This is a genomic window from Pantoea sp. Mb-10 (genome assembly GCF_021272205.1).
Taxonomy (GTDB): Bacteria; Pseudomonadota; Gammaproteobacteria; order Enterobacterales; family Enterobacteriaceae; genus Pantoea.
Genome location: NZ_JAJSDX010000005.1, coordinates 343350 through 387454, shown reverse-complemented (window position 1 = coordinate 387454; position 44105 = coordinate 343350). Strand labels below are relative to the sequence as shown.

54 protein-coding genes and 2 pseudogenes are annotated in these 44105 nt (G+C 51.7%); 14 read left to right on the top strand and 42 right to left on the bottom strand.

All coding sequences use genetic code 11. The features are described from left to right. The 26 genes and pseudogenes from LU196_RS13245 to LU196_RS13120 form a co-directional block, all read right to left on the bottom strand. Window positions 1-121 (bottom strand): annotated as a pseudogene (locus LU196_RS13245) (DNA polymerase V); the annotation flags it as partial. A gap of 213 nt (window positions 122-334) precedes the next feature. Further along, complete coding sequence (locus LU196_RS13240) at window positions 335-1621, bottom strand: tail fiber domain-containing protein (RefSeq protein WP_232757380.1); 1287 nt, start codon at window positions 1619-1621, stop codon at window positions 335-337. 168 nt (window positions 1622-1789) lie between these two features. Beyond that, a complete protein-coding gene (locus LU196_RS13235) occupies window positions 1790-2074 on the bottom strand; it encodes a TonB family protein (protein WP_232757381.1) in 285 nt (94 codons plus the stop codon). Between the two features lie 81 nt (window positions 2075-2155). After that, entirely contained in the window at window positions 2156-2773 is a 618-nt protein-coding gene (locus LU196_RS13230; RefSeq protein ID WP_232757382.1) for a hypothetical protein, read from the bottom strand. 357 nt (window positions 2774-3130) lie between these two features. Next, on the bottom strand, window positions 3131-6376 hold the full coding sequence (locus LU196_RS13225; protein WP_232757383.1) for a host specificity protein J: 3246 nt from the start codon (window positions 6374-6376) through the stop codon (window positions 3131-3133). Window positions 6377-6427: 51 nt separating this feature from the next. Further along, window positions 6428-7033, bottom strand: a complete 606-nt coding sequence (locus LU196_RS13220; protein ID WP_232757384.1) for a tail assembly protein — start codon at window positions 7031-7033, stop codon at window positions 6428-6430. Then, window positions 7026-7745 (bottom strand): C40 family peptidase, encoded by a 720-nt coding sequence (locus LU196_RS13215; RefSeq protein WP_232757385.1) that lies wholly within the window; start codon window positions 7743-7745, stop codon window positions 7026-7028. Before LU196_RS13215 ends, LU196_RS13220 begins: the two co-directional genes overlap by 8 nt. A 2-nt stretch (window positions 7746-7747) precedes the next feature. Further along, window positions 7748-8485: a phage minor tail protein L gene (locus tag LU196_RS13210; RefSeq protein WP_232757386.1), complete on the bottom strand. Its 738-nt coding sequence runs from the start codon at window positions 8483-8485 to the stop codon at window positions 7748-7750. A gap of 85 nt (window positions 8486-8570) precedes the next feature. Next, the gene (locus tag LU196_RS13205) at window positions 8571-8906 is read right to left on the bottom strand and encodes a hypothetical protein (protein ID WP_232757387.1); all 336 of its coding nucleotides are present in this window, start codon (window positions 8904-8906) and stop codon (window positions 8571-8573) included. Between the two features lie 95 nt (window positions 8907-9001). Continuing rightward, window positions 9002-9343 carry a phage tail protein gene (locus tag LU196_RS13200; protein ID WP_232757388.1) on the bottom strand — a complete coding sequence of 114 codons (342 nt, stop codon included), beginning with the start codon at window positions 9341-9343 and terminating at the stop codon, window positions 9002-9004. Between the two features lie 25 nt (window positions 9344-9368). Further along, window positions 9369-12725, bottom strand: a complete 3357-nt coding sequence (locus LU196_RS13195) for a phage tail tape measure protein (RefSeq protein WP_232757389.1) — start codon at window positions 12723-12725, stop codon at window positions 9369-9371. 250 nt (window positions 12726-12975) lie between these two features. Beyond that, a complete protein-coding gene (locus LU196_RS13190) occupies window positions 12976-13341 on the bottom strand; it encodes a phage tail protein (protein WP_232757390.1) in 366 nt (121 codons plus the stop codon). A 56-nt stretch (window positions 13342-13397) separates the two neighbouring features. After that, window positions 13398-13850, bottom strand: coding sequence for a phage tail protein (locus tag LU196_RS13185; protein WP_210517294.1), 453 nt, complete (start codon window positions 13848-13850; stop codon window positions 13398-13400). 32 nt (window positions 13851-13882) lie between these two features. Continuing rightward, window positions 13883-14275: an HK97-gp10 family putative phage morphogenesis protein gene (locus LU196_RS13180; RefSeq protein ID WP_255697709.1), complete on the bottom strand. Its 393-nt coding sequence runs from the start codon at window positions 14273-14275 to the stop codon at window positions 13883-13885. 11 nt (window positions 14276-14286) lie between these two features. Further along, window positions 14287-14670 carry a hypothetical protein gene (locus LU196_RS13175; protein ID WP_232757392.1) on the bottom strand — a complete coding sequence of 128 codons (384 nt, stop codon included), beginning with the start codon at window positions 14668-14670 and terminating at the stop codon, window positions 14287-14289. After that, the gene (locus LU196_RS13170) at window positions 14663-14998 is read right to left on the bottom strand and encodes a phage head closure protein (protein WP_232757393.1); all 336 of its coding nucleotides are present in this window, start codon (window positions 14996-14998) and stop codon (window positions 14663-14665) included. The genes LU196_RS13175 and LU196_RS13170 overlap by 8 nt, the downstream gene beginning before the upstream one ends. After that, window positions 14995-15321 carry a head-tail connector protein gene (locus LU196_RS13165; RefSeq protein ID WP_232757394.1) on the bottom strand — a complete coding sequence of 109 codons (327 nt, stop codon included), beginning with the start codon at window positions 15319-15321 and terminating at the stop codon, window positions 14995-14997. Before LU196_RS13165 ends, LU196_RS13170 begins: the two co-directional genes overlap by 4 nt. A gap of 44 nt (window positions 15322-15365) precedes the next feature. Then, the gene (locus LU196_RS13160; RefSeq protein WP_232757395.1) at window positions 15366-16580 is read right to left on the bottom strand and encodes a phage major capsid protein; all 1215 of its coding nucleotides are present in this window, start codon (window positions 16578-16580) and stop codon (window positions 15366-15368) included. Between the two features lie 12 nt (window positions 16581-16592). After that, window positions 16593-17438 (bottom strand): head maturation protease, ClpP-related, encoded by an 846-nt coding sequence (locus tag LU196_RS13155; protein ID WP_232757396.1) that lies wholly within the window; start codon window positions 17436-17438, stop codon window positions 16593-16595. Window positions 17439-17449: 11 nt separating this feature from the next. After that, window positions 17450-18754: a phage portal protein gene (locus tag LU196_RS13150; protein ID WP_232757397.1), complete on the bottom strand. Its 1305-nt coding sequence runs from the start codon at window positions 18752-18754 to the stop codon at window positions 17450-17452. Further along, window positions 18754-20484, bottom strand: coding sequence for a terminase large subunit (locus LU196_RS13145; RefSeq protein WP_232757398.1), 1731 nt, complete (start codon window positions 20482-20484; stop codon window positions 18754-18756). Before LU196_RS13145 ends, LU196_RS13150 begins: the two co-directional genes overlap by 1 nt. A gap of 3 nt (window positions 20485-20487) precedes the next feature. Then, entirely contained in the window at window positions 20488-20961 is a 474-nt protein-coding gene (locus LU196_RS13140; RefSeq protein WP_232757399.1) for a phage terminase small subunit P27 family, read from the bottom strand. Between the two features lie 200 nt (window positions 20962-21161). Continuing rightward, a complete protein-coding gene (locus tag LU196_RS13135; protein ID WP_232757400.1) occupies window positions 21162-21512 on the bottom strand; it encodes an HNH endonuclease in 351 nt (116 codons plus the stop codon). Continuing rightward, complete coding sequence (locus tag LU196_RS13130; RefSeq protein WP_232757401.1) at window positions 21454-22092, bottom strand: hypothetical protein; 639 nt, start codon at window positions 22090-22092, stop codon at window positions 21454-21456. The genes LU196_RS13135 and LU196_RS13130 overlap by 59 nt, the downstream gene beginning before the upstream one ends. Before the next feature lie 63 nt (window positions 22093-22155). After that, a complete protein-coding gene (locus LU196_RS13125) occupies window positions 22156-22359 on the bottom strand; it encodes a hypothetical protein (RefSeq protein ID WP_232757402.1) in 204 nt (67 codons plus the stop codon). A 7-nt stretch (window positions 22360-22366) separates the two neighbouring features. Continuing rightward, complete coding sequence (locus tag LU196_RS13120) at window positions 22367-23824, bottom strand: glycosyltransferase family 2 protein (protein ID WP_232757403.1); 1458 nt, start codon at window positions 23822-23824, stop codon at window positions 22367-22369. Between the two features lie 96 nt (window positions 23825-23920). Here LU196_RS13120 and LU196_RS13115 point away from each other — a divergent pair, with 96 nt between their 5' ends. Both LU196_RS13115 and LU196_RS13110 read left to right on the top strand, forming a co-directional pair. Then, a complete protein-coding gene (locus LU196_RS13115) occupies window positions 23921-24481 on the top strand; it encodes a YfbU family protein (RefSeq protein WP_232757404.1) in 561 nt (186 codons plus the stop codon). Further along, window positions 24481-24636 carry a hypothetical protein gene (locus LU196_RS13110; protein WP_232757405.1) on the top strand — a complete coding sequence of 52 codons (156 nt, stop codon included), beginning with the start codon at window positions 24481-24483 and terminating at the stop codon, window positions 24634-24636. The genes LU196_RS13115 and LU196_RS13110 overlap by 1 nt, the downstream gene beginning before the upstream one ends. A gap of 43 nt (window positions 24637-24679) precedes the next feature. On the opposite strand, the gene LU196_RS13105 is transcribed toward LU196_RS13110, so the two are convergent. Genes LU196_RS13105 through LU196_RS13095 form a run of 3 tightly spaced genes read right to left on the bottom strand, consistent with a single transcriptional unit; the run spans window position 24680 to window position 25885 of the window. Then, on the bottom strand, window positions 24680-25138 hold the full coding sequence (locus tag LU196_RS13105; RefSeq protein WP_232757406.1) for a lysis protein: 459 nt from the start codon (window positions 25136-25138) through the stop codon (window positions 24680-24682). Beyond that, the gene (locus LU196_RS13100) at window positions 25128-25631 is read right to left on the bottom strand and encodes a lysozyme (RefSeq protein ID WP_304622737.1); all 504 of its coding nucleotides are present in this window, start codon (window positions 25629-25631) and stop codon (window positions 25128-25130) included. Before LU196_RS13100 ends, LU196_RS13105 begins: the two co-directional genes overlap by 11 nt. Window positions 25632-25633: 2 nt before the next feature. Continuing rightward, window positions 25634-25885, bottom strand: a complete 252-nt coding sequence (locus tag LU196_RS13095; protein WP_232757407.1) for a phage holin — start codon at window positions 25883-25885, stop codon at window positions 25634-25636. A 234-nt stretch (window positions 25886-26119) separates the two neighbouring features. Between LU196_RS13095 and LU196_RS13090 the strand changes: the two genes are divergently transcribed. Further along, window positions 26120-26386, top strand: a complete 267-nt coding sequence (locus tag LU196_RS13090; RefSeq protein WP_232757408.1) for a hypothetical protein — start codon at window positions 26120-26122, stop codon at window positions 26384-26386. Window positions 26387-26567: 181 nt separating this feature from the next. Next, entirely contained in the window at window positions 26568-27443 is an 876-nt protein-coding gene (locus tag LU196_RS13085) for a hypothetical protein (RefSeq protein WP_232757409.1), read from the top strand. Window positions 27444-27488: 45 nt separating this feature from the next. Here LU196_RS13085 and LU196_RS13080 read toward each other — a convergent pair whose 3' ends face one another. From LU196_RS13080 to LU196_RS13040, 9 genes are all read right to left on the bottom strand, one after another. Next, on the bottom strand, window positions 27489-27851 hold the full coding sequence (locus LU196_RS13080) for an antiterminator Q family protein (protein WP_232757410.1): 363 nt from the start codon (window positions 27849-27851) through the stop codon (window positions 27489-27491). 23 nt (window positions 27852-27874) lie between these two features. Beyond that, window positions 27875-28879, bottom strand: a complete 1005-nt coding sequence (locus LU196_RS13075) for a DUF968 domain-containing protein (protein WP_232757411.1) — start codon at window positions 28877-28879, stop codon at window positions 27875-27877. Further along, complete coding sequence (locus tag LU196_RS13070; protein WP_232757412.1) at window positions 28876-29241, bottom strand: RusA family crossover junction endodeoxyribonuclease; 366 nt, start codon at window positions 29239-29241, stop codon at window positions 28876-28878. The genes LU196_RS13075 and LU196_RS13070 overlap by 4 nt, the downstream gene beginning before the upstream one ends. Continuing rightward, entirely contained in the window at window positions 29238-30542 is a 1305-nt protein-coding gene (locus LU196_RS13065; protein ID WP_232757413.1) for a chromosome partitioning protein ParB, read from the bottom strand. The genes LU196_RS13070 and LU196_RS13065 overlap by 4 nt, the downstream gene beginning before the upstream one ends. A gap of 115 nt (window positions 30543-30657) precedes the next feature. Further along, window positions 30658-31068 (bottom strand): MarR family transcriptional regulator, encoded by a 411-nt coding sequence (locus LU196_RS13060; protein ID WP_232757414.1) that lies wholly within the window; start codon window positions 31066-31068, stop codon window positions 30658-30660. Window positions 31069-31070: 2 nt separating this feature from the next. Beyond that, on the bottom strand, window positions 31071-31952 hold the full coding sequence (locus tag LU196_RS13055) for a conserved phage C-terminal domain-containing protein (protein WP_232757415.1): 882 nt from the start codon (window positions 31950-31952) through the stop codon (window positions 31071-31073). Further along, a complete protein-coding gene (locus tag LU196_RS13050; protein ID WP_232757416.1) occupies window positions 31942-32124 on the bottom strand; it encodes a DUF4222 domain-containing protein in 183 nt (60 codons plus the stop codon). The genes LU196_RS13055 and LU196_RS13050 overlap by 11 nt, the downstream gene beginning before the upstream one ends. A gap of 258 nt (window positions 32125-32382) precedes the next feature. Then, window positions 32383-32925 carry a YmfL family putative regulatory protein gene (locus tag LU196_RS13045; RefSeq protein ID WP_232757417.1) on the bottom strand — a complete coding sequence of 181 codons (543 nt, stop codon included), beginning with the start codon at window positions 32923-32925 and terminating at the stop codon, window positions 32383-32385. 41 nt (window positions 32926-32966) lie between these two features. Next, on the bottom strand, window positions 32967-33215 hold the full coding sequence (locus tag LU196_RS13040; RefSeq protein WP_232757418.1) for a YdaS family helix-turn-helix protein: 249 nt from the start codon (window positions 33213-33215) through the stop codon (window positions 32967-32969). Window positions 33216-33287: 72 nt separating this feature from the next. Between LU196_RS13040 and LU196_RS13035 the strand changes: the two genes are divergently transcribed. Beyond that, window positions 33288-34004, top strand: a complete 717-nt coding sequence (locus tag LU196_RS13035; protein WP_232757419.1) for a helix-turn-helix transcriptional regulator — start codon at window positions 33288-33290, stop codon at window positions 34002-34004. 387 nt (window positions 34005-34391) lie between these two features. Here the strand turns inward: LU196_RS13035 and LU196_RS13030 are convergent, their stop codons facing one another. Then, the gene (locus LU196_RS13030) at window positions 34392-34676 is read right to left on the bottom strand and encodes a hypothetical protein (RefSeq protein WP_232757420.1); all 285 of its coding nucleotides are present in this window, start codon (window positions 34674-34676) and stop codon (window positions 34392-34394) included. 461 nt (window positions 34677-35137) lie between these two features. Here LU196_RS13030 and LU196_RS13025 point away from each other — a divergent pair, with 461 nt between their 5' ends. From LU196_RS13025 to LU196_RS12995, 7 genes are all read left to right on the top strand, one after another. Continuing rightward, window positions 35138-35299, top strand: a complete 162-nt coding sequence (locus tag LU196_RS13025; protein WP_232757421.1) for a DUF1317 family protein — start codon at window positions 35138-35140, stop codon at window positions 35297-35299. Window positions 35300-35310: 11 nt separating this feature from the next. Next, window positions 35311-35967, top strand: a complete 657-nt coding sequence (locus tag LU196_RS13020; protein ID WP_232757422.1) for a hypothetical protein — start codon at window positions 35311-35313, stop codon at window positions 35965-35967. Continuing rightward, the gene (locus LU196_RS13015; protein WP_232757423.1) at window positions 35960-36136 is read left to right on the top strand and encodes a hypothetical protein; all 177 of its coding nucleotides are present in this window, start codon (window positions 35960-35962) and stop codon (window positions 36134-36136) included. The genes LU196_RS13020 and LU196_RS13015 overlap by 8 nt, the downstream gene beginning before the upstream one ends. Then, the gene (locus LU196_RS13010) at window positions 36133-36822 is read left to right on the top strand and encodes a hypothetical protein (RefSeq protein WP_232757424.1); all 690 of its coding nucleotides are present in this window, start codon (window positions 36133-36135) and stop codon (window positions 36820-36822) included. Before LU196_RS13015 ends, LU196_RS13010 begins: the two co-directional genes overlap by 4 nt. Continuing rightward, complete coding sequence (locus LU196_RS13005; protein WP_232757425.1) at window positions 36822-37580, top strand: hypothetical protein; 759 nt, start codon at window positions 36822-36824, stop codon at window positions 37578-37580. The genes LU196_RS13010 and LU196_RS13005 overlap by 1 nt, the downstream gene beginning before the upstream one ends. After that, the gene (locus LU196_RS13000) at window positions 37581-37940 is read left to right on the top strand and encodes a hypothetical protein (protein WP_232757426.1); all 360 of its coding nucleotides are present in this window, start codon (window positions 37581-37583) and stop codon (window positions 37938-37940) included. It begins immediately after the preceding gene. Window positions 37941-38092: 152 nt separating this feature from the next. Next, window positions 38093-38278, top strand: a complete 186-nt coding sequence (locus LU196_RS12995; protein WP_232757427.1) for an AlpA family transcriptional regulator — start codon at window positions 38093-38095, stop codon at window positions 38276-38278. Here the strand turns inward: LU196_RS12995 and LU196_RS12990 are convergent. Beyond that, a complete protein-coding gene (locus LU196_RS12990) occupies window positions 38265-39443 on the bottom strand; it encodes a site-specific integrase (RefSeq protein WP_232758218.1) in 1179 nt (392 codons plus the stop codon). The genes LU196_RS12995 and LU196_RS12990 overlap by 14 nt on opposite strands. Before the next feature lie 188 nt (window positions 39444-39631). Here LU196_RS12990 and LU196_RS12985 point away from each other — a divergent pair. Then, window positions 39632-41497 (top strand): annotated as a pseudogene (locus LU196_RS12985) (TonB-dependent receptor domain-containing protein); the annotation flags it as partial. Window positions 41498-41545: 48 nt separating this feature from the next. Here LU196_RS12985 and LU196_RS12980 read toward each other — a convergent pair. Together LU196_RS12980 and LU196_RS12975 are read right to left on the bottom strand one after the other, a co-directional pair. Continuing rightward, complete coding sequence (locus LU196_RS12980; RefSeq protein ID WP_232757428.1) at window positions 41546-42106, bottom strand: isochorismatase family protein; 561 nt, start codon at window positions 42104-42106, stop codon at window positions 41546-41548. A 100-nt stretch (window positions 42107-42206) separates the two neighbouring features. After that, window positions 42207-42752, bottom strand: a complete 546-nt coding sequence (locus LU196_RS12975; protein WP_232757429.1) for a helix-turn-helix domain-containing protein — start codon at window positions 42750-42752, stop codon at window positions 42207-42209. Window positions 42753-42848: 96 nt separating this feature from the next. On the opposite strand from LU196_RS12975, the gene LU196_RS12970 reads away from it, so the two are divergent. After that, on the top strand, window positions 42849-44027 hold the full coding sequence (locus tag LU196_RS12970) for a benzoate/H(+) symporter BenE family transporter (RefSeq protein ID WP_304622736.1): 1179 nt from the start codon (window positions 42849-42851) through the stop codon (window positions 44025-44027). The last annotated feature ends 78 nt before the right edge of the window (window positions 44028-44105 follow it).

Genomic DNA, 44105 nt, shown 5'->3' with positions numbered 1-44105 from the left:
TCAGGTCAATACGCTGTTCAACGTAGTCCTGTGCAGGTGAAGGAAAGCCGCACGGCACGCGGCTTACGTAGAGTGGCAATTCCAGAATGGCGCGGATATCCGCAGGTCGTAAAAGCTCCATTTTCATGATCTCAATGAGTTACTGTATATAAATACAGTAATATCAATCAGTGAAAATGATCAAGCCGTCTCGCTCGGGGGATTTGTAAAGTACTTGGTGGGAAAGGAGATTTATTTGATGGGTCGGGTTATTGCTGACTACGCTTTAATCACTCCCCCCGTAGCTCGCTTACAGATGAGCGCGGTATACCTCTGCCCCGTCGCCGGGGCTTTTTTACGCATCCAGTCCATCCAGTGCTTTTAAACGCTTCTGCAGTTCTTCTATCGCAGAGTCACGTGCCATCAACTGTTTCTGCTGGGCCTGTATGGCATGAGTCAGCTTGGCGACCATCGCTACAACGTTTAGCGAGTACGCATCTGGGTTATTGGGATCGGCCACAATATCGTAATCATCGGGCAGGCCTTTTCCGTTAACGCACTCTGGTGACGCAATCACCAGATCGTTTGCGATAAAACCCAGTGTGTCGTCACTTTCAGGAACTATACCCCTTTCTTTCATTTTGAAAGTAGCCGGGCGCCATTGAAGTACTTCGGCTAGATCACCTGCTGTGTCGCTTCTGTATTCGATATCTTTTTTAAGTTGCCTGTCTGAGGTAGCGTTACCTACCAAAGAACCTATTTGCGTAACCCCTACCCAGGCCTCAAGGTTGCTACCGTTCCAGTACCAATTATAAGGCTGTCCGAAGGCTGCACCGTTTTGCCCCTGCAGACCATGAATACCCCGGTGCCCCGTCAATACTGACAGACCAAAATGCACGTTACCGCCTGCGGCGGCACCCCTTGCAAAATTAAAGTTGCCGTCACCGCAACTTAACCCCCACAGCGCGCCCTCGTTACCGTTACCTCTGAAGATATTAATACCGCCGCCTATGTTTGGGTTACCTACCCGCATACCTCCATTTACACGGAAAGATATAGCACCCGAACCTGCGTTAATCTCCAGCGCATTTTTTTCTGTATGGATTATCCTTGCTGTGTAGTCATCAGGTGAACTTTGAAAGTGAAAATCAATAAACGGAGTTGGCGATGTTATTTCCAGCGCAGGCAAGAACAGGGACCCCGTCATAGCACCGCCTTCCTTATCCAGCTTATTCGCGTACTGGCTAGCCACGTAACCCCAGCTCGGCCCCGTAAAAGTGGTTCTGTCGGGTCGTGTAACAGTGACTGACGCTTCGCTGCTGTAAATCTTCTGCCAGTTCTGAAAGTCGAGGATGCGGCCCCGCGCCACGGATGCAAAGTCATTGAGGATTTTTTGAGTGATCGCGACCTGCAAAGAGGCTGGTACAGCGTTCCACGCCAGACCGGTTGAGCTGGGTCCGTCAAAAGCCACTGCAAGACTAAGCTGCGAATTGGATGATACGCTTGAAGCCACAAGCGTATAGGGCGCACCTCCGACCGTGACGTAAATAAAATCACCGGGTTTTAGTTCTGTTGCAAAGCTTGTCCCGGTTCCGTTTACAGTGGTTGAGCCGTTCGTTAAGGATATTGTTCCTGCTGCCATACATTTTCTCCGGGCAATAAAAAACCCGGCTCAATGGCCGGGGTTTGTTGAAACATAAAAAATAAGCATGTGATAGGCTTAACCTCAACGGAGGATTTAAACTCCTGAAAAGGTAATAACCTGCTCTTAGCAGCCTATCAAAATCAAGATAGTAACGATTTCTAAAAGCTAATTTGCATTGAAGATAACATTAAGAGATACATCTTCTCTTTTGTTGCCTGTCTTAAACTTCCATTGCGATACTTGTTTAATCACACTTCTGTCGAAAATATATTTCGGCTCGGCACTTAACACTCTGATATTTGAAACCGTTCCGTCATACTCAATATCATAAATCAGGTTTACTGCTCCATCTATCCTTAGTTTTTCTGCACGCTCTGGATAGCGAATTAAATTCTGTGCCGTGGAAAAAGTTGAATACAACGCTAACAGTAAAGCCGCACATTTAATCATGACCACCTCCGTAGGTCACTATCAAACATCAATTAAATAAAAACATCAAGTTGTAATGCTTATTGATGGGATCAAGTTAAATCATGAAATATTTGGGAGTATGGCATAGGGTATTCTTACCCCATATGGTCCAAGCGATGAGGCCCATGTGTTTTGAAGCTTGCTAACCCATTGGCACTGTAAAACGCCACCTGAAAAACGGAAGTACATTCCTGAGTATCCGGTACTACTCCCACCATCATCATTAATATTACCGTATGACAGTGCGCTAACCAGAATAAAAGTATTTGCACCTATGTTTTGAGAGTATACCGTGCTATCTAACGGATAGTTGGCGGGGATATCAAAAAAACCCACTATTCGGGGAATTTTCGCCGCCATTACAGCCGACCAGACCAACTGGCCCGCTGCGTTGAACACATCTCTGTAGCCACTTTCGACTACAATGTCGCTCCTTGTTCTGGCAACAACCCCGGCATTTTGAGTGCCCCAGTCACTATCTCCATTGAAAAATATTCTTGACCCTTCGTTTGGTTTAAACCATTTAAGCGATCCATCAATTGGCGGAGCAGCAGCGACATACCCCATATCAACTGAATTTCCAAGCTGACATTTGATATCGTAATATCCGACATCTGTAATGTCTGCATAGTTGATTACATCTCGAAAATATGTTCCTTTAGATTCTGAATCTACCATTACAGCACCAAAGGAATTGAATATTTGATATCCACTCATATAAATGCGTAAACATCCACAGTTAAAGTTACATTTTTTGCTCCGCCAACACGAATAATCTGTATACCTCCGTTAATGGCTCGCGCTGAAAACTCATACGGAAAAGCAGCATAGCCTTGAGAGTTGGATTTGGTGGATACAATAACACCGAAACAGCCACTGAGTGTGGCCGCCGAGTATGGAATGAATAATTGGGGGGCAGTTGCGTCTATTGTGCCTGACACACTGCCAACGTATCGAGTATTGTAATCTCTAAGATCAACTATTAAACGCCCTCTTTCATCCCAACACTGTAACCCTGCTGGCATCAGCACCTCCTCACCATAAGCCATCACGAATTCGCAAAGTACCATTTGCGTCATAAACAAGCCTAAGTACACCTGTATCGACTACCCTTCCAGATCCATTTGCAGCATTCCTTTCGAAGGTTCCAGATTTATCCAGTCTCCAGCCAGTCGAACCAGCAACATAGTTAGTAGATTGTATGAATCCACCAATCATGGCATTGGTTATCCATCCCTCGCCGATGAACGCCTGATTAATCAGCACCTGACCATCTTTGATGATGAATGGTGAAAAGATGTTATTACCGCTGCCACTTGCCACTACAAACTGATTGGCATTCACGGCAAAACGCGTCACCACCTGAGAGCCGTTAATGGTCACCGCCACCGACATGCCCGCATCGTAGTTGGTGCCGCCATATTTCACGCCAGCTTTGAGCGTGTAAATGGCCGATCCTCCAGACGCGTCTGCATAAGCGGTCATTTTTTCCTGTATGGCCGCCTGATTTGCACTTATTGCCTGTCCCTGAGAATCAATTTTTTGGTTCGTTGCTGAGAAGCTCGCGACCACATTGGTTTCAAGTTGAGCAACAGAACTTTGCGCATCAGCAGCGACTTTCCGGGCCTCAATAATTCCGGCGCGGTTTTCGCCAAAGTTGGCCCATTGCTGAGCAACATCGTCATAATTAGACAGGATGCTTTCGGCAAGCGCGGCAGGATCGGTTATCAGGGGCGTCAGTAATGCCTTACCATCGTCGGACTCAAGATACTCCTCGAACACACTACCAATCAGGTCGTTTGCATTGACGTTAGACATGCCGGGCATGAAACCAGTCCAGTCGCCGGTATTACCGATCTTGTCCACCAGCCTTGCGCGGTACCAGCGGCGCACACCTGCGGGCATCGGACCATGTTGATAGCTGACACCCGGATAAGGGACATAGGCGAGAAACTGCGGATTCTGCCCGTCCGCAGTCGTGGCCACCTGAACTTCGGTATAGGCAGTATCGCCAGCGCCGTCAGGAAATGCCCAGGTCATATCAATCGCCCATACGACGTTATCGGACGCATGAAGGCTTACTGGCGTGCCGGGCTTACCCACTTTGCCCGTAAGCGTTGTGGATTCTGAGTAACCCCACGGAGAGGACACCTCCGCCGCGTTAACGCCGCGCACGCGGACATCGTACACGCCCGTGTAAATGCCGCTGATACTGAAACCCTGAGCGCTGGTCTGGCTGACATTGATCCAGTCGCCTTTATCCTTACGCCACTGCGCCACGTAGCTGATCGCCCCTTCAACGCGATCCCATGTTGCCTGCATGCTGGCTACAGACAGCCCCTGCTCGACAAAGCTCACCTCAGAGAGCTGAATGTTAGCTGGCGGTTTAAGTACACTGATGGGCGTGACGGTGATCGGCGCAGGTTCAATGCGCACACCATCGTCAATGTAACGGTATTTATTCGGGTCATGCTGTACGCCGGAAACCGTAAACGTGCCGTCGCCATTTGCTGAGATGGACGTAACCCGGAAGTACTGGATAGCCAGGCTGTCGCTGTCAATTGCCCACACCGCGCCCGCGTCAGGCGTCGTGCGGAAGTTTGTTGATACGGTCACGGTCTGTTTATCGCTGCTGACTGAGGCAATCGTTCGGGTCTGCGCCGTGCCGTCAGGCAGATTGACTAACAGCCTGTCACCCGCCGCGTAATCGACGGGGCGATCAAGCGTTACGCTTCGCCCGCTCACCGCACGGATGCGGCCACCGTTCTGTTTGCCGCTGCGGAACGGATCGGCCACGCCGATGATTTGCGCTGGCACCGGGATATAACCATCCAGCCCCACGCCAAAAGAAATGGTGCCGTCTTTGGCGTTAGAAAGCAGCGCCCACCGCCCCCGGCGATGAGCCTCACTCTGCGATGTGCAGCCGATTGCCGTCAGCGACATTTCGCGCACGTCATAGCGCGCCACTAGCTCAGAGTCGTATACGCCTTCTACGGTGTCAGAGTAGTGGTTTGCCGGGTCGGAATAACTGACGTTGCAGGATGAATATCGGTTTTTATAACTGCCACCGGCGTAGGTAAAAAGGCCGTCTACCACGTTAGCAACGTGATACGTGTAATCCACGTCCACGTTTCCGTTTGCGTCCACCTGCGGCACGTCAGCGTTAACGAAAATCTGGCTGTTGCCCCAGAACGTAATGCCCCGGAAAATAGCCGCGATATCCTTCAGCACCGTGTAAGCGTCCTGCTGGTCCTGAATGAACACGTTACAGGTAAATCGGGGCTCAGTGCCGCCCGCGCCGTCCGGCACGCTTTGATCGCAGTACTGCGCGATTGCGTACAGCTCCCACTTGTCGATCATGGACGCATCCACGCGCGTGCCCATGCCGTGAATTTTATCCAGCACCAGGTCGTAAAAAATCCACGCCGGGTTATTGGTGTAGGCGTATTTGAAATCACCCTGCCATGAGCCGCTGTAGCTGCGGCTGACCGGATCATAAGTCACCGGAACGCGCACCAGCTTGCCTTTTGGCTTGCAGGTAATTTTCGGCGCCTGTCCGTTAAACTGAGAAGCATCAACTTCAATGTAGAGCAGCGCTGTATTCGGATAGCGCAGCTTGCTGTCGATAATCTCTGCGAACGAAAAGACCTTAAACGCATTAATGAGCTTTGACGAAGTGGAGTCCGGGGTGATGCGGCGCACGCGCAGCGCCCATCCGGTCGTTGCTTTCGGCAGGTCGATCCGGTGGTCGCGCTGATATTCCGAGGTTGTTTTACCGTTGAAACGTCCGTCAACGACCTGCACCCAGGTGCCGCCATCGGTGGACAGGTCAATGGCATACTGCGTCACGGTGCCCACCATGTCGCCGTTGTCTTTGTACTGATACTGCACCGGGAGGCTGAGCTTAACGCGCACCGCATCGAGTGACAGATTGGTATACTGGCGCGTCCACGGCACTGACTGCGTGACGGTAACGCCCACCGACAGCTCATTATCGACCTCGGGCATTCCCTGAATATAGGGCTGGTCCTGTGTCCCTTTACGCCAGTCCCACACCACGCCAGCAAAATTATACGTGCCGTCATCGTTCGCCAGCTGCGTGTCGTTCAGGTAAATCTGCTGGGCGGTCAGGTCGCCCTGAATTTCGCCTTCCGATATCGCCAGAAGCATCTTGAGCTTCGCGACCGAAATCAGGTCATCGCGCTGCTCGACCGGAGTACGTGCGCTTCCGCCGCCGCCTTTATCACCCTGAACAATCGTTTCGCCGTCGAGAAGTCGCATATTTCACCCATAAAAAAAGCCACCCGGAGGTGGCTTGCTGCTGTCAGCGTTTTACTGTTGATCGCTGGTATAAATACCCGCACTGATGATGGCCCCGCCTATCTCCCGACTGCCGTAAAGCACCGGCACGGGATAGCCCATCGCCACGGTATTAACAGGCGAACCGAAGGCATAGTTGGGCTTGTTGTCGGTGCTGGAAGACGCCCCGACGTTGTATTTAGGCTGCGGAGTCAGCATCTGAACGACGCCGCCGAGGGCCATGCTGATGCCCAGCCCGGTCAGCGCGGTTGTTACCCCCGATGCCGTAACCCCCAGCACGGCGAAAGATGCCCCGGCAGTGAAATAAGCCGCCACCAGCGCCACCGCCCCGATAACAACCTGCAGCACGCCGCTTTTCTTTGAGCCCTCAAGAACCGGCTCCATCTCAAACTCTGTGGCAGCGGAGGACATGTCAAACTCCTGCAGCCCTATGTTGTCTTTGCCGCTGAAAAAGGCGAAACGCACGCCCTGCAGATGCGCATTAGACACATACTTCCTGAAGCCGGGTAACTGAGAACACATGGCGCGAATAAGCTCGCGCAGATCTGCGACGTGATACTGATGCATTTCACCAAACTTTCTCGCCATCGGGCCTTTCAGGCGCATCGTTTTAAGCATCCATTAACTCCTTTTTGCGTACCACGCGCACGGTGCGATTGCGCCAGTAATCGCCATAGGGCACGCGCGTTGAGAGATTGCCCGCGTTGTGATGCAGCATGATGTTGTCGCCAAGATAAATGGCGGCGTGGTTTGTTACCGGCGACTGAATGCGCATCATTATGATGTCCCCCTTGCGCATCTCAGCGGGGTCAACCTGCACGAAGCCCTCGGACTCCCACTTGTCGTCGTAACGGTTTTCCCCGCCGTCCTGCCACCACTCATAATCCACCGACCAGTTGTTAAGCGTGATGCCGTGCTCCTGCCGGTAGTAATCCATGATGAGCGTCCAGCAGTCGGCAAACCCTAACACCCACTGCCGCCCGATAAGTTCACGCTCACCGCGCGGGCTGATGGTGCAGAAATCCCCGTCAGGCCAGGACATAATGCCCCACTCAACGCCGCTGTAATCGCACTGCACACGGTCCATTTCGGACGGGATAAGCTGCGGCACGTCCGGGTGAGAGTGGATGACCATGAGGATGGTGCCGAGCTTTTCTGCAGCACGCTTTTCTTCTGGCTGGATTGAAAAATGTTCTGTGGGATTATCCGACGCGTTCGTGCAGGGTACGTATTCCTGTGCGCGGCCAATCTGCACAACCAGTCCGCACGCCTCTTTCGGGTATTCGGCAGCGACGTGCGCTGTGATGGCATCCATGATTTTTTTTCGCATCGTTATTTCCCCTGCAGATTGGCCGCCGGAAATCCGCCAAAAGGCAGCGGCTGATCCGCGCCGAAACGCGCTTTACAGTCCGCAAGACGCCCACCGCACACGTCTTTTGAAGGGTCTGACGTTGGCGTACCGTCCTTCGCAAAATAACGGGTGCCTGTGTAATCGCAGCCGGTTCCGGTCCGGTACAAGCCGCGCATACACCAGCTACAGACTGGCGTGATCTGACGCGACGGCAGCTGTAGGCTCTGAATGTCGAAAGGCGAGCACAGCTCAAACTCAACCACGCTGCGCGTTTCCGCTGTTTTCGCATTCACGTAAAACAGTTGCACGCGCTCCTCCTGCGGGTTCGCACCGGGATTGCCCTGAATCCAGTTCGCCGCGTCCAGATACTTCACCATCGTGGTGTGAATCTTTACCCTGGCTTTCACCAGGTCATCAAACTGCAGGCACAGCGCCGTCACAAAGTTACCCACGTTGCTCACGGAGAGCTTGGGCGTGGGCTGCGCTCCGGTACTGCTCATTTCCACCCCTGAAAGCTCATAGGGGTGCGGGTCATACTCATTGCCCTGCCAGATGATTGAAGGAAGGTTTTCGCCAGCGAAAGATTTCCAGCCCTCCGGCGACAGGTTGTACGCATGGAAACGCAGAACCGTATCCATGCCAAAAGCTGTCCCGTCAACTTCAATCAGCTGCACCAGACTACCCGGCTCCAGCTGCTGAATATCCTGGTTAAAACTCATGTTTACTCCGGGCAATAAAAAACCCGGAGCTTCGTCCGGGTTCATTGATTTAATTTTTATGCGCAGCCTTATTCCCTGATATCCATCACTTATAAGATGACTGTGTTATTACCTTTTTCCCATCTGGCTTAGAGCAAGAAACCATGATTGCGCCATCATTCGTCCAAATTTTAACTACGTAAAGAACATCCGAATCAACCACCTCCTTGGCTGGATAATTGCCTAATACTTGGTTGTAAATGCTACCTGTATCATTTTTGCATTTATTAAAACCCACACTTTCAATACCTTTAGTAACCGGTGATTCTTGCTCCGGATACTGGCCCGACTGATCCATATCATTTAGCTGTTCTTTAGTATATGTGGTAGACGCACTAGTCCCAAATGCCAAGAAAACCACCAATAAAATTAACTTCTTCATATCCCTATCCCGAAAGTAAAAGGTAGGATAAATCCTAGTCGTGATGCGTCACAAAGGGAAGAAAGAAACCCAACTGACTAGGCTGAACCAGATATCTATGGTTCGAAAGCCTGCTCGAAGGTGAAGGCAATTTCCACAAAGTTACCGTTAATAAATTTTGGCCGGATTGAGTCAGGCTTTACGCGGTAAAGTTTTCGCTCGCCCCATGGATTAACCCACCAGCACGAAGCGGTGACGTGTGCTTTTAGAAATGCCCTGACAGCCGCCATTTCCGTTTTATTTCCGCTGCAGGTTAACGGCCACGATTCAGACGCACTGTTAATACCAGTACCGGCAACCTGTTTGTAGCCATCGCCAAACTGCGCCTGTAACGTTGAAACCGTCACCTCTTCTGTTGCGCCAGTTCTCACGCCCCAGCCAAACTCGTCAATTGCCATACATCACCTGATATTCAAGCCCTGATTAACCAGAGCGGTACAATAAGCCGCCCGGCATCAACTGGCTTTTTGCCCACTGATTGATGGTTTTATTGATCATGCCTTCTAGCTGCTTGGCAGCCGCTGCCGTGTTCGACGTGCTGGTTTCCCCTGCGCCATTGCCCTGAATAGTGACAGGCGCATTAACCTGAATGACGGTGTTGCCACCGGGTGAGTAACCCGGCGAAGAAGCTGACGAAGGCATTTCGGTCGGTGCAGCTACCAGCCCACCGCTTGCATATCCGCGCATCATTTCATAAAGATTAGCTACGCCAATCCGGCTCGTTGCCTCTTTGGTAAAGACAAACTCGCCTTTGTGCACCACGCCCGCAGGATCAAATTTACCTCCATCGCCCGTGTATCCACCGCCGTCAAAGCCGGAAGCATAAGACTGATACCCCGTGGGCATGCCCATCCCGCCGACACTGCCCGCCGAAGCCGCTACACCTGAACCGACTGCACCTAAAGCGGAACCGCCAAAGCTCATAAAGGATGACAGCACTGTTTTGGTGAGCAGTGCCTGTGCGGCCATTTCAACAAGGCTTTTTATGACGCTCTGCGCCAGCGAGGCAAACAGGTTTGAAATGTTCTCCTTAAAAGACTGCGTGCCGGTAAGTAACCCTGTAAGGGAGTTAGTTACTCTTTCCGACGCTGCTTCCGCCAGGCTCACAATCCCTTTATTCAGCGTGCTCTGCCCGGCATACAGATTAAGAGCAGCCTGATACTGTGCATCCGCAGAATCACGCGTGGACTTCTGCATCAGCGCTTCATATTGCTCCTTGTTGAGCCTGCCATTTTCATAGTAGGCATCATAAAGGCTCTGCTGCTGCACAAGCTGATTCTGAAGCTGAGCGACCGGATCAACCTCACCTGCCAGATTAAGTTTTGGCGCGGCGGCGCGGTTGGCCTGTGCCTGAAGCAGCTTTTGCGCTGAATCGTTTGCAAGCGTGATGCGCGCCGACTGATATTCCTGCTCGGTCATCAGGCGGGCCGCATAAAGCTGCTTGAGGTCCCGACTGGCCTCAGACTCCTGACGCATGACCGCTTTAGCAGGGGAATACTGCTCAGCCAGTTCCTGACGCTGGCGCTGATAGTTAGCGGTATTGAGGGTCAGAACGCTTTGGATTTCAGCCTCACTGACGCCAGCAGTCTTGGCATCTGTCAGGATTTTTTGCTGAGAAACTTTTTCCTGAAGGTTAATTTTTTCGAGGCTGGACGCGTTGGCCTGCTCAATTTCATTGCGAAGTGACTGAAATCGCTTTAAAGCCTGTTCAGCTTTTTTATCTGCTTTAGCAGGGTCTTCTCCACCCCAGGGTGATTCAACTTTACCCGCATCAGCCGCCGCCGCCGCTGCTGCCTGAATATCGCCTTTCAGGTTTTTCGCAGAATCGGCTATGCCTGTTTTGACCAGAAATCGCGCTTTATCGACATTCTCCATGTTGCCTTTCAGCGCCTTAAGGCCACTGTTAACCGATTCAAGATCGGCTTCAGCGCGGGTCTTTCCTTTCTCTACTCCGGCAAGCTGGCCGAAGGGGTCAAACCCCTTCAGGCTATCCAGCCGGCTGTCGGCGTCCTGAATCTCTTTTATGAGGGCATTTCGCTGCGTGACCTGATTTTCATACTGGTCCTGAAGATCAAGCTGCTTCACGGAAAGTTGCTTATCCGACATTTGCAACAGAGCTGCCGTCGTCTCGATGACCGCGCTCTTGAGGTCAATAGCAGACTGACGCGCCTGCTTTGCCTGATTATGGAAGTAAAGCAGCGCGGAACCAGCAAGCATTGCCGCTCCTACAGGACCGCCGATAAGCGAAAAAGCCCCCCGCGCCAGACCCGAAGCGACTGAAGCCGCCCGAGCGCTGATAGAAAGTTGTGAGTTTGCCGCAACAAGCCGCTCAGTAGCCGCCGTTTCAGCAATTCTCGACTCCCTGATCGTGCGGCTAAGCGCAACCTGTTCTTTCTGATAACTGACATTGATGCCCGCCACTGCGTTTGCCGCTGAGCGGGTGCCAAGGTAACGGGCTTCTTCCTGAGCCTGTAGCCGTGTGGCCTGTGCCGCTGCAATAGTCTGCTTGGCTGTTTCGGCCTGCTGTAAGGCGTTTCTCCTGACAGCCATTTCGTTAGCAGCCCAGGACGACACGTTTTCCCTGAGCCCAGCTGTCAGTTTGGTCGAAAGAACCGGAATCAGCGTGTATAGCGCGACTGAGGCTACCGCATTGAAGTTGTCAGCCAGGGCGTTAACAGATTCTGTGATGCTCTGAACGCCGGAACGCAGAGGACCATTACCCGACTGACCGACCTTGATGATTAAACCTTCAAAGGCACTCGTCAGCCCCATCAGATCGCCGTTCAGGTTATTCACCCTGACGGCGGCCTGTTCATGGGCTGTCTGTGTGCCGGTAAGCGATTTGGTCAGCTCATCAAGTTTGCCCCGGTTACTGGTAAGGATGGAGGCGGCGTTTATGTTCTCTACGCCAAACAGCTTAACCGCCTGCGCCGTAGAAAGGTTTTTCCCGGCCAGATTCTCCAGCGCCTTGCTCAGCCCGACTACAGAAGGCTTGAGCGTCTTATCCGTTCCTTTTTCAAGGTTCAGGATGATGTTACGCAGCGCAGTACCCGCTTCGCCACCTTTGATTTCACGCGATGCCAGCACCTGAATAGCGGCATTGAGCGTTTCAAATCCGATTCCGGCCTGGGCTGCGGCCACTCCACCATTCTTGATCGCAGCGGCGGTGTCATTGATTTCAGATGCGCCAAATTTGGCACCAGCCGCCAGCACGTTAATGTAGCGGTCGGCCTGCTCGGCACCCGCGCCAAACTGGTTAAGTGACAGAGCCAGCGTTCGCGTTGCATCCGGCAGCGTGCTGCCGCCAGCCTGAGCTAACAGAAGTGCGCTGTTGGTAGCTTTTTGCAATCCATCAGCCGTTTCGAGCAGTTCCGGCTTGGCGGAGGCCATCAGCTTCAGCGCTTCGACAGCCTGACTGGCACTGTATTCAGTTGTGCGCCCCATCTGCTGCGCCGCCTGATCGAGAGCGTGGAGCTTGTCACCTGTTGCGCCGGTAATGGATGACAGGTCAGACAGTGCCTGCGAATACTGCCGCGATGTCTGGATAATCGCACCCAGCGAAAAACCGACACCAGCAAGCCCAGCAATACGACCTGCCAGACTGCTGACACTGGAGGTTACGCGCTTGTAGGCCTCTTCAGTCTTTTTGGCATCATCCTGCGCCTGTCGGTTAAACTGGCGTGACTGTTTGTTGGCATCACCATACGCCCCGATAAGCTGCGTTTTGAAGTTAGCCGCATTGAGGTGAAGCCCTACGGCAAGGGAAGCGACATCAGCCATTACATTAACGCCCTCATGACAGCATCACACTGCTGACTGACGTCAGGCGCAGTAACGTTACCTGCCGGGTGATGCGGTGTTACGACAGAAGAAGTGATTTCAGGGCCAGGTTGTTTGAGAATTCCCTGTTGAAGGAAGTAAGCCCGCCAGTGGTTCAGCACGTCACAGGGCAACGCCGCTATGACGGAGGGGTCAGGTTCGCCCCACCTGTCAGCCAGCCAGAAAATAAGCTGAAGCCACGGCGAGCCCGTTAGTTTTTTTCCGCTTCTTCCAGCTTGCCGATAGCGTGCGTTTTAACGCGATCAATCGCTTCCATCAGGGCTGGATTGTCATGCGATTCAATCAGCTCAGCCGCCGTAGGCAGCATCTCAGCGGGGATAGGTGAACCGTCAGCATTAACCAGGCTGTCGATGATCAACTGAACGCTCATTTCTGAAATAGTACGGACGTTGCCGCTTTCCTGCGCCTTGTCAAGCGCCTCTTCATAATTGATAAGCTCACCCGCAGTACGGCGGCGGATATAGACAGGTGTACCAAACATTTCAGTTTTTACGGCAGTGTTCTTTGGCTGCAACAAAAGCGCCTTCAGCTTTGAAATATCGAAATTATCTGACATCAGATTCCTACCTGCTTAGTGGTTAAAGCCGCCATGACAGCGGCACTGTTTATAAATCAAGAGCCGGAAGCAACGCCCCACTGGATGTTGTTTTGCTTGCCCTGGACGGTGATCTGAATGACTTCGCTGGCAGGGGCGGTGATTTCGTTCATCTGCCAGCCAGAAAGCGCCAGCACCATGTTGGCGGTGCGTCCGTTCGGCAGTTCAATGTAGAACTGGACCGTCTGGCGGTTTTGCGCAGCGTTAAGGAAGGCCGCAAAATCGGTGTTAGATGGGTCGTCCACAAAGCCGAGTGACTTTTCAGGCCCTTCAGGGAGGTCAGAAATAAACTGTTTGCTCGTATCAATGAGCGTGGTGCAGTCAACGAATCCGCCCGTCTGGCCGGTGGCGCCGAGCGCTTTACAGTTAATCAGTGGTTTCATTGCGGAAACAGCCGCGCCAGCCGCGCCCCACATAACCACGGTGCCAGCAGGCAGCATCGCGTATTCTGGCGAAGTTTTATCAGCCATGATTTTTCTCTCTGTTGAAGTGGTAGCGGCTGCTACCCGTTGTTTTGAATGCGGTCCCGGATTTCAACCGCGAGGATTCTGAGGACGCGGGATTTGTTGTAATCCAGCGCCGGACGGATAAAGGGTGAAGGAATCTGTTTAACTGTGCCGAACTCCTGAGCCAGCGCCTTGATAAAGTGCTGCTTACTGGGTCCGACACGAAGCACGACGACCGCATTGCCTTTGGTGCGGGTTGTGGAACGAATTTTGATTGAGTCACGCATGTGCGGGCCTTTTGCAGACTCGTCGTAACCTGCGTGCTCTTTCATGTCCTGCTCAACGATTTCAAGTGCAGCGCGGCCAGCGTCACGCAAAACTTTTGTACCTGCTTTTTCACCCAGCGCGATAAGTTGACGCTCAAGCTCATCAAGCCCTGTAACCTGCATGCTCAGCACATTCACACCTCACTGAAATAGATGATGAAATCTCTGCTCAGACGGTACTGAACTGCATTATTGGGCAGGGTGAATTTATCCTGTCGCAGAGAGCCGCGCTCAACGTACTGAACCGGATAACCGCCAATATCACCGTGCCTTATGCCCTTCCATATCTGCCAGAGTTGATTGTCCAGCGCCAGAAGGCCCGTATAGTCAGAGACTTTGACAAAGGAAATCTGGAAGCGCCCCGCCACTAACGACGTCCTGACAAGACCGTTTTCAATCTCGGAATCAGAAATGCGCTGATAGGTAATACCCTCCTGCTCAGTATCAGGAATGAGTAAGGGATAAACCTGCAGTTCGGACAACGCCTGAAGGGCTTTATAAATACCGGACTCAATCATGGCGCACATCCCTTTCAGCAGTGATGACGGCACGATCTCGCCTGCTGCGATCAACGGACCTGATTGTATAAACCTCACTACCCCAGCTTATTTTCCAGTCCGTCTGAACATCCATACGCGGGCGGATAGTGAACTGCCATGTCTCAACAATTTGCTGCTGATCCAGACTGCGGATTTTGCGGTTTGAAATGTTTTCAGCTTTAGCCCAGATAAAGGGTGAACTGATAACAGATTGCCCCGGCAATTCCTCACCAAGCGGCCCGCGTTCTGATTCAGTGCGCTGTACCCTGATGCGTTTATCAAGCTCGCCAGCGACCAGACCTGTCATAGTCCGTAAATCCTGTAGGGCTGAAGAAGCGCATCCACTGCCAGAGGCATTTCACTGGTTTTGAGTTCACTGACCGCTTCACGGTTTGCATACCAGTGACCGACCAGAAGCAATATGACCAGACGGATGTCATCATCAAGCAGCAGACGATCCTCGTCAGTATCAAACCCCGCCTCAGCGTTGGTTTCATAGAGAGTTCGGCGCGTCCACTTTTCAATGTGCCGCTTTGCTGCGCCGATATAGATGGTTAACAGCAAATCTTCGCTGGTATCGTCAGCATCAACACGGCAATGCTCTCTCACCGTTTCAAGCGCAATAATCATGATGAGAATTCCGAAAGAAAAAGCGGCCAGAAGGCCGCTGATAGTTACGAACCGCTTTCGGCACCGCTGAAGTTGCCGAAAACAAACGCTTCAGGACGCTTAACAGCAAGAGCAAGTCGCTCTTCGCAGCGAATCGAGATCATGTTTTTCTCGAAGTCATCGGCGTTCTCGGTGGAGATAACCACATTGGCATCTTCACGGTCGAAGAGCTGAGCGGCTGCGTTGAATGCGCCTGTCAGGAATTTGCCCTGGAAAGCTGCGGCCTCGGTGGCCACAACGGGAAGGCCCCACAGCGTCGGTCCGGTCAGCGCTGACGGGTTAGCCAGGATGTAGCGGCCGAGGGTGTCTTTCGTCAGCTCGATTTTGGCCCAGTCGATGAAGTGCAAAACATGGCCGGACGCCGGGAAGCGCGCCAGCTGCGCCTGCAGCATCGCCAAACGCAGATCATCAATACCGTTCTGCTGTTCAACGCTGAACGCGGCGGCGTATGCAGTTGCCTGCGGCACGATGCCGTGCAGATGCGCACCGGTGCCATCGCCAAACAGAATTTCCTGCTCTTCCACGTACTTGAGCCCGTAGCGCATTTCTGCATCCACTGTGGACTGCAGTTGAGCAAAATCGTCCAGAATCTGCTTGGACGCTTTGAACATATGCGCAATGGTGGTGACCGGTGTGATTTTGGTCGCGAACTCAATGTTGCTGTACGGCTTGGCTGTTCCTTCCGGCACGACTTTCGCCGCATTGGTGAAGCCGGTCTGTTGCACCCAGAAGATAGCCGGAGAAGCGGTACGGCCCGGCGCGATCAAGTCGCGTATAAACAGCCGCTGTTTTGGTGCTGTATCAATACCGGGCAGACGTTGCGGCTCGACCACGCCATCAGCCACATCGGTTGAAAGCAGAGCTGCGTTGACCGGCACGCTGACTCGTTTGCCACCCTCAATACTGGCCGCAAACGCCTTGAGCGCTTCGTTGTTGACTACAACCTGCCCCACGGTCTCGATCACCTTCTTCGCATTGTAAAGCGGCATATTAGCAACGTGTTGCTCCAGCTCGCCCAGAGAAGCTTTCAGAGACTTATTCGCTTCGGTGAGAGCATTAAACTCAGTTGCAATTTTGTCTACCGCCTCTTTGGTCTGAGCTGACAGCTGACCAGAGCTCTTTGCCTCTTTCAGCGCATCTTCAGCCTTTTGACTAAAAGTGCCTGAAACTTCATCAAGCTTTGCCGAAACTTTTTTCAGTAAATCATTAACTTCAGACATGGTCTTTCCTTATTAGCCGAACGCCGCCAGGGCGTCTTCAAGTTGTTTGAGATTGTCAGGGTTGATTTCTTCGGTAGCGCCCGGCATACCATCAGGACTGGCAGCAGCGCACGGCTTGCTGCCCGATAAAGCTTTCAGGAGCTTACGACGCTCAGAACGCGGGGTGTCAGCCTTAGCCAGCAGCGCATCGAGCTTGCGGAGTGCCGCAGCAGGGCTGTCGTCCTCGTCAGAAATTTCGTCAGCGGAAAGCAGACGATCAGCAAAACCTTTATCAACCGCATCACTGCCGCCAATGTAGGTTTCTCCGTCCATCATCGCGGCGACGTCTTCAATGCTGAGGCCCGTACGTGCTGAGTAGATGTCGCCCATCGCCTTGTCGAAAGGTTCCATATCCGACGCGATTTGCGCCAAGTCATGGCGATTACCCATCGCATAAACCCAGCAGTTATGGATCATCAGGAACGCGCCGCGCCCGATCTGAATATCGTCTCCGGCCATAGCGATAATGGAAGCCGCTGAAGCCGCAAGACCCAGCACCTTCACCGTTACTTTTCCTTCGTACTCGCGCAGCAGGTTATAAATCGCCAAGCCTTCGAACATGTCACCGCCCGGCGAGTTGACATTGACCGTCACGTCAGCACCGTTGAGCGAACGCAGCGCGCCTGCGATGCGGCTGGCCGTTACGCCTTCCCCCCAAAAATCCGAGCCGATTACGTCAAAAATCGAAATGCTGTTGTCATCGGGCTTGGCGGCCTTGATGCCGCCGTTCCAGCGCTCCATTGCGGCTGACGGCAGGTCTCTTTTTGAGAGTGCAGAAGGCCGCCCCGCCGGCGCTGCCGGAAGGCTTTTCAGTGTCATTTGGGTAGCTCCTAAGCCGCTTTCTTAAGCGGGGATTGTTCGAAAGGAATATCCGGGAAAACGTAGTTGTGTATTTTCAGAAGGTTAGCGGCCTGCGCTGCCTGACTGTTTTGTTTCAGGTCTTCCAGTGGCGTGAGATTCAGTTGAACGGTGTAAATCTCACCCCCTTCAATCGGCGGCATGTTTTCCAGGCGACGAACGTCATTACGAGACATCCACCCGTTTTGAAGCGCTGTTGTGTAGTAGGCAGAACGCCCGGCACTGTCTGCACGCAATAACCCCTCAACCGAGAATTCCGCAAATAACTCTTCGTCACCATCAAGCAGGCATCGTGAAATTTCCTGCTCAATATTCACAAGAAGCGGTCTGAGAGTATTTGTCAGGAACTGGAGGTTCATTCCCTCTACGCTCGAAGCCCAGCTGCTCTGCTTATCCGCATGGCCAACCATAAACGGCGGTACGCGGAACCATCGGCAAATTTCTTCAATACTGAAAGCGCGAGATTCCAGCATCTGAGCCGCTTCAGGATTCATGGTGACATTCTGGTACTTCAGCCCGCCTTCAAGCACCATGATCTTCCCGGCGTTACGCGAGCCGATGAACGCCTGCATATAACCACGCAGCCTTTCGCGCTGGTCCTTATCCAGGGCAGTTTCAGCAGAGAGAAAGCCGGAGCTCTGTAGGCCGTTTTCAAAGATTTTTGCTGCTGACTCTTCTACTGCCATAGCCGCGCCGATGACATCACGGCCCGCCATCATCGGCATCATGCCGCAGACACCATCAAGCCCGAATCCGCGAATATGCATGATGTTTTTAACGGGTATCACGCGTTGGGATGATGATTCGGTGTAGGTGTACTGCAGAGAACCATCATCAAGTCGTTTAACAACCATGTTTTGGGGCAAAAGCGGAACCAGCGAAACCAGCTTGTTGCCGATCATCTTTTTTTCGACAAACCCATTACCACGAAGACAGATACTGGCAACAAGCATCAGCATAAATCGCGATGGCGTCATCTCCAGATTAGGGCGACGACAAAGCACCTTATAAGCTGGATGTTGCGTGGCAGGCTTTCTTGAACCATCCGCCTGACGCTGATAGATTTTGAGCGGCAGCGTTGATACAGATTCACTCAAAAGCCGGACGCAGGCCCATACTGCAGAAAGCTGGATAGCTTTATCGGCTGAGACAACCTTGCCACTGCTACTCATCCCCATCCATTCCTGCCAGAAAGTACCCGTTGTTAATCCAATCGGTACGCCTAACCAGTTCAGCAAGGCTGATTTAACCTTGCCAGGCTGTTTATGTTTTTTCATCAGACGCCTATCATTATCGGGTTTTCGAAGAATCCACTGAGGTCCTGCGCATCTTCACCACCGTTAACCAGCATTCGGCTTTTGGCAGTGAACAGCGCGACCGGCCCGTCAATTTTGTTTTCAGGCGTGGACTTGTTTGGGAAAATGTTGTCGTTTTTGTCAGGCTTGACCGTGACGTTTGACATCATCCAGGTCATGACAGGGTTTTCATCATGGTGAAATTTGTTGCCGTAAATTTCTGCCTGAACAGATTTCATTGATTCTGATAAGTTTTTTACCGTCTGAGCAACTTCAACAAGCGGCAAACCCTCTTCAGCAAGTGACAGACTGAACTGAACGGCACTCCAGGGATCGAACGCAATCTCCTTAATATTTTCCCCATGGACCCACTTCACTATGTCCGCCTTGATCATGGCGTGGTCGATAACGTCACCATCGGTCAGCTCAAGATAACCGGCCGCCGACCACTTCCTGTAAAGCTCAGCAATATGAGCAGGTGCGGTTTGAAGCCTTCCTTCCGGTATCCAGAAGCGTGACTGCATGTGAGTTTCTCCGGATGGGTCACGCCATGTTTTAACCGCTGCGCAGATATCAATCTTGTTAGCGAGGTCAACGCCCACCCACATCGGCCACGTTTTACGGTCTTCATCAGTGCCGAGTTTCGGCATTTTTGACCAGCGATTCATGTCCATCCAGGCGCTTTCAGCCGTAACCCAGATATTAAGGTGTTTGGTGAAAAAGTTTGGACGGGCTGCAACCTGCTCTTTTGCCTTTTTGGCAAGGCGGCGCATATCGTCCCAGCGCTTGCAGATACCGAGGCCGGGATTAGCTTTAGGCCAGTTCGCCTCATCAAACGGATCGTCTTGCTCATCAAGCGTGTAAATGACGGCAAAATACGTGTCATCATCAACCACACCGCGCAACACTTTTATGGCGTAATCACGCTGCTCGAAGCAGATACCTTCTTTGTTGGTGCCTGCAGTAGTAATAGCGAACAGCAATGACTGGAGACGCGCCCCCGTTGCGGTTTCCAGCACGTCCCACACATCACGGGTGCGGTGAGCGTGTAACTCATCGACTATGCCGCAGTGAATGTTCAGGCCGTCAAGGTTATTAGCATCACTGGAAAGCGGCTCAAACTTCGATGCCGTTCGCTCCTGATGGATGTTCAGTTTAACGTGACCAAAGAGCCTCCCCAGGGTGCGGGGGGCCTTCTTGATCATGTTCTTGGCGTCATCAAAAACGATTCGCGCCTGATCACGGGTTGTGGCAGCCGAATAGACCTCAGCGCCGCCCTCACCGTCTGCACCGGTCATATAAAGACCGATACCAGACGAGACGGTAGATTTGGCGTTTTTACGCGCCACCTCGTTATATGCAGTGCGAAACCGGCGAACCATAACCGGGTCGCCTTCATCATCGAGCACCTGCTCGCCCGAGATTTCATCAATCAGAGGGATGATGAAGCCAAAGAGATTGATCAGGATGAAAATGTGCCACGGCATAAGCTCAATCGGCTTACCCGCCAGCGCGCCTTTGACGTGCGGAACAAAATTATAAAAGTCGAGAATATGCTGAGCGCGGTCCTCGCTGAAGTAGATACCGCGTTCCGGCCCATGCTCTAAATCATTGAGAAAACGCTGGCACGCCAGGCGCACCAGTTCGCCAGCAACGATCTCGCCAGACAGCACGCACTCGGCGTACTGAATACCAGCCTGAACAATTGCCATTCATCATTTGCGCTTTTTAAGAAACTCTTCAAGGGGATCGGCTTCAGCAGGCCCTTTAGCGCCAACCTTGGAACGGCTGGCAGGGGTCATGCCAAATTCAGTGAGCATCGCCCGAATGCGCTTCCACGCATCGGACTTCATTACTGCTGCCGGATGAGCTTTGACAATATCCTCGCCTGTTGCGGACACCGTCTTGTAGGTGTAGCCCTCTTCAGCCAGAACATCGCAGTGTTGACGGTACTCGGTGTAGGCCTCAATCAGCAGCTCAAGGGCTTTTCCGTCGAGCGTGGTCATCACGCCAACGGCAGCGAGTTCTTCGCCAATTCGCTTGAACCAGTACTTTCCCATCTTATCCAGATGCTTTGGAGTTGGGGGTACCCCTGACTTAGGTTTTGGCTCGTTTTTGTTTATAGCGCGTTTTGATGGGTTCCCCTTCACCAAAGCCAGATGTGTCGGGGTTTTCGGTGGTCCTGGCATAATCGAAAACTCCTATTAATCACTGGTTGGGTCACCCCAAAAAAAGTTTTCTAACCTGCGGCGATGCGAAAAAAGGTTAGGCGGCGGTCCTTAAAGGCGAGAGGGGTGAACTTTCGACCCGCCCTCCCCCTGACAAACGATAATGGCTCTCATTTGAGGTGAGATAGTCACATTTGAAATCACTTTGGTGATATTGATTCTCATTTCAGCCTCTCTTTCGCGGTTTTGCTGCGGTGGCAGGGCCAGCACAGGGCTTCAAGGTTGGCGTCATCATCGGTACCCCCATGTGATTTGGATACGATATGGTCAACGGTCTTGGCTGCTGTTGGCCTTCCGTTTCTCAGGCAGTTCTGGCAGAGATGCCTATCACGCTGGAGGATGCGAGCTCTTTTCACATCCCACTTGCTGCCATAGCCGCGCTCATGCCTGCTCTGCCCCTGCTGATGCTGCTCCCAACCATGATTGCGGTGAGCTTCACAGTAACCTGAGCGGTCAGTTGTGGTCTTGGCACAGCCGCGCTTCCTGCATGCTCTTGGTATCAGTGCTGGCATCAAGCCTCCACGCCCTGCGTCGCTGTGTGCGTTGCTCATTGTCCGGGTGCTGCTCAACGGTGTCCGAGTCTGCATGGTCAACAAGTGAATAGCATGGATAGATAACATCGCCGCTATAGGCATCACCAACGGCGTAGTCAGCTGGCTTTGCGCTGTCCCATTTTGTAAGCACATCACTGATACGATGTTGCGGTATGCTGTAGCAGACGCCGTGAATCAGCCTGTTCATGGTGATGTAATCCGTCTGGCGTTGATCGCTGTCGATAAGCTTTGTTGCTACCTCAAGCTGATACTGTGGCGGCCTGCCCGTGCCGAGATAGAAAGACAGCAAGTCGTCAGGGAACCGGTCAAGCCAGGCTGCTACCTTTTCGGTGAAGCAACTAACCAGCAGCGCATCGTCTTCCATTATCATTACGCGGCAATCCTGCTGGTTGGCCCATTTAATGGCGCGTCTGTGGTTCCAATTTGCGCCGTGATGCCCTTCATCAATCAGCAGGTGGGCACGAAGCGACCAAGCTAATTGTTCAGCCTGTTGACGGCGCGTATGATGACCGACCACGACAAACTTGATATCACTCATAGTTGACCTTTTCTCAAGCAATAAAAAAGGCCGCCGAAGCGACCTTAATGTCTTTTGGTTGAATTAGAGATGCTGAGGCACTTTCATTTCATCAATTGTTTTTTCAGTGATCTCGAAATTGTCTTCGGTATATTTACCCCCCAATGCATCTGATGAGTGCTCAGCTAAAAATTCTTCCTTCGCAGCAGATGCCTTCTCCATCGAGGTGAAAATACCTAAAACGTGGAAGTCGTCGTAGTTAACATATTCCAATACGTAAACTTTCATAGAACCTCTACTTGTGCCGCCACCAGGCATAATCCTTACCCATACCTTCAGATTTAAACACGGTATGGACGCGTGGACCAGTAACCAGCCCATCAGCAAATCGATAAGCCACAATGCCAAAGGCAACCATGTCACCAACAGCAGCTGCTTTCACTTCCTGATTCCAGAACCGCAGCGATTCGATGTGGTAATACAGGCGGACGATACCATGGGCTACTGCCATGACGTCAGCACGAACGCCACCAAGCAGACCGGCATTCAGCATCACATCATTCTGGTGCTCAGCGATAAACGCCTGATAGATACCTTCAGGATGGTGCTGTTTAGACCACGCGTCTGCATAGGTTTTGGGTTCGGAGCCAACGTAAATCTTTCCTTCTTCCATCCCTTGCCACGGTTCGCACAGCATCTCAACGTCAGTACCATCGGTACACCAGACGAAGTGATATTCAGGATGATCACGAAGGTGCTGCCAGATATGCAGCCAGCGCCGGAAGTAGACATTCATATTCACATCCGGCACACGGAATAACTCGACATCAGCCGGAACAGTGTCCAGCTCATCAGCCAGGACGATGCGGCCACAACCCCTGAGCGATGTCGCCCAACTAGCCAGCAGGTCAGGTGATGGTGTAATTCTAGCGCCGCGCTGTGGGTCCGGCTGGCTGGTCAGTAGCGTGGTGATGACGACATTGCGCTTGTCGCGGTACTCAGCATATCCGGTATAACCACTGTTACGGCGCTCGTTATGAATCGTCACATTGCGCTTAACCTGTGCTTCACGGTCTGGCTTCGGTACTGAACGCTCAACCGCCTGATGCTCATCAAGCGAGTAAATTAACTTTTCCGAACCGACCACATCAGCGAAAGCCCACGACGTAAGCCCGGCATTATGAATGCGTAACGCTAAATCTGAGTGCTCATACATGCCGCGCTGATAGATGGGATCAAATCCACCCACCTTTTCAATAACGCTGCGATGGTAGTAAAGCATCACGCCGCGCTGGCCTGTGTAGGCAACGTGCTTATCGTCGCGGTAAAGCACAGCGATGTCGTTGAGCTTTTGTCCTGTCGCGAAGTCCTGAAACTGGTAGGCCAGATGCGACTCGGGTGAATAAAGGTACGGCTGTTCCCATCCTTTAGCGATTGGCCATGCATCATCATCCCACAGGAATAAATGCTCACAGCCAGCTTCAATCAGCGTCTGCAAACTGGTGTTCTTTGACGCAACTATTCCGCGTGACACGTCACGGCGAATAACCCTCACGCCAGCAGGAACAGTGACAGGAACGGTTGAACCGTCATCAATGACAACCACCAGCGCACCAGCGGGAAGAAACTTAAGCTGATGATCAAGGGCGCGGGACAAAACCTCATGGCGGTTATATGTACTGATGGCTATACCGATAAGTTGGCTACAGCTGGTAATAGGAGCGTAGCGTGTACCATTTATCACTACTTCCATGATGGGGATTACCTTTCATGAAAAAACGCAGATTTACTTCGGACTAAAACTGCTTAATTATGCTAATGCTTTACCACCATAATTAAGGAGAATCATGTGAGCTATACACAGGCAGAAAAACTTCAAATACTTATGCTTTGCGACATACATCGTGCCTTGAAAATTAGAGATAGTGTCGACCCATCTTTCATAGAAGATGCTCTTTTAACTGAAAATACATGGGCTATAGGTTTTAGATATCAAAGTTTAAACGATGGCAATGGAATGCCACGTCATGTTACTTTCGTTGGTGATGTTGCTGATATGTATAGCATTCTCCAATATACTTATAATAACTTTGATGAAAGTGAAAAAGCCGAAATTGCTTCCTCAGTTCCTAATTTCAAAGGAGAAAGCTCTCTTGTTTTCCCTGGTTTTGATGGAAATAACGAAACGGAGTATTTGAGCGCTGCCGACATGTTTAAGAGGATGGAAAGGTTCGAAGACATTGACATCACCAAAAACTCCCATGCCCCTTACGTCGCAACATACAAGCGTATGCTTGATGTTTTCATACCTGCACGAAACGACGACTGGACTCACGATGCCGGGATTTCAAAAGACTCATTTGTCGCTGTCTTGAATGCCCGCATTCATCCATCAAACAGAGGCGTCTAATGAACGAACAAGAGCTCAAAAAATTCATCTTCTCTGAAACTGTAAAAATAGTGGCTCAGCTTTCAGGAAAGCCCTCCGGCTTATCTTCTGCCATGCATTCTTTCGATACCATTTATGAAGGGCTGCTCAGGAAAGCCAAAGCGCTTGGATTGTAGAACTTCCTTAATTGAGAGGCGCAATTTTATTGTGCCCTCTACCTTATTTTAAGCACTGCTCTACTATGAACTGCTGTAAAGCGGCTATTTTTGCTCGGTCGCCTTTAATTCCGGCTCTGATACTGAGAACGTTTCGTCCAGCAACTGGAGAGAGTTGGACGGTGGTTCCATCGTCCACGCTGGCGGGCTGGGTGGCTTGCTTTGGACAGGAGCCGGCGACGAGCACCCGACCACCGCGATCAAGCTTGCGCTGCAAAGCATCATTTTCAGCTTTTGCAATGGATAACTCCTTGGTGTATTTGACATCGAGGGCGGCAACATCACGCTGGCGTGTCTGCATGTCGTTGATGGTGTCATTGGCTAACTTGAGGTTAATGATCGCCGTGTCCCGCTGCGCCTTATAGTCGATGGCGTTGCCCCGGTAATACATAGCTAAGCCTGCGGAAGTAAGAGCAGCTATTAGCAAACACAGCATCAGCGCTGTAATGGCTTTAGATGTCATCAGGACCTTCCGCAAGACACATTGAGCGCTCCATGTCGCGGCGGTTCATCAGGCCGCGAAATTTCATGCCACCAGCGTATACCCACCGGCGCAGTTCTTCGCAGGCTCCGGCCTGATCGCCCTTGTTCAGCTTCTTCAGCAAAGTGGATTTTGAAAATGAACCAGTGCCCACGTTGTAAGTGAAGCTGTAAAGCGCAGCGCGCTGATATTCGTTAAGCGGCACCTTAATTAGGCTATCGACAGTTTTCTTTACCGGTTGCAGGTCACTCCACAGCAGGTGATCACATTCACGGTCTGTGTATGTTTTGCCCTTAACGATATCGGCGCCCGTATGGCCATAACAAACGGTCCACACGCCAGCCACATCTTTGTAGGGTTCGTATGCGGGCCCTTCCACTCCACTCTTTCCGCCAAGGAATACCGTAGCGATAAACATGGCTCCGCCTCCTGCAGCGGCAATCAATCTGTTACGCAGGCTGGCTGACATTGCCATAGTTATTCCTCGCCAAGCTTATCGGTTGGGATGTATCCGCGCTGCTCCAAAGCTTTAATCTGAGCCAGCGATACTTTGCGTTTGAAATACGCGTTGATGGCAAACGTCATCAACGCAAGCACGATACCGGCGATAACACCGACCGCACTCCATTCATCTGGACTCAGTCGCGTTAACACGCCATTAGCCACAGCCGAACCAGCTGCACCGTATGCCGCTCCTGATGCTAGTTTGCTCATATGGTTGATACTCATTGTCACCTCCGTGATAACGGTCGGTGCTGTCTGTGGTCACAATGAAAAATTGCGCGCCTCAACTTGTGAAGAGTTAGAGTCGAAGTGATGAGCGGGCGCAAAAATGAAAGAAGGCCGCTCTATTGGCGACCCTCTGTGAATAAAACCCTGACGCATAACGCGATAATTTCTTGCTCCGTCGAGCACGAGGTTGGATTATGTAATACCAATGTAATTCTATGCAGGTTAGAAACGATGAATCACTACACCTTAGATGAAGTACACAAACATTTAGGCTGCGCTATGACTCATACATACTACTGCCCTGAAGAATGGGACGGTAAGAGCCTGCCCAAAATCTACAATGGTAATGGGCAGATTTTAGCCACTTGGCAAAGAGGTCACAACCGATTTACAGTTTTCAGTAGCCCCTTGCAAAGCAATGTTTCTTTAAGCAGTTTGTTGGTTTTTGACACCGCTGGATTCAATCAAGTAAAAATGTTTATGAACATGATGTACTAGAAACGTCGCCCATTTGATGAGGAAGCAGGAGCCTAGATTACCTATAAATTTTGCAACTGATTCTCGATGATAAGCTTTACTGCGTAGTAACGACTCTTATCACATTACCAATGATTTTGCGGACCGCGTTAGTACATTTTCCTTTTTTTGTATTGGGTAGAAAAAATCAGTGAGAAAAAATATGAAAGCTGAAAAAGACGTGGCAGAAAAAAAATGCTTTATTGTAACTCCTATCGGCGCAGCAGATTCGAGCACGCGACGTAAAGCTCAAGGTATACTGGACAGTGTAATTCGGCCCGCTCTTAGAGATAAAGGTTATGAAGTTCATGTGGCTCATGAAATTTCCACTCTCGGTTCAATAACCAAACAAGTCATCCAGCACCTACTTCAAGATGAACTAGTAATAACTAACCTGACTGACTTAAATCCAAATGTGATGTATGAACTTGCTGTTAGGCATGCAACAAAGAAACCAGTAATAACAATAGCAGAAGAGGGAACCACCTTACCCTTTGATATATCCGATGAGAGAACTATATTTTATAAAAATGACATGGCTGGAGCCTTTGAACTAATCCCCAGGTTAGAGAAAGCTATCGATGCAGCTATTAATGATGAAAATCAAGACAACCCAATTTATCGAGTAGCTGAAGCATTAATTATTAGAGAGTCAACAGAAACTCGACCTACTGATAAATATCTGATTGAACGCATGGATGCTCTAGAAGATTCTATATCGATGCTAGGAAGGTCGCTCAATAATAGCAATAGTGTTTCATTAACAAAAAAATCATCACAAATCAGTCGCAATACATTAAGGACTGTAATGAAAGTCACTGTCGAGGGAACCAGCGGTAAACTGGAGGATTTCGGCTTTTGTCTAGATTTAGAAGCTGACATAGAGCGTGTCAATAAATTACAAGTGGGCAGAAATGTTGCAACTTTTGATATCTACCCTACGCATAATAGCGATTTAAGCCAAGTTCAGGAAAGGGTTCACGAGCTAGTAACCAGCTCATCATTAAAAATAAAAAGCATAGCAGTTTTTGGCATTTAGAATTAAGCACAACGGGCTCATTTAAATGAGCCCTACATAACCATTTCACTCGAAAAATAATTTTGCATTCAAGCTACACAAACTGCCATCAACGAAACCCTCAGCCATTTGAAGTTTTATTCTTATCAATTTCTCGTCACACCTTGCATTCCGAGCAAGTTTTCGTTTAGAAATTTGATATAAGTAATGTAGCACAATCAATTCATATTCATCTGGGCGTCGTGATTTAAGTTTGGCTAGGCACGAATCAATAATCAGCCCGTCATCATCACTGCATGACAAAGTTATTTTTGAGTCTTGCGGAAGCAACCCTTTAAAACCTGCTGCAATTGATGAGTAATCAACCCCGCTGCTATCCGATCGCGCCCAGCCGCCCCAGCGCTCTAATACCTGTGACATGTCACGCATTAACTCTCTCCACGCTTTTAGTTTTATCCGACCACGCCGACTGCAATCGAGTGATCAAGAAATCTGACAAGCAGCTCAAGCTGACTGCCGTATTTGTCTTCAAATGCCTTCATGTCCCGGTGCAGCTCATCGTGATGCGTCCTGCAAAGCGGTATCACAAATAGGTCATGCGCCTTCGTTCCCATTCCTCCCTGTCCGTGTCCGATTATGTGGTGCGGATCGTCTGCCCGCTTACGACAGCATGCGCATGGTTGCGCTTTAACCCACCGCGTGTATTTCTCATTGCTCCAGCGCAGCCGCTTTGGGCGCGCCATAAAAGACATTGGTGATTCCGGGTCTACGGAAATGCGAAGAACCTGCTTAACAACTTCCGCCTTGTCCTGGATAATTTCCCGCGCTGATGTGGCGGGGGTAATCAGCGCCTCCGGCATGGCGCCCGTCTCTGTAACCTGTGCAGGCATGCGGAGAACGCGTCTGGCGTGCGTTTCGGGGATCAGGTCTATTACGCCTTTAAGACAAGCCCACCAGCAAAGCTCCGGCAACGTCATTCGGTGGTCAGCACCTAGCCCCATTTGTAGGCAGGCCGATTCAATCACCCACCGGGAAACGTTAGCCACTCCTACCCCCTCAAGAGCACGGGGTGTGCCATTTCCACGGCAGTAATTATCGTGGGCATAACACAGGCATACCGCTCCCGATTCGGTCCGAATCGTAGTGTAATGCGGATGATGATAGGAATCTTTAATATCAAGCTGGCAGGCGCCTATTCTCTGCACCCAGGCATCATGCTTTTCCAGTCCACCAGCTGCGCCGATCACTTTCATGTCGGTAAAGAAACCTGTCAGTTGCGGCTCGTCAAGTAAGGGCTGGCTGCTGTCGTTAATTAGCCCGGATGGAAGGTGAGATAACTCACCCGGCGGCGTGCAGATTAAGACGCGGCCACGGAACATTGGTAAGAGGTCCCGGCCAGGCTTAAGCAACACGACGCCCGTGTTCATCGCTATCTCAGGTGTCAGTAATGCCCTCATGCTGTCACCGCCTGATATTCGCTGATAATTAGTTCCGCTTTACCACCTTTAGTGGTCGGCCCCCACTCCACCATGAACTGCTTTATCTGGCTGTCGTCTTTCCATATCCCAGCATGCGTGAGGCTGTCGAACAGTGCTTTCAGGTAGTTGTCCAGATCACGAATATGGTTTGTCGGGGGATAGAGCATTACAGCCACGGCCACATTCACTGTAATTGGCTTGGGACGTCGTTTGAGCTGCTCGTAAATCGAGGCGATGGCATTTGAACGGAAAGAGCGCCCGGAGGCGCTGATTAATACTCCCTTTCTGGTATTTCTCCAGTAGGTGTTTACGGATGGAGGAAATGGCAGAGTTAATTTCATTCAGCCTCCCTTACCTCATGAACGGCAACACGGGATAGACGCTTGCTTATTTCATTGCGTAATTCTCGTACGTTGTAACCGCAAGCAAGCTCAATATCCTTCATAAGTGACAAGACTTCATCGAGGGGAAAATCTATTTCTGAAAGCACGTCAACGAAGCGCTTCTTAACTTCTTCAAGCTGTGGGTCTCCGTGGTACTTTTCGGATACCCACCCCGTAATCTTTTCACTGGCAGCATGTTTACCGAGAAATGATATAGCTTTATCAACGGTCTCTGCCGGGATCACCAAAAACTCAGGCGTTGATACACTGTCAGCAGCCCACGTATGAGCGTATTTAGATTCAGTGTGCGTGTACGCTGGTTTATCGCCGAACGCTGCTACAGCACAGGCTAAAACTTCAATGCCGCTATGCTCTATGATTTCTTCACGGCTCAGCGGTAACTTGGTTTCGTGAATGCCGATATCGTCAGATTTAACTTCTGATGCGTAATGTTCACGGGCTTCTCTGATAATTTGCATCGCTTTCAGTGCTTCAAAGTCGCTGGAGAAATCTAGGGTGATTGCGAAGGTCTCTTTTTCGAAGTCCACCTCACAATGTTTCGCCACCAGCTCCAGCAATTCTCTTGTCTTGGTAGCGCTGAACTGAGGCATCGCATCATTCAGGGTCAGCTTCTTCTTGCCGCTAGCTTTAGCCTTCTGAAGCTGTGTTTTAGCAACAGTCTCAGCTTTCGCACCGTGCTCACGAACCATGGCAACAGCGGTCGATGCAGCAACTTCACCAGCTTTAACCATCGCGATTAACCCATCGCCAGCAGTAAGCAGTTGGAGGTGGTGATCAACGTCTGCAACTGAGCGCTTCACCTTCTTCGCGATTTCCGCTGGCTCCCATCCCTGATTAATCATCCGCTGGTAGGCCGCCGCGCGTTCCAGTGGTTCAAGTGCGCGCCCCTGACTGCTTGTGACCATGAAAGCGATGCGGTCTGCTTCGCTGCCTACGAAGTCTTTGCACTCCAGGCGGATTTCATGCCCGGCTTCTTTCGCCAGCTTTGCACCGTAGTAACGGTGGTGCCCGTCGATAATCTTGATGCCCTGATCCGTTACCTGAACAGCAAGCGGAGGCACATGCTCACCAGCGATAAAAGCGTCGCGGAATTCTTCAACGTGGGTCTGGTCAATCTCACGGATGTTGTAACCACTTTCGACGTACAGTTCATCAACGCTCAGGAGATACGTCTTACGGGTGGTGATGTTGGTTTCGTTTCTGTCTTTGTCTTTGTAAATCAGGGATAAGCTGCTCATGCTGTTTTTAACTCCCATGTCAGGGCAATAATCAAAGCGGTCATCATCAGAGCCGCTAAGCGCGCTCCACGGTAGAAATCTTCGTTGCGCAAGTAGTGCGCTTTAACGGCGGTTATCACTGGCGTCGCCTCCGCTTTTCAGGAAAATCAGGTTCTGGCTTGGGTGCCAGAAAGTTCCCGCGACTGATGCAACGGGCGCGGCAGATGATCGCCTTCTGGCGTAATCCCGGTCGGCTGGTGGCGTCATGCGCTTCAAGCCAGACACGGGCGGCGCGGTACCAGAGATTGCGCTCCTGCAACTTCGTCGCCTTTTCGCAGAGGATTACGAACTGACTGTCAGCATCGCCAACAGGCTCGGCAGCGCTATAGCGCGCCTCGGCGTCATGCCATACATCGCCAGTAGCGACCATTGCCACCAGCGAAGACCTCACGGTGGTGAGTGAGCGCCCGACAGCTTCGGCAATCTGCCCCGGCTTCTGCGAGCTGTGCACCATCAGGTGCATGAGGATCAGCGTTTCTGTCGTCATGATTACCCCCGGAAGCCTTCAGGAATTTCGTATTCAGCGCTGGGCATGTGCATGACATCGCGCTGCCACTTGCCACCAACGCACGGAGGCTTGCCCGCTTTTTCCCAGTTACCCGCCGATTTCAGATAACCGGGGAACTTCCCCTGTCGAAAGAGCGTGGACGGGCGAAGGTAATCACTCATCTGCGCGTCGCTGCCCCATTTCGCGACCATGTAATCCACGGTCAGCATCAGGTCATGAGCGGTAAAATCTTCTGCCAGTCGCCCACGAATTGGCCCGAGGGATGAGCTCGCCTTCTGGAAGCGCGTTCCCGCTGCACGGTTCAGGTGTTCGAGAACATCGATAGCAATCTGATTTGAATCGGTCTGGTTGTCGGGTTTCGCAGAAACCTGACTAAGAGGTTTTTTACTTGATGGATCATGTTTTGAATTTACTGACGGATCGTCGCCAGATTCTGGCGGGTGAAAACCCTCAATTTTGCTGGATTCTGGTGCACCAGATTTCGACGCGTCAGAAACTGATGCACCAGATTTTGATGTGTCAGAATATGAGGTGTCAGATTTTGACGTGTCAGATTCTGACAGGTGATACATAGCGGCTTCACGCATCTTTCTGACGTTCAGTTGGTACAAATTTGAGGCGTTGCGGTTGCCGTTTCTGCGCTCGGTACGCGTAAGCCAGCCATCCTTCTCAAGTGCAGCAATGGATGTGCGGACGGTGCTCGCCCCTGCCCCAATTTGGCGGGCTATTGTCGCTATGGAAGGCCAGCAAACGCCCTCATCGCTGGAGAAGTCAGCCAGGCGAGCCATGATGGCAACGCTGGTGATCTTCATTCCTGATGCGGCGCAACCGTCCCAGACGTATGCGGATAATTTAACGCTCATGTGGTGCCTCTATTTCCCGGAAATCGCGTCGGAACTGGTGCAGAGGGCAGAAGCACTCGCCATGTTCGTAATTTTCGCGAAGGTAGATAACGCGGCTGGATTCAGGCTCCCAGCGGATGACGCGGACGGGAATACCTCGGCGGTCACGAAACCAGCGGTCAACTGTGCGCATTCGAGCGTCTCCGGTTTACGGTAAAAATCATTCCACGCCGTCTGGACTACCACTGGCTCCGCTGACTGGTAGTTGTTCGCGCCACCAGCGCCGGTTACTCTTTGCTCATACCGCATCACGCCACCTTCCACGCGGCAGCGGAATTGCCTCACCTGACTTTTATGATTTACACTGGACATATCGTTGTTTCTCCACGCTGGACGATTTGACGATGCCGAACGCTCTGGTCTGCAAACCAGGGCGTTCAACTTTTCTGCTCTACTCACCTAAACCCCCGATGCCCTGAACCTGCATTCCGGCCACTTCCACCCTGCGGTTAGCCATGAAAATGTCTACGTTGTGCTCTGAGACGCTTGCGCCATAAAGCGCGAGAAACCCCAAAAAGCCGTGCATCTGGTGACGCATTTTCTGGTGAAATAACCCGGTCAGTTTTTTCATTTCTGTTTTGTCGATAACGCCATCTGCTGCGGCTTCCTGCTTGGCTATAGCCAGCTGGCCCGCTGCTGCGTCAGAACGCATTTCGAGGTCGAACAAATCAACCTTGTCCAGCGTCTCTACTGATGCGATGTCCACCAGCGTTAAACCGCGACGCTTGGCGAAGTATTCAGCCAGGCAGTAAGTGCCGGACAGGTCCTCCATCTGCTGAAGTTCTTCAAGGGTGAAAAAGCGACTGCCGCATTTGCGGTACAGGTGGTTGTGAAACTGATCGATGGACATGCCCAAATCTGCAGCCATACCTAAGCGCCCGTATTGGTGTCCTTTACACATCTGGCTTATTGCTGAGTTAATGGTGTCTACCATTTCAGTTTCCTTGGGGTAGTTAAGTTAGAACTGCTGTTGATTTATCCTGCTGATTTAAGAGGCATGCCATCTTTGGCGTTTGGGTAAATGTCTGGGCGAAGCTCATGCGGTGTAACTTTCCATCCGCCCCACTCACAAAGTTGAATAACTCGTTCAGGTGGTACGCGGTCTTTGGCGATCCAGTTGGCTACAGATTGAACAGAGCCAAAACCAAATCGGCGAGAGACCTCTGACATTGAGCCGACCGCCTTAACGGCTTTATCGCTCACGTTTTTGAAGCGTGCGTGCATTTGTTTCATTCCTTTTAGTGGGATGAAACTCATGCTACTTAAAGTAGCAATTTATTGCAACTTAAAATAGAAATGACAACTATGTTTTGTGCGCTTAATCTTCCACTCATGGTGGAAGAAGCTAAATACAAAGACTTTGCCGACAGGCTTAATAAGTCGCTCCAAAGCTTGGCTCTTGGGGTAAAAGAACTCTCAGAACTAAGTGGCGTCTCTTATGAGATGGCGCGGCGCTATACTCTGGGTACGGCAAAGCCAAGGGACGAGAAAATGATGAAGATCGCCGAGAAATTGTCGGTGTCTCCGGCATACCTTGATTATGGGGTCATGGAAGGCTTTGATGTTCCAGCTAAAGGGACCGTCAGGATAAAACAATTCGATTTACATGCATCTGCTGGGCATGGCTACATCAATCAGCCGTTCCCTACAGTAATAAGTTCAATTGAAATTCCTGATGACAGGGTTTATGAACTTTTTGGTCGTAAAACGTTAGAGGGAATTGAGCTTATCAACGTTGACGGCGATAGCATGATGCCCACATTAAGCCCTCGCGACCTACTGTTTGTTGATAGGGGGATAGACCATTTCAATGGAGATGGTGTGTATGTCTTTAACTTCGAAGATTCGACATTTGTTAAGCGTCTTCAAAAGGTTAAAGGTAGGAGGCTTGCAGTACTCTCTGATAATGATAACTATCCTCCTTTTTATATCGAAGAAAATGAGATGTCTGAGCTTCACATATTCGGCAAGCTAATCAGGTGCTTGCCCTTAAAAATGCTCGACTTCGGTTAAATAAAACACCATATAAGACCGCCGAAAGGCGGTTTTTTTACACCTTAAATCAGCCACATACCTTCGAATAAAACTCCACCTCCAAGATTATCTACTTTTTGTTGTTGCAATTATCTACTTAAAGTAGCTATATTCTTCTCATCAGACGGATGTCGTGCGATGTGAAAAGCTGTGTTGTGTAGAGATATTGATTCCATTAGGCGGTTGCTCCGAGGCGTTCACGCTTCAGGAGTGTGAAGATAAAGTTCGACCGGAGTAGCCGCCCTTTTTTTATGAGGTTATTGATGGCAACAATACAAAAAAGCGCCAAGGTAAGGCGAATAACAGTCAGGGAAGAAGCCCCGTTTGTCATTAAAAACGGAGCAGTATTTATTGATATCTCAATGATCAAGCAGGCTTCGCTGAAGAAAGAATCTGAATGATTGTTTGTTTTGCTCCTTCAACGGCCGCCTCATGGCCGGGAAGGTTAAGAGGTGCTGTTTTAACGAATTCACAAGCCTTAGCTTTATCTATAAGGCCAGAATTGATTAGTGCAGCTATCAGGCTAACGGTGATTTCCGTCCTCACCGTTAGGTTAGCGAAATTAGCGTCATACTGCTTGTGAACTGCCTTAAGCCTATCAATGTCGAAATTTAGTGCGTTAATTTGAGCCTGAAGTCCATTGTTATTCATAAGGTTCTCTAATTGCCTGTGTAGGAATGGGCAGCATACCACCGAGCCTGATGTGGTGAAAAGACAGGCACACAATGGTGAGAGCAATGGTTGGAACGCACATAGAAGTCCCTCAGCATTCGACAGTAGCTGGAGAATTCAGCCAAACCTCGATGCGGCCAGATCGGTGCCAGGTTACGCAGTGTTCTCAACCATTGTGGTGAATGCGGCTATGCGCTCGCGGAGCACTGACATCAATAACTGCACGATCAGTTGGTGCTACAAGTCTAAGTCTCCGCTCTGGAGCTTGTCAGTTCGGCCAGAGCACCGGGAGGCACCCGGCACCGCAGTACCATTCATAGCGTGGAGTTAACTGGCTGAGAGCTTTGCAGGGCCTCCCAGCCAATCAAATGAATCCCTCAACAATTGATTGCCATCAATGGCAAGGGATTCGTGCAACCAAAAAACAGCGTGGAGAGACCATGAACAATCCTTACGACCACATAACTGTAGGCATTATCACCCTGCCCTACAGCATCATTCTCAAAGGCTGGGTCATGCCTGACGGCTCAATCCTCAGCAACCCAATTGCCGCTCAAAACGCAGCTGAGCGCCTCAACAGCGCATCGCGCACGTTTCACTGAGGGCCACCAGCATGACTAACCAAACATCAGGAAAAGAGCTGGTAAGCGCTGGCCACGCATTCGCTAAAGCAATCAGCATGGATACGCCTCTCATTGTCATCGCAAAAATGGTCAGTGACCTTTCTACGCGGCTCGATTGCGCAATAGCACGCGGTAACGCATTACAGCAAGAGCGTGATGCGCTAGCGGCTGAGAATGCCATTCTGAAAAGCGGCATTGGCTTCTTTAGCTATGGCACAGATAGCGGCTTTGAAGAGCATGATTCTGCTGAAGAGGCTATTGCAGCAGCTGACAGCGACATCGACTACTACCGTGGTGATGCATGCGACGGATGGTCAGAAGAAACTGACTGTACTGTATGGGGTGTGATTTTGCAGCGTGCAACGATGATAGATGAGCGGCCACGCACTGAAGAGGATAGTTACCTCGGTAGCCATATCTCATCCGTCTGTGATTATGCGCTGCTGCCAAATCTCACTACCTCAGCCACCGACGCCTTCCTGAACTCTGTGCGAGCGGATGCCCTGGAGTCATTCGCACATCAGCAGCGCGTTATTGCTGATGCATTACCGGGACATGAAGAACAGCGCAGCAATCGCATAACGGCCTGCCGGGCAGAGGATTTTGCCAAGCAACTCCGCGCGCCAAAAGGAGATAGCGATGAGTAAGCACATATATCGCGGCAATTCACCTGCACTCACAAACGGCAAACACTACGAGGTGTTAGGCACCGACAACAACCCATATAGAGACGGCGCAGATTATGTCTTTGTCAAAGATGACAACGGCTGCGGTCTCTGGGTTAAATCAAGTGAGTTTGGGGAGAAGGCCCAATGAAAGAGCGCCCAATCATCCTTAACAACGACATGGTTCGTGCAGTTCTCGACGGCAGAAAGACGCAGACACGCCGGATCATGAAGGTGCAGCCTTCTGCTGATTTCTCTCCCATGAATATGGAGCTGGAAACCGACTTTACTGCGCGCTGGTACACCCCTGGTGTGGCCGATAAAGATGGCTACCTTCAACCAGCTAAAAAGCAGGTGTTTGGCGTGGCCAGCGAAGATGAGGGTTACGCCTGCCCGTTCGGTGCTGTAGGTGATCGCCTGTGGGTGCGTGAGACGTCTCAGGCTGTTGAGCATGAGTCAGGTTTAGATGTTGTTCGCTATCCGGCAGATGGCAACGAAATACCTGTTAAAGCTCACCCTCTCGACGCTGGTCGGTGGGTCGATCTTTATCGGTATCGTGGCGGCGAAGGAAAAATAGTGCCATCAATCCACATGCCGCGCTGGGCTTCCCGCATAACGCTGGAGATTACCGGCGTTCGTGTGGAGCGCTTGACCGCATTGTCTGACGATGACGCACGTAATGAAGGTTGCCCAGCACAATTACCGCACAACCCTGAAGATGAACATCAGGCGCGCACATGGTTCCGTGGGCTGTGGAGTGAAATCTACGGCGCTGACAGCTGGCAGGCTAACCCGTGGGTGTGGGTCATTGAGTTTAAGCGCGTGGAGGGTGAGTGATGATCCATTATCACGGCGGGCCTATCACGCCTGACCTTGCCGCGTTGAAAGCGTGGCGCGGCAGGCACGCCTTTATCTCGTTCGCCCATCCAGCGCAGATAAATCTTGCTGCTGAGCATTGTCAGTCATTTGCTTTAGACAACGGTGCATTTACTGCTTGGTCTGCAGCTGGAAAGAAAAACAAAATAAACTGGAGTGACTATTACGAATTCGTATCAAAGTGGAAAAATCACCCCGGCTTAGATTTCGCAATAATTCCTGATGTCATCAACGGTGGTGGCGAAGCAAATGATGATTTGCTGCTGGAATGGCCTCATGGCAATTTTTACGGCGTGCCGGTCTGGCACATGAATGAGAGTGATGAGCGCTTCATCCGGCTGTGCAATGAGTACCCGCGCGTGGCAATCGGTAGTTGCGGAGAATATGACGTTAAGCGCCCGAATCTTGCTGTCGCGCGCATGAAAGACCTGATTCGACATGTAACTGACGAGTTCGGTCAACCAATCGCTAAGCTCCACGGTCTGCGCATGCTCAACCCCTTAATCTTCACAAAGTTGCCACTCGCCAGCGCGGACAGCACCAACGTCGCCAGAAACATAGGCATTGATAAAGCATGGTCTGGGGCATACGCGCCAGCATCTAAAGAGACGCGTGCTGCTCTTTTGGTTGAGCGGATTGAGTCGCATAACAGTCCGGGCTCGCTCATCTATTGCGAACAGCGTGACCGTATTTCTCTGCAAATGGCGCTGGAGGTATAAATGCCTAAATCCCCCGCCGAACGCAAAGCAGCGCAGCGTGCAAGGCAAGCCGCCTCCGGTAGTAAGAAGTTGGAGTTAACTTTGGATCATCAGGAACTGGAAATGCTGTCGCAAAACTGCGCCGCACGCCGTCCTGGCCGCGAACCTTACGACCTTAGTGAATATCTCACCATCCTGATCAGGAAGGATAACGCCGAGTTACAGAAGATAATTTCAGCGCTGGGAAATCGTGAGTGTGGCCGCTGCGGTGATCAGCTGCCAGTCAAACAATGCCCGTGTAAGGGTGAAGCTGCCTGCTGGGTTAATTCTGGCTGGCATGAATTGAAATTAGAAATCCCTGTCGTGACACGTCACGACTAAATCAACCTGTTGCAGCAGGAAAAGCGTGGAGATGATGAATACGGCCAGTCATGACGACATAATTCCGAAATATTAAACCCTAATAGTTCGAAAGATATGTTGTTTGTTTCTGGTGCGATGTCATCAGATGAAATAGATATCGGAGGCAAAAAATGGCTAATATCGTGATGATTACCGAAATGGAAGCGATGATGAAAATTGGAGTAACTTCAAGAACGACCATGCGGAATTACGTTTTGAATTTTTCTTTCCCAAAGCCAGTTAGGAATCGCCCCAAGCAATACCTACTGGCAGAAGTGGAAAAGTGGATTCTTAATGGTGGCGTTAATCAGAGATGATTTTTATCTGCTCGAAAATTTTGTCAGCATACAACTCATAAGCCACCCGCTGTTCAGCTAACCAATCATGTTTGTTATAAACTGTTAGCACTCCGCCAAGATCGTGCCCCAGCATTTTCTCGATGACATGGGGCGCAATTCCCTCTTCAGCTAAACGCGTTGCCATGGTTCTTCGAAAATCGTGCGCCGTAAAATTGCCAAAATTAAGCTTATCGCGCAGGAAACGAACGTATCTTGTTGAGGAACCTATGCTAAAAGGAGTTCCTTTTTCGAAGGCTCCGTGGAACAACAGACCATCGCCAGAATCAATAGCCTCTTTCAATAAAGGCTGAATCTGCTTAAAGATTGGTCTTCTTATAATTTTGTCAGTTTTGCTGCGGATTGAAGGCAGCGTCCAGATTCCCTCCTCAAAATCAAACTCTTCCTTTGTTGACTCTCTTAACTCACTGTTTCGTGATCCATAAAGGATGAGGCCTTTGATAAGCAGCTTACTGGAGTAGGTGGCATTAGAACTCTCGTTTTCCAGCCAGATTTTTGCCAATTGACGATAGGTAAGAACTGTATCACCTGTTTTTGGTGCTCTGCCAAACTCCTTGGGATTGAGTCGGAGAAGAGAAGAACTATCAATGAAGTGTCGTCTTTCACACCATGCTACGGCTCCACGAAGATGGACCAGAAGCTTGCGAGCTTTTAGCGGATTTGCCCGCTCCTGTTCTGTGAAAAAATCCACCCAGGTGCTGACTGGAATGTGTTCTATTGGAACTCCCAAAAAATACTTTTCCATTTCATTAAGTACTATGCGCTCATATACTTCAGCGGTACTCTTTCTCAAAGATTGAAGAACATAATTGTCATACCAATATTTAATACATTCATGCACAGTGGGCTTCTTAATTTTGACAGTTTGCTGGTGTTTTGGATCTATACCCTGCGCAATAAGTTCTTTGTACTCGCCAACCTTTATGCGTGCATCGCGCAGGGAAACTAATGGGTAACGTCCTATCCCAAGCCTGTGTTGACTACCATTCATTCTGTATCGGTATTGAAAGCTAACAATGCCCTTGGGAGTAATCCTTACCCCTAGCCCATCTGCATCGGTGATTTCCGTAGGCCCTTTGTAAGGCTTTCCGTGAAGTCCGCGTAATTTGGTATCGCTAATACCCATTATGTACTCACCATTAGTTTTCATGACTCAATCTGTACTTAATGACCATTGTACACAGGTGTGTATAAATATACATAGGTGGATGCACCTGACAATCATTGAACATTTTTAATGTTTAAAATCAATTGCATATGTACATTACTGGCATTAACTGAACGATAGTGGCATATAATGAACTAAGGATTTGAAACCGCCAAAACTACGCGCAAGATTTGCAACTTTCGGTGCGCGGCTTTGGCGCCCGCTCCACGTTTGGCGTGCGCGGCATGCGCCTTTACGTCGATGGTATCCCCGCCACCATGCCCGACGGCCAGGGGCAGACGTCCAATATCGATATTGGGTCAATTGATCATATTGATGTGCTGCGCGGCCCTTTCTCTGCGCTCTACGGCAACGCTTCCGGCGGCGTGATCAACGTCGAGACGCAAACCGGACAGCAACCGCCGACGCTGGAAGCCAGCAGCGGGTTTAGCAGCTATGGCAGTTGGCGTAACAGCCTGAAAGCCAGCGGTGCTACCGGCGACGGCAGCCACCCGGGCGATGTGAACTACACCGTTTCCGCCTCACGCTTTACCACGCACGGCTATCGCGATCACAGCCGCGCGCAAAAAAACCTCGGCAACGCCAAACTGGGCGTGCGTATTGATGACGTCAGCACCCTCACGCTGCTGTTTAACAGCGTCCATCTTGAGGCGCAAGATCCCGGCGGCTTAACGGCGGCGCAGTGGCGCGACAATCCGCGCCAGGTCGCCACCAATGTGGCGCTGTATAACGCGCGTAAAACCGTTGACCAGACGCAGGCGGGCTTGCGCTACCAGCGGCAGATGGGTCTCAACGACGATCTCAGCGTGATGCTCTACGCGGGCGAACGTGAAACTACGCAGTACCAGTCGATCCCCAAAGCGGCCCAGCTCAAGCCGGGTAACGCAGGCGGCGTAATTGCGCTGGCGCGCCACTATCAAGGCATCGATACCCGCTGGACACACCGTGATACGTGGTTCACGCTGCCGGTGACGCTAACCGGCGGGCTCGACTACGAAACCCTGACTGAAAACCGCAAAGGCTATCAGAATTTCATCGGTGACGAACTGGGCGTCAAAGGCGACACGCGCCGCGATGAACGTAACCTGATTTGGAACCTTGATCCCTACTTACAAAGTCATTGGCAGCTGAGCCAGGCGTGGACGCTGGACGCGGGCGTGCGCTTCAGCACGGTGAATTTCGACGCCAACGACCATTACATTACCGCAGACGCCCCCGATGACAGCGGCAACCGCCGCTACCACCGCTGGCTGCCCGCGGCGGCGCTTAACTACGCCATTGACGACAGCTGGAACGCCTACGTGTCCGCCGGACGCGGTTTCGAGACCCCGACGCTGAACGAGCTGTCGTATCGGGCAAATGACCAGCATGGCCTCAACCTCGATTTGCAGCCTGCCACCAGCGATACGCTTGAAATAGGCAGTAAAAAGCGCATCGGCAACGGCCTGTTGAGCGCCGCGCTGTTCCAGACCGATACCCAGAACGAGATCGTCTCCGCCGGCTCCTCAGAAGGGCGCACCCGCTATAAAAACGCCGGCGATACGCGCCGACGCGGGCTGGAGCTGGGACTGGATCAAACCTTCGGCTACGACTGGCACGTGAAAGCCGCGTGGACATTGCTGGACGCGCGCTATCGCAGCAACGCCTGTGACGGTGAAAGCTGCGACGGCAAACGTATTCCGGGCATTGCCCGCAATATGGCGTATGCCGGTCTGACTTATGCCCCAGAGCAAGGCTGGTATGCGGGTGCCGATGTACGCTACCTGAGCGATATTGCCGCCGACGATCGGAATAGCGTCCGCGCGCCCGCCTATACGGTGGTGAGCGTGAACAGCGGGTATAAATGGCAGGTGCAGAACTGGACGGTGGATCTGTTTGGTCGCGTTGATAACCTGTTGGATCGCCGCTACGTGGGCTCGGTGATTGTCAACGAGAGTAACGGACGCTATTACGAACCGGCGCCCGGGCGCAATTACAGCCTGGGCCTGACGTTGGGGTATTCCTTCCTGTAAAGCGTTAATACCCTGCGCGTCTGCGCAGGGTATGACGGCCGATGCGCGTTACTGCGCAGCCAACAGCGCTAAGATATCATGGGTGGTGCCGATTTCGCCGAGGCGCGGGAAAATGCGCTCGACGCTGTTGGTGTGGGTCATGCCGTCAAGGCAGGTCATGGCATCGGTGGCCAATGTGACGTTGTAACCCAACGCATACGCCTCACGCGCCGTGGATTCCACACCAATGCTGGTGGCGATCCCGCAAATCACCACTTGGGTGACGCCACGCTGCTGCAGCTGTTCATGCAGATCGGTATTGAGAAACGCGCCCCAGGTTTTTTTGGTGACGGTAATGTCGCCCGGCTGAGGCATCATTTCCGGTACCAGCAGCGCCCAGTCGGCGGGCAATTCCCCGGCGTGACGCGCCTGCTCGTTACGGCCCGGTGCGCCGCCCGCCACATTCACCAGCGCCACCGGCAGTGACGCCGCGCGGAACTGCTCAACCAGCTGCGCGGCGCGCGCGATCACAACGTCGGCGGCCAATGGCGCGACCGGCAGGCGCACAATGCCGTGCTGCAGATCAATCACAATCAGGGCGGTTTTAGCGTCTAGCGTGGTTAATGCCATGGTGTTTCCTCTCAAAATTTGGGGTGAGAATGCAGCGCGTAAGTATAGGAATCACAAAGCAAACACGACAGTGAGCCTTGGTATCAAAATGTAATTACGCTCACGCGCGAGGAAGATAATGAATCAGACTGTGAAAGCGCAGCGGCGTCGCAAGGGGATTGCGGTAACTGTGCGGTTTATCCGCGGCGAACTGCCAGGCTTCGCCAACCTGAAGCCGCCGCCAGGTTTCCGCCAGCCCCAGCAACAGCTCCCCCTCCAGCACCACCACCTGCTCAATCACGCCACGCTCATGTGCGGAGGAGTGGCTTTGCGCGCCGCCCGCCAGCGTCACTTCCAGCAGATCAAAACGCAGCGCCGGATCGAACGGCAGCAGCGGTTTAACCTGCATCTGCGCGTTCGATTGGCAAAACGCCACTGCATCACCCGACGCGCGATTGACGTCATGCACAAAAAAAGAGAACGGCACATTGAAGCCGGTGGCGATTTTCCATAGCGTCGCCACGGTGGGACTGGATTCGCCGCGCTCAATCTGCCCAAGCATCGCTTTACTGACCCCGGTGCGCTCAGCGGCCAGTGTTAAACTCCAGCCGTTGGCCTGCCGCAGCTGTTTTAATGCCTGACTGAGATAATGATGCAACTGTTCCATGCACGCTCCTGACTGAATGACGCCCAGTGTAGCACTTGTGCGCTATAACATACACGTGCCACAATGTGCGCTATAACGCACAGCGAGATGTTGAGTATGATGCCTTCCCTGGCGCGCCCTGCGCGCGTATTTCCTTTGGTGATGTCGGGTTTTGTTGCCGTGCTTATTGGCTACAGCAGCAGCGCGGCCATCATCTACCAAGCCGCAGAGGCCGCAGGCGCCACGCCCGTGCAAATCGGCGGCTGGCTGTCAATGCTGGGCATTGCCATGGGCATTACCTCGCTGGGACTGTCGCTGTGGACCCGAATGCCGGTGCTCGCCGCCTGGTCAACGCCAGGTGCCGCACTGCTGGCCACCAGCGTTCAGGGCTTCACCCTCAACGAGGTGATCGGCATCTTTGTGGCGACAAACGCCCTGATTGTGCTGAGCGGCATCACCGGCCTCTTCGCGCGGCTCATGCGCGTAATCCCACCGTCGCTCGCGGCGGCCATGCTGGCGGGTATCCTGCTGCGCTTTGGTCTTCATACCTTTACCGGCCTGGAGACCCACGCCGCGCTGTGTGGCAGCATGATTTTGACGTGGCTGCTGAGTCGGCGGCGGCTGCCGCGCTTTGCCATCCTGCTGGCGCTGCTGGTGGGCATCGTGGTGGCGCTGGGCCAGCACGCTATTCACCTACCGGCGCAGGTGCCAGCGCTGAGTGTGCCTGACTTTATTATGCCGCACTTCAATGTGGCAGCGCTGCTGGGCGTGGGCGTGCCCTACTTTCTGGTGACGATGGCGTCACAGAATGCGCCGGGCATTGCCACCTTGCAGGCGCACGGTTATCAGCCGCCAGTGTCGGCGCTGACCGGTTGGACCGGCTTCGTCGCCCTGCTGCTGTCGCCGTTTGGCGGCTTTTCCGTGTGCGTTGCGGCGATCTCCGCCGCAGTGTGCATGGGAGACGATGTGGACCCCAACCCCGCGCGCCGCTGGATGGCGACCGCGATTGCTGGCGTGTTCTATCTCATCACGGGTTTCACCGGCGCGCTGCTCGCCTTGCTGCTTACCGCCTTGCCGCCGGTTTTGATTGCCACGCTGGCGGGCCTGGCGCTGTTGGGTACGCTTGCAACAAGTCTGCAGCGGGCGCTGGAAGATAGCACCCACCGCGACAGCGCACTGATCGCCTTTCTCCTCACGGCCAGCGGTATTAGCCTGCTGGGCGTAGGTTCGGCGTTCTGGGGATTGGTAGCCGGTATGCTGGTACAGCAGCTATCTAACCCGCGTGGACGCGGCTAAAATTTCAACAGCTTTGCGCGACGGCGGGAAAAACGCCCTGTTTTCCCCCTTTTATCCACCGTTTGATCGGTGCGCATT

Coding starts and splice junctions, on each gene's coding strand:
- LU196_RS13240 (WP_232757380.1), bottom strand. CDS start 1,621: ATGGCAGCAGGAACAATATCCTTAACGAACGGCTCAACCACTGTAAAC.
- LU196_RS13235 (WP_232757381.1), bottom strand. CDS start 2,074: ATGATTAAATGTGCGGCTTTACTGTTAGCGTTGTATTCAACTTTTTCC.
- LU196_RS13230 (WP_232757382.1), bottom strand. CDS start 2,773: ATGGTAGATTCAGAATCTAAAGGAACATATTTTCGAGATGTAATCAAC.
- LU196_RS13225 (WP_232757383.1), bottom strand. CDS start 6,376: ATGCGACTTCTCGACGGCGAAACGATTGTTCAGGGTGATAAAGGCGGC.
- LU196_RS13220 (WP_232757384.1), bottom strand. CDS start 7,033: ATGCTTAAAACGATGCGCCTGAAAGGCCCGATGGCGAGAAAGTTTGGT.
- LU196_RS13215 (WP_232757385.1), bottom strand. CDS start 7,745: ATGCGAAAAAAAATCATGGATGCCATCACAGCGCACGTCGCTGCCGAA.
- LU196_RS13210 (WP_232757386.1), bottom strand. CDS start 8,485: ATGAGTTTTAACCAGGATATTCAGCAGCTGGAGCCGGGTAGTCTGGTG.
- LU196_RS13205 (WP_232757387.1), bottom strand. CDS start 8,906: ATGAAGAAGTTAATTTTATTGGTGGTTTTCTTGGCATTTGGGACTAGT.
- LU196_RS13200 (WP_232757388.1), bottom strand. CDS start 9,343: ATGGCAATTGACGAGTTTGGCTGGGGCGTGAGAACTGGCGCAACAGAA.
- LU196_RS13195 (WP_232757389.1), bottom strand. CDS start 12,725: ATGGCTGATGTCGCTTCCCTTGCCGTAGGGCTTCACCTCAATGCGGCT.
- LU196_RS13190 (WP_232757390.1), bottom strand. CDS start 13,341: ATGTCAGATAATTTCGATATTTCAAAGCTGAAGGCGCTTTTGTTGCAG.
- LU196_RS13185 (WP_210517294.1), bottom strand. CDS start 13,850: ATGGCTGATAAAACTTCGCCAGAATACGCGATGCTGCCTGCTGGCACC.
- LU196_RS13180 (WP_255697709.1), bottom strand. CDS start 14,275: ATGCAGGTTACAGGGCTTGATGAGCTTGAGCGTCAACTTATCGCGCTG.
- LU196_RS13175 (WP_232757392.1), bottom strand. CDS start 14,670: ATGATTGAGTCCGGTATTTATAAAGCCCTTCAGGCGTTGTCCGAACTG.
- LU196_RS13170 (WP_232757393.1), bottom strand. CDS start 14,998: ATGACAGGTCTGGTCGCTGGCGAGCTTGATAAACGCATCAGGGTACAG.
- LU196_RS13165 (WP_232757394.1), bottom strand. CDS start 15,321: ATGATTATTGCGCTTGAAACGGTGAGAGAGCATTGCCGTGTTGATGCT.
- LU196_RS13160 (WP_232757395.1), bottom strand. CDS start 16,580: ATGTCTGAAGTTAATGATTTACTGAAAAAAGTTTCGGCAAAGCTTGAT.
- LU196_RS13155 (WP_232757396.1), bottom strand. CDS start 17,438: ATGACACTGAAAAGCCTTCCGGCAGCGCCGGCGGGGCGGCCTTCTGCA.
- LU196_RS13150 (WP_232757397.1), bottom strand. CDS start 18,754: ATGAAAAAACATAAACAGCCTGGCAAGGTTAAATCAGCCTTGCTGAAC.
- LU196_RS13145 (WP_232757398.1), bottom strand. CDS start 20,484: ATGGCAATTGTTCAGGCTGGTATTCAGTACGCCGAGTGCGTGCTGTCT.
- LU196_RS13140 (WP_232757399.1), bottom strand. CDS start 20,961: ATGCCAGGACCACCGAAAACCCCGACACATCTGGCTTTGGTGAAGGGG.
- LU196_RS13135 (WP_232757400.1), bottom strand. CDS start 21,512: ATGCCAGCACTGATACCAAGAGCATGCAGGAAGCGCGGCTGTGCCAAG.
- LU196_RS13130 (WP_232757401.1), bottom strand. CDS start 22,092: ATGAGTGATATCAAGTTTGTCGTGGTCGGTCATCATACGCGCCGTCAA.
- LU196_RS13125 (WP_232757402.1), bottom strand. CDS start 22,359: ATGAAAGTTTACGTATTGGAATATGTTAACTACGACGACTTCCACGTT.
- LU196_RS13120 (WP_232757403.1), bottom strand. CDS start 23,824: ATGGAAGTAGTGATAAATGGTACACGCTACGCTCCTATTACCAGCTGT.
- LU196_RS13110 (WP_232757405.1), top strand. CDS start 24,481: ATGAACGAACAAGAGCTCAAAAAATTCATCTTCTCTGAAACTGTAAAA.
- LU196_RS13105 (WP_232757406.1), bottom strand. CDS start 25,138: ATGACATCTAAAGCCATTACAGCGCTGATGCTGTGTTTGCTAATAGCT.
- LU196_RS13100 (WP_304622737.1), bottom strand. CDS start 25,631: ATGGCAATGTCAGCCAGCCTGCGTAACAGATTGATTGCCGCTGCAGGA.
- LU196_RS13095 (WP_232757407.1), bottom strand. CDS start 25,885: ATGAGTATCAACCATATGAGCAAACTAGCATCAGGAGCGGCATACGGT.
- LU196_RS13090 (WP_232757408.1), top strand. CDS start 26,120: ATGAATCACTACACCTTAGATGAAGTACACAAACATTTAGGCTGCGCT.
- LU196_RS13085 (WP_232757409.1), top strand. CDS start 26,568: ATGAAAGCTGAAAAAGACGTGGCAGAAAAAAAATGCTTTATTGTAACT.
- LU196_RS13080 (WP_232757410.1), bottom strand. CDS start 27,851: ATGCGTGACATGTCACAGGTATTAGAGCGCTGGGGCGGCTGGGCGCGA.
- LU196_RS13075 (WP_232757411.1), bottom strand. CDS start 28,879: ATGAGGGCATTACTGACACCTGAGATAGCGATGAACACGGGCGTCGTG.
- LU196_RS13070 (WP_232757412.1), bottom strand. CDS start 29,241: ATGAAATTAACTCTGCCATTTCCTCCATCCGTAAACACCTACTGGAGA.
- LU196_RS13065 (WP_232757413.1), bottom strand. CDS start 30,542: ATGAGCAGCTTATCCCTGATTTACAAAGACAAAGACAGAAACGAAACC.
- LU196_RS13060 (WP_232757414.1), bottom strand. CDS start 31,068: ATGACGACAGAAACGCTGATCCTCATGCACCTGATGGTGCACAGCTCG.
- LU196_RS13055 (WP_232757415.1), bottom strand. CDS start 31,952: ATGAGCGTTAAATTATCCGCATACGTCTGGGACGGTTGCGCCGCATCA.
- LU196_RS13050 (WP_232757416.1), bottom strand. CDS start 32,124: ATGCGCACAGTTGACCGCTGGTTTCGTGACCGCCGAGGTATTCCCGTC.
- LU196_RS13045 (WP_232757417.1), bottom strand. CDS start 32,925: ATGGTAGACACCATTAACTCAGCAATAAGCCAGATGTGTAAAGGACAC.
- LU196_RS13040 (WP_232757418.1), bottom strand. CDS start 33,215: ATGCACGCACGCTTCAAAAACGTGAGCGATAAAGCCGTTAAGGCGGTC.
- LU196_RS13035 (WP_232757419.1), top strand. CDS start 33,288: ATGACAACTATGTTTTGTGCGCTTAATCTTCCACTCATGGTGGAAGAA.
- LU196_RS13030 (WP_232757420.1), bottom strand. CDS start 34,676: ATGAATAACAATGGACTTCAGGCTCAAATTAACGCACTAAATTTCGAC.
- LU196_RS13025 (WP_232757421.1), top strand. CDS start 35,138: ATGAACAATCCTTACGACCACATAACTGTAGGCATTATCACCCTGCCC.
- LU196_RS13020 (WP_232757422.1), top strand. CDS start 35,311: ATGACTAACCAAACATCAGGAAAAGAGCTGGTAAGCGCTGGCCACGCA.
- LU196_RS13015 (WP_232757423.1), top strand. CDS start 35,960: ATGAGTAAGCACATATATCGCGGCAATTCACCTGCACTCACAAACGGC.
- LU196_RS13010 (WP_232757424.1), top strand. CDS start 36,133: ATGAAAGAGCGCCCAATCATCCTTAACAACGACATGGTTCGTGCAGTT.
- LU196_RS13005 (WP_232757425.1), top strand. CDS start 36,822: ATGATCCATTATCACGGCGGGCCTATCACGCCTGACCTTGCCGCGTTG.
- LU196_RS13000 (WP_232757426.1), top strand. CDS start 37,581: ATGCCTAAATCCCCCGCCGAACGCAAAGCAGCGCAGCGTGCAAGGCAA.
- LU196_RS12995 (WP_232757427.1), top strand. CDS start 38,093: ATGGCTAATATCGTGATGATTACCGAAATGGAAGCGATGATGAAAATT.
- LU196_RS12990 (WP_232758218.1), bottom strand. CDS start 39,443: ATGGGTATTAGCGATACCAAATTACGCGGACTTCACGGAAAGCCTTAC.
- LU196_RS12980 (WP_232757428.1), bottom strand. CDS start 42,106: ATGGCATTAACCACGCTAGACGCTAAAACCGCCCTGATTGTGATTGAT.
- LU196_RS12975 (WP_232757429.1), bottom strand. CDS start 42,752: ATGGAACAGTTGCATCATTATCTCAGTCAGGCATTAAAACAGCTGCGG.
- LU196_RS12970 (WP_304622736.1), top strand. CDS start 42,849: ATGATGCCTTCCCTGGCGCGCCCTGCGCGCGTATTTCCTTTGGTGATG.